The following is a 55,183-nucleotide window of genomic DNA, read 5'->3' on the forward strand; positions in this document are numbered from 1 at the left end:
CTCGACCCGGATGTTTCTGGATCCGTTCGCGATGTAGTACCCGGGCTTTGCGACCCCGTCCACGACACAGTTGCGGATCACACCGGTCGTGCCCTGCGAAGTTGCGATGCCGTTGGTGAAGCGTCCCCGCGCCGTGAGTTTCTCCGGGTCCCCGATGACCGTGACGTTGTCCAGCAAGAGATCGATCGAGTTGTTGAAGATGATGATGCCGCCGTTGACCGGGCCGTAGCCCTTCATCGCACGGAAGGTGAGGTCTCTGACGTGGACGTTGTAGACGGGGTCGACACCCCGCTGCCCATTGGCCTTCGGGCGATTGACCATGAGGCCGAAGTAGTCCATCTCGATGGAAATGGACGCGGCACCCATGCCGCGCAGGTAGAGCCCATCAACTTCGGCACGGATAGCCTGGTTGATTACGTAGTCGCCCTGCGGGATCCGAACGGCCTTGGTGGTCGCTGACGCCGCCTTGACGGTGTTGATCGCGGCTTGGATGGCGCACCAGTCGATCTCGTCGGTGAGTGCTGTGGCGTGGGGGTAGATGGCCCGGGCCTCGGTCAGCGTGGTGAACCGCTGCGAGAGTGGGTGGTTTGCGCCGTCGCCGATGGTTCCGAACCAGCCGGTGTCGATCTCGTTGTCGAGCAGGATCCGGTGGTAGCGGGCGGCGTTGGCGCCGACGATCACGGTTCCGTAGTTCTCGGCCGAGGACGTGTCCTGGGCGAGGTAGCGGAACGGTCCCTCGAGTCCTGGATCGGTGAGGAAGTAGACGGTGTCGGCGCTCGGCGTGCTCAGGGCACGCAGGTCGGCCATCGTGAGAGCCGTGGCACCCGCAGCACCTGTGACACTGGTGGCACTCGTGGGGCTGGCCCACGCCGGCTCGGCGCCCGCGAGAGTTACGGCCGGCACGGCCCCCAGGCCGATTGCCGCTAATATCCGACGTCGATCGACTGAACTCATGGCGTCATCCCTCCGCGTTGCTGATAATCGGTTGCTGATCTCGGCGATGCACTCAGGTGATGCACTCAGGCGCTCCCCTTGGCTATTGCCGCAAAGCACCGGGTGGCTTGTGCTTGGTGCCCGGGGACTCGATTGGCACGCGACGCATGCAGCGGCTTTCCCTCGGAACCCTTTGAACCACTTGGATTGCGAGGAGTTTGGCTCGGCCGTGTTTGCCTGGTCAAGACCACCCGAGAGCGACAAAACCCCCTCATATCGAGCCCCTGTGCAGGAAGTAACTTCCCAGTCCCGCGCGGATCTCACGGGCGGCTCCACTCGACTCCAGCGCCGTCAACCACATCCGCCACGATCCGCCACCGTGTAGAAAAGGACTTAGCGCACACGGCGCTCCAACAGCTCGCATATCACGTTTCCGTAACACCTTGGCGACCCGCCCCGGCGGTACACGAACACCCAGACGAAAGGTCCGAGTGCAGCCGCAGCCCAACCGAGGCCAGTCGTTGGGCGAGCGCGTCCCAGACCTGTTGGGCCTGGCGCTCGGTCACGCAATGCACCACCGCATCATCGGCATACCGCTCGAGCTGCACTCCCGGGAACTCCCGCGCGAGGAACAGGTCAAACGCGTAGTGCATGACCAGGTTCGCCAGCACGGCGAGACCGCTGACCCGGAAGCGGGGCGACGCTCGGTGTACTTCAAGGAGGCGGCGCCGTTCGGCGATGGTGGGTACGGCGTTCGGGTCGGGTGGGCGCCGGTTCACGGTGCATCCGCCGAAGCCAAGTGAGAGGTCACGGCATCGACGGTCACCTCAGCGGACGGCAGTCAGAACCCCGTTAGGGAGATCCAGGAGTGTGCAGCGCGCTCAGCCTCCTGCCTTCGGCCCGAACCTGAGCAGCGGAACGTCATACAGATCGGGCTGGCGTGGGCGGGAGAAGGTGGGTGCGGCTACCTCGACCAGGTACATCTCGGTGAGGAATTGGACAGTAGCCCCGAGGAGGTGACTTGTGTAGCCCGTGGCGGAACGGGACTTGAGGCCGACCGAGGTGTGGATGTGCGGCAGGATCTCGTTGGTTGCATCGTCATACGCGAGGGTCCCGCCGCCTAGGGCCTCAACGTACTCGAGGTTGACGGAGCGCCAAACGGGGGCTTCAGGGTCCTCGAGGCGTTCGCAGGTGCCGACGAGTTCGACGTCACGGAAGCCGGCAATGAACATCGGGATGAAGCCCTGGCGGATGTCGTGGCTGCGGCAGAAGTCGGTGAGGGAGGTGTAGAAGTCCTCGCCGTGGTCGAAGCGGACGGCGAAGGTTCGGCCGGGGGTGACCTCGGCTGCTTGCACTGGCTGCTCCTTCAGGGATTCTGAGGTTGGTTGACGTTGGCAACGTAGCGGAGGGCCGCCATGAGGCCGTCGGTGGACACCAGACGGCTCCGTGGATGAGCGAGTCCGTCGACGCCCGCCGATGCGAGTTCGCGGCAACGGGCGGCGAACCAGGTCCACGGGACCTCGAGGTAGGTGGCCATCGCCTGAAGCCGGCCCGCAGGAGACGGGTGAGCGATGATCGACTTCGTGGCGGCATGGCCCGCGATCTCACGGTAGGCGGACCATCGCGACGACGGCGCGTCAGTGTCGACGTACCAGAGCCCAGTGCCACGCAGCCAGTTGGCAACGATGAGATCGTCCGCGACGACGAATCCCTCGATCTCGCCGAGCTCGGGCTCCGAGCTGATCTGGACTTCTACACCATGCGCCTCCATCAATGCCACCGCAAGCAGTGCAAGAACACGCTCGTACCTGGGCGACGCGCGGACCTCATGCTCGGGGATGCAGAACCCGCGGCGCATGTTCGCGTATCTCGCGGCCGTGTGCCGAAGATAGGTGAGTTTGTGTGTCCACAGGAGCCACGCGGCAGCCTCCTCGCCGCGTTGCTCCCGGCTCCAGAAGAACGGATCGGTGGTCAGCCTCGGCAAGTGTCTGATGATGTGTCGAGCGCAGAAGTCCGAACCGAGCCACTTGCTCGACACATCGTTCAGCTTTGGAACCTCGCTCAGCGTTGCCGAGGACGCCGAGCGTTCCTCATAGTGCGCAAGCAACTGCTGATACGAGTCCAAACGACTGTCGTCGGCCAGGATCGCGGAGTCGGTGTTGCTGACGGCCCACACGACCCCGATGGTCATGTCATCCAGGCGGTAGGCATTCGGCACGCGATGTGACACAGAGCGCCGTACGGCGCCAGCTGCGAACTCGCGGCCATCCGCAACATGAACGACAGGCCCGTCCTCGGCGACCGTGTGCGTGACGAGCAACGTGCGCCGATGCGGCCGCGCAAGGCTCGCAAGCAGCTCGGACGAACGCTCGAGCACGAGTCCACCGTCGACGAGCACCGAAGGCGCCGTGACCGCGGCTAGCTCTGCCCCTTGGAAGAAGCGACCACCAGGCACGTCGACGAAGCTCACATCGGGCGCATCATGGCCGGCCAGCTCAGCTAACGCGATGCTCCGCCTGGTGGCATCCCTCTCGTCCACAGCACGTGCCCGCCGATTCTCGAAGCCCAGCTCAGCGTCGCCGGCAACACCCAGTACCTCACGCAGCGCGGCTCGCACACTGACGATCGGCCACGAATACCAACCACGCTCCCAGTCCGAAACCGACTTCGAGGTGACCGCTCCCGGCCGACCGGTGGACCGCAGGAGCGCTGCGTTCACCTTCTCGGCCAGCTGCGCCTGCGACATCTCGCCGCGCGCACGCCTCAGCTTCCGATTGGGCTCCCGCTCAGAATCAGTCACTGCCCCTCTCGCTTCCTCTTCGTTCGATACGCTGAGGATGCTATGAAGGAAAAGGACGGCGCGCGGGCGCGACAGGACGTGTCCGAGACGTCCCGCCTACGCTCAAGACGTCCCAAGATGTCATAAGTTAGGTCTATGGCCAACGAGCGACTACGAGCCGCGATTCTCGAGAACGGCTTGACCACACCCGCGCTCGCAACGGACCTCGGCGTCGACGTCAAGACGGTTGAGCGCTGGGTCAATGGTCGCACACCCTACCGGCGCTACCGCTACGCCGTGTCCAGCCGACTCGGCGTCGACGAGGGCTACCTCTGGCCGGACGCACTCACCAAGGACCAGGTCACTTCTGCCTCGGCGAGCGAGATCGTGGCCGTGTATCCGCACCGCTCTGAGGTGCCGCGGGACACCTGGAGACGACTGTTCGAGTCGGCTGACGAAGAGATCGGCGTCCTGGTCTACGCCGGCCTGTTCCTCGCTGAGGACGCGGGGCTGCACCGGATCATCCGCAAGAAAGCGAAAGCCGGCGCTCGGGTCCGATTCCTCGTAGGCGACCAGCACGATCCGCACGTCGCCGATCGAGGCGAGCAAGAACGCGTCGGCGATGCGATGGCTGCCAAGATTCGCAACGCACTTGTCCTCTACCAGCCGCTTCGCGAGATCGAGGGGGTCGAGTTCCGCAGTCATCGGACCGTCCTCTACAACTCGATCTTCAGGGCCGATGACCAAGTCCTCGTCAACACCCACGTCTACGGGGCCGGCGCGTCTCATGCGCCGGTCTGGCATCTGCGCAAGGTGGCCGGCGGCGAGTTCGTCAGCGTCTACCTCGAAAGCTTCGAGCGAGTCTGGGACACCGCCGTACCGCTAACGGAGGACTGATGCCACGACGTGTCGACTACTACGACGACCCGGCAGCGCCCGCCGCGAACAGCATGGTTCCGTCGGTGAACGTCGTAGTCGAGGACGACGCCGGGCGGATTCTCATGATCCGTCGCTCCGACAACGACAACTGGGCGGTGCCTGGCGGCGCGATCGACCTCGGTGAGTCGATGGCGCAGGCCGGCGTACGCGAGACGGTCGAGGAGACGGGCATCGAGTGCGAGATCACCGGCGTCGTCGGCATCTACACCGATCCGAAGCACATCATCCTCTACACCAGCAACGGTGAGGCCCGGCAAGAGTTTTCCATACTCCTCACCGGGCGCTTCCTCGCCGGCGAGCCGACGCCGAGCAGCGAGAGCACCGAGGTGCATTGGATCGAGCCAGCTCGCCTCACCGAACTCAACATGCACCGCTCGATGCGCCGACGCATCAACCATTACCTCGAACGGCCGTCAACGCCCTACTTCGACTGAACGTCCCCGCGCCACCCGGACTTGCATGCTGCGAGTCGAATGCCGGAGCTGCGGCGCTGACCGTCGAACCGATCGATGTACCACATGATCGGCCGGGTACCGAGCAAGAATCTCCGCGATCCGCTCGTCGACCGTCGTCGGTACGCCGTCAACCGCCGTACGCAAGTCGCAGTACGTGAGCGCGTCCAGCAGTCCGGCGGGCGGCGCCTCGAATTCGTCGCAAACCGCCGGCATCCCGCGCTCCTCAGCCTCGATCGCAGCGCCGGTGTGATGCGCTACGAGCTGGCAGACGGCCTCCGGCACGTCCGGCAGGCAGCGCAGGTACCTCGCACCGTCAAGCGAGTGGAACCCACTCAGCGACAGAGACTGCGCATATCCGATGTCGTGCAGCCACGCAGCTGTCTCGATCAGGTCAGAGTCCTCGCCAAGGACATCCGCGAGCGACCTGGCCCGCTCCGCCACGCCTTGTGTGTGCGCCCAGCGCCGTGGGAACTCATGCTCGAGAAGTCTTCTCGCAATCTCCCGAGCGTCGTTAGGTTTGATCACGTCCTCGACGCTACGTCAGATTCCGAAGGACATGACAGGACGTCTGCCGGAAATCTCGGGACGTCTTGTTCCACTGACCAGTTCACCGGATCACCGCGGATGCCTCGTTCCAGACCCTATCGAAGCTGGACATGTAGAAGTCGAACATCTCCCCCTGGTCCGCCTTGAGCAGGTGGTAGACCGGCGTGCGGGCCGACGCGATGCCGTGCAGGTGCTGATTCACGAGGACCTGGTTGTCGACGCGATAGATCGAGTTGTACAAGAGCACATTGTGCAGACGCAGTTCCACTGAGCCCGTTGCCACGAGAGGTCGAACGCGCAGAATTGAGTCGCTCATGCTGTCGGAGAGCGCCTCCTCGTCATCCTCCTCAGCTCCCGCTCGCGTGAGGTCCAGACGACCTGGATCTCCGAGCGCGAGCGCCACCTTCAGCCCCTGGGCGCCTTTGTCTGCGAAGATTCCAAGAATCCGCGAGTCCTCCATCAGGAACCTCGCACTGTAGGCGAGCACGTTGATCTCTCGCCGCGCATTGGCGAACATCGAGAGCCAGGCATTCTGCGAGATGAGTTCACGCCGCGGATAGGCACCCGCCAGCTCGGTCGGCGCAGACAGCCCTGGCGCGCGGAGCTCCGGCCAGATGGCGCCTTCATCGACCTGGAGCAGCCATGCGAGCTGGTCTCGATGCCTGGCGTACGGCAGCCTGCCGTCAAGCCAGCGCTGAACCGTTTTCGGGTCGACGCCGAGGCGTGACGCCACGTCTGCGTCCGACAGTTGGGCCTCGAACAGCGCTCGCCGAAGCGTGTCGTTCACCGAATCTCCCGCCTTGATGCGACTCGAAAGGTCCCTAGTCGTCCCAGCGAGGCTAACACAAGAAGTCCCAAGACGTCCCGGAATTGGGGTGCCGCCGTCCCTTATGTCCAGACCACTCTTTGAGTACCCGATCGACGCCATGCAGGGCCTAGGGAGTGAAAAGGGTGAACGAGGCAACAACGGCGGATGCGACAGATGTCCCGATGCAAGTCCGCGTATGGTTCGGCCGGTTCGCGATCGTGGACTCCACGACCAGCCATCGCGCAGCACCTGCCCAGGCGCGTGCGCTCGGCCGACGGTTCTCCGGCCTGCGAGTCACGATCGAGCCGGACGAGTCCGCGACCGTCGGCAGCGCTGGATCGATCCGATGAACGTACGACGTGGAACCGCAGATTCAGGCGCTACGAAGCGCGCTCGACCTACCACTGCGCCAGTGGCCAGGCTGGCGACCTTCGCAAGCCGACCGCACTCGCTGGTGGCTGTTGCATACGTACGCCGGTATCCGTGGATGCATGATCACGAATACGGCCTTCTCCATCGACGACTAACGACAGCCGCCGAGCAAGCCGGCTACGCACTCGGCGCGATTCACGTCGAGGAGCTCCCGACGGATCCGCGGGCGTTCGAAGCACTCCTGAAGTCGGTGGCGGCGCCCGACATAGGCGCAGTGATCATCCCATCGAAGGCACATCTGGGCCGCTGGGAGCAGATGGGTTCCAAGTACGAGCAACTCCGTCGATCGACGACGGCCGAGATCATCGTCCTCGATCCCACCTGAGCGAAACGAGCCCGGATCCTCTCCCCCGGCGGGTCAAGTTCCTCAATGCCCGCCTGGCCGTGCTCGTTCCACCGAGTCCTCGTCCGTGAGACCCCCGATGATCCCCTGCGCGTCTCGCGGACGAGGACTCTCACCCCCCAGCAGGCGGGCGAGCGTGCGGACCACCTGACCGCGCTCGCCCGCCGTTCCAGCGGCCAGGGCAACCTTGTCGTTGCATCGCTAAGGCAACTGGCGGCACGTCCGGTCTGCTATTCGTCGACGCGCTCCATCAGCTCGACCCACTCGAGCACGGCGCTCCTTCGGTACCGCACGTAACGCCCGGCGCGAATTCCGCGTGGGCCGTAGTTGTGAGTTCGCCAGGCGTAGAGACTGGCCTTCGGCACCTTGAGGTATGCCGCGAGCTCATCCATGTCCCACAGTGGATCAGTGGTGTCCGGAGACTGCATCGTCACCTCCACCGTTTGTGCCCCGAACCGCTGGCCCCGGCGATTTGTTCGCGAGCCTCGTCGCAACTCCTGCTACTTGCTCGTTCTCGGCCTTGATGACCCTGCGAACATGACGCACCGTCCATCCGAGGATCTCGGCAGCAGCGTCGGCGCTTCCGCAGACTCTCGCTAGTTCCGCTGCCTCTGCAGCCGACGCTTCCTCGGCTGCCTGAACTCGTTCGTTGTGGCGCTGGGCTGCGAGCGATCTCGCCTTGACCGCTCGGTCGAGCTCAGCCTGTGCCTTGGTCGCACGCGCAGTCGCCGCCTCGATGCGTGCTTGTCGTTGCCGCGCACGGCGGAGTGCCGCAACTCTTGAACTGGTCATGTCGACTCACCATCACCAGGCGGGTCCATCAAATGGTCGCTCCGTCGCGTCGCGGCGGAGGGCCAGTTGATCGAGAGCCGACGCATGTCGCTGGCTCGGCCCAGCGCGGCGAACGTGGCGATCAACCGATTCGATCAGCCGGCGTGAGACCGACACCACGCGCGTGCCCGTCCGCTCGATGACCTTCTCAGGCTCACGGCGGTTAACAGCGGCCGCCCAGCTCGCGATGTACTGGAAGGACGATCCGCCGGCCGACCACCCGTGGTGCGCCATCAGGAGGTACGCGACAGACTCGGCCTCGACCTCGCGAACTCCCCGGCACATCACGTCTTCTGGCGAGGCCATGGCCCGCGGATTGTGCATGCGCAGGCGCGCGACCTCGTGCGCCAGCCGGGCAACTGCCGTGATGTCCTCCAAGCCGTTCCTGATGGTGACGGTTCGCGCCTGGTGGTCGGTGATCCCATCGAGGTTCCTGTACCCGGGATCGCCCTCGACGAGCATGAGCCCGGCGGAGTGGATCTCGTGCGCCAACGCTCGCCAGAGATCGCTCAGGGATGCCCCACCGGCCGGCGCGCTCGCAGGCAGTAGGGCCGGACCATCGGTCTGTGAAATGTCCCAGACCGACGCGACCTTGAAGCCAACCAGTCGACCGCCACCGCGCGCAGATCGGCCTCGTTCGAGTTCCAACTCGGCATCGCTCGCCGCGTAGACCGTTCTCCTGCTGCCTTGCTGGATCACGGGTGCCAGGATCCGGATCTCCCGGTTCTGCTCGTCGGCCGAAACTGTCCGCCCGAGCTTCCGCCAGACTTCCGACCTGGCCACCTGACTCGCATACGGCATCTGGAGTGTGATCAGCACGACGTTCCGGAAGCTGTAGTTGCACAGCGCAACGGAGGCATCCAGCCATCGGACCCATTCGACGCCCGAGCTGTGCTCACGGATCGCCGTATGCAGCGCATCGCGCAGCTCCTCGGCGGTAACTCTTGTGTGTTCCATCGATCCTCCAAGTTGAGTCGGAGATAGCTCAACGTTCGGGACCCGATGGATCTGTGCTCGCGAGCATCAGCTCGATTGATCCAGGCGGCTCAGTCCAGCGCCATTGCGACCTGTCGACACTCGGTGGGTCGCTGAAATGCTCAGGGCCATACGCCCGCCACAGGTCGGAGGTTCCAGCGATGGTCCGCGCAGCTTCTGCAGCGGCTGACAGTTGCCCCGTGAGGTCTGCCAGGTCCGCACTCAACTGATCGAAGCAGGACGCCCGATTCGTCCGCACCCACCATGGCTGCGGGTACTTCAACCGCCAGTGTGTGGGCCGTTGGTCGAACCAGGGGTCGCGCTTGGCGAGTTCGACCTTGGGGACGTACAGCCGCCCACCTTGAACGAGCCAGGCCACGGTCTCTTGATGAACCGTCGCCACTCGAAAGGCCGAGTTCATCAGTTCATCGATGACGTCTTGAACGACCGCCAGCGATCGGCTGTCGACGAAGAGGGCCCGAGGCCCCTTCAATCGCTCGCCGTCTGCCATCCACGCTCTCAGCGCGTGAAGCAGCTCGACAAACGACGCTTCGGCAGCTCCGTCACTGCGACCGCCCGTGTCCGAGACACGAGTACGCCAGGACGACGTGACACGCTGCGTCGCCGCGCCCGCCGTATGTAGGGCTTGCAGCAGGTCGCGAGGCGCCCTGGCGGTGGGATCGCGCTTTCTAAGGAGATCAGCCAGATGCAGGCAATAGCCAATGACCGTGCGCAGCTGCGCGGTGGTCGATCGGAGATCGCGGCTCAAGACGCTGGCAGGAGTCGTCGCGTCATGCGTGGACTGCCAGCGCGCTGCCAGCAATATCACCCGAGACGGCTGGTCGACTGCCGCCGGCGGCAGCCTCGTCGCAACCTTGCCCAAGGCGCCGATGTCCGGCGAACCTAGCTGGCGGTGAAACTCGAGTTCTTCGAGTACGTCGACCAGGTGTCGGAGGAGCCTCACGCTCCTATCGCGATTCCGCATCTGATTGCTGGCCAATCTCAACATCACCGCTTGAGCTGCTAGGCCGGTGATCGATGAGATCTCAGCGCGGGCCGCGGCTAGGGCCCCCTTACCCTCGAACGCACTGCGCGTGCTCCGATTCTGCGTGGCGAGAAGGTCACCTCCAGCGCCAATCGACCGGGCGAGCGCAGCGAAGGGTCCCTTCGCTGTGAAGGCGCACGAGTCCGTGAAGTCCTTTGAGATCAGTTCCAGCCGCAGCCAGCGGAAGTGATGGCGTGCTGCAGTCAGCGTCGCCTGCCAGCCGGCGATCAGGTGTGTGGGGTCGGCCGCGGCGAGGTTGTACGCGACCACCGCGTCCCTCCGCGCGACTCGGAGGAGGTCCTCATACGTCGCGCGCATCCCGGACCATCCGGATGTCGGCGGCCGCCGCCCTCAACGCATCGGCCAGAGCGAGACGCCAGCTCAGTGCGTCGATCGGTACCTCGAGCCGATCGACCTCGCTCGCCGCGTCATCGAGCAGCTCAGCCGGGGCCCCTTCCAGCTCTCCGTCACACGGCTCGTACGGCACGCCCAGCAACTGAAAGACCCGAAACCTACTGAAGGCCGTCATCGCCCACCGACCATCAGGCTCCTTCACCTCCAGCACCTGGACGCTTGTCTCAGCCTGATTCACCGAATCTGCAACCCGTGCCGGTACTTCGAACTTGTTCATGTGTTTCCTCTCGTCACAGGAAAGATGGCCCGGAACACACTCGGATCGACCCGGCGCGAACGAATCTGTGGATAACCGCCGGACACGTCCGAGAGTTCAACGTTTCGGGGCCTGTCGGCGGCGCTCGAAAACTGAACACTTTCGGCGGTGAAAAGTGAGCACTCGACGATTGGAGAGTGATCACTTTGGAGGACTGGGCGCTGATCAGGAGGTTGGCGGCTGAGGGGGTGCCGAAGGCGCGGATCGCGGAGCGTTTGGGGATCTCGCGGACGACGGTGATCAAGGCGGTGAACTCGGACGCGCCGCCGCGGTATGTGCGCAGGCCTGGGCCGACGTCGTTCACGGTGTTCGAGCCGGCGGTGCGGGCGTTGCTGGCCGAGGTTCCGGACATGCCGGCGACGGTGCTGGCCGAGCGGGTGGGGTGGACGGGGTCGATCCGGTGGTTCCGTGAGAACGTGGCACGGTTGCGGCCTGAGCATCGGCCGGTCGACCCGTCGGACCGGTTGGTCTGGTTGCCGGGTGATGCCGCGCAGTGTGATCTGTGGTTCCCGCCGCGCAAGATCCCGCTCGAGGACGGGACCGCGAAGCTGTTGCCGGTGCTGGTGATCACCGCCGCGTACTCGCGGTTCAGTACCGGCCGGATGATCCCGACCCGCAAGACCGAGGACCTGCTGCTGGGCACGTGGGAGCTGATCCAGCAGCTCGGCCGGGTCCCACGTCGGCTGATCTGGGACAACGAACCGGGCATCGGCCGCGGCCAGCGCAGAGCCGAGGGCGTCGCGTCGTTCATGGGCACCCTGGCCACCAAGCTGGTGCTGCTGCCACCGAAGGACCCGGAGTCCAAGGGCCTGGTCGAGCGCCGCAACGGCTGGTTCGAGACCTCGTTCATGCCCGGCCGGAGGTTCACCTCACCGGGCGACTTCAACGACCAGTTCACCGACTGGCTGACCAAAGCGAACGCGCGGGTGGTGCGCACCATCAAGGCAGCACCGGCCGACCTGGTCGACGCCGATCGGGCGGCGATGCTGGCGTTGCCGCCGATCCCGCTGCACCTGGGCTGGCGCAACAAGATCCGGCTGGGCCGTGACTACTACGTCCGGCTCGACACCAACGACTACTCCGTCGACCCGGCCGTGATCGGCCGGATGGTCGACGTCGCCGCAGACCTCGACCGCGTCCGGGTCCGCTGCGAGGGCCGCGTCGTGGCCGAACACCCCCGCGTCTGGGCCAGAGGAACCACCATCACCGACCCGGTCCATGTCCAGACAGCCGCCTGGTTGCGCAAGCAGTTCCAGCAACCCCGCGCCGACGCCAGCGCAGACGACCTGGCCCGGGATCTGGCCCGGGATCTGGCCCGGGATCTCAGCGACTACGACCGCGCATTCGGGCTCACCGCCGAGGAAGGAATCAGCTGATGGCCGCCACCAAGCCGACCGTGAAGGCCGCTGCGAGCACTGAGGCGGTCAAGCAGATCACCTACCTCGCCGCCGCACTGAAAGCACCCCGGATCACCGAGGCCGCCACCCGGCTGGCCGACCAAGCCCGAGACGCCGGCTGGACACATGAGGACTACCTCGCCGCGGTCCTCGAACGCGAAGTCAGCGCCCGCAACTCATCCGGCGCCCGACTACGAATCCGTGCCGCTGGCTTCGATGCGGTCAAGACGCTGGAGGACTTCGACTTCGATGCCCAGCCCACGATCCGCCAGCAAGTCGCCGCGCTCGCATCCGGTGGATTCTTGACCGAGGCCCGCAACGTCGTGCTCCTCGGGCCGCCCGGCACCGGCAAGACCCACCTGGCCACCGCTTTGGGTGTCGCGGCCGCCCGGCACGGACACCGGGTGCTGTTCGCGACCGCCACCGACTGGGTCACCCGCCTCACCGACGCCCACCGCGCCGGCAAACTCCCCCAAGAACTCGCCCGGCTGCGGCGTTACGGGCTGATCATCGTCGACGAGGTCGGCTACCTGCCCTTCGAACAAGACGCCGCGAACCTGTTCTTCCAGCTCGTCTCGTCCCGCTACGAACACGCCTCATTGATCCTGACCTCGAACCTGCCGTTCTCCAGCTGGGGAGCCGTCTTCGGAGACCAAGCCGTCGCCGCCGCGATGATCGACCGGATCGTCCACCACGCCGACGTCCTCACGTTGAAGGGGGCCAGCTACCGACTCCGCGGACGCGGCATCGACAGCCTCCCCAGCATCCGCACCACCACAGACCAAACCGAGTCCTAGACTGCCCACAACCGCTCACTTTTCAACCGCCGGAACCGACCAGCAATGGAGCGCCGCCGACAGGGCCGCTCCCTGCAGTACGCACGCTGCTGCAGTCGAGGCTCAGGCGACCGGTGCGTCGGCCATAACTGGCCGCAGAGACGCCCGAATCATCTGCTGGAGCGCACGTGCATCAGGGCGTCGGACTTTGCCCTGCGCGTTTAGTGCAACTGGCCGCCAGACAGCGCAACCAGTCGGACGAGTGTCCGAGCCGCCCACTGCACTCGACAGGTGTCGTCGGTCGTCATCGCGGCGAGCGAGCCGGCCCGCGCCGAAATCGCAGCGGGCTCACCGCGCCGAGCATGTGGAACGCGACGACAACAACGGAGTCCGCGGCAACGAACCAGGCCTGCCAACAGCCATCGCAGCGGCAGGGCTTGACTACTGAACCCCTGGCAGAGTTTGCCCCCGCGGCTCACCGAGCACTCGGTCCGGCAGCGTCTTCGAAGATGGTGTAGATTTCGGTGGTGCTGAACCGCGCAGGCGGCCAGAATGCGTCGAAATGCACTCTGACCTGGGGATTTGCTGCTCATCGTCCCTCATCAGTGATCGACACTTCTCAGCGTCCGACGGAGCAGTGACGGAGCAGGCCGGCCCTGGCGACCGCAGAACATCTCGACCTGTGAACCCTCACAAAGGGTACGCAGTGAGTGGGGCTGAACCTCGAGCCACAGCAGCTCCGGGGGATGGCGACGGGCCGGATCGCAAGCATCCTTTCTACAGGTCCGCGGCGGAACCTGGCCGGAGCGACCAGGTTCGCGGCCGTAGACATCGCCCGAGTCAGGCCCGACAGCGCCGCGGCCGGCGCGCGGCGTCGACCGAGTACGCCGTTCCCCCAACCGCGGTGAGCGCCCTACGCACTCGACTGCGTCCTCGTCGTTCTCGCGGCGTTGGTCGGCCTCGCCGCGCTCGTACACTGATCTCCTTGGACACGGCCATGGATTCGACGTCTCATGTCTCCCATTGGGTTGTACCACCGCCCGTGGCCGTGCACAGAAGGAAAGACGTCGAAGCGGCGAGAGCTCAGGTCACGGTCAGGACGGCCGAGGCGTAGTTGTTGCCTCCTTCACAGGTGCCGAGAATCTCGTACCGTCCGGGTATGGCGGATGCCGGCACAGGCATGTCGATGGTCCATGAACCGTCGGGACCTGTCTCCGCGCCGATCCCCTCGCTGCCCTCGCCCAAGAGCCATGGCGCGAAGAGCCTGACTGTCTGGCCGGCAGCACACGGGTCAACACTCGACACATGCGCTGTGCTCCCGGGCGCGACGCCCCCAGGCGCAATGCTCATCCGCAGCGACGGTCCCGTGACCTCGAACTTCCCGGGTTTGTAGGTGAGGACAGTCTGAGGTGTCTCCGGCTCCGACAACGAGTAGACCTGGCACTCCACGACGACGTCGTAAACGCCGGGCGCGGCGTCGTTGTACAACCAGCCGTCCCCGGCCAACTGTCGCTGATACGGAACGATCTCACCTAGGAACCACCGGCCGTGGACATCCGGAATTCCGTAACCGGTGAAATTCAGGACGGCTCCGTTCTCGGCTTTGAGCCAGGCATCGACCTGCTGCGCGTAGCCCGCCGGCGGAGTCGGGCATGGTGTCGACGATCCGACGTAGTAGGTCGATCCGGCCCGGCCGGACGACGGCGTGATGTCGAGCTCCGGCCCGGTCGGTGGCGGTGGAGGGGGCGGTGGAGGGGGCGGTGGCGGCGCCGGGCACAGGTTCGACCGATAGTAGGGATCGAAGTTCGGCCGGAAGAAGCCCTTCCATTCAGCGCCCAGGATGGTGAACGCCGTCTTGAGACCCACTTCGACGTCCGGACCGACGGTGACCGCGCACGATCGTCGGCCGGCCGTGTCGATCGACGCCGCGATACTGCCTTTGACGCCGCCCTTGAAGTACGGGCCGACAGCCCCGTACAGGAAGGCAGCCACGTCGATACCTACGAAGGCGTTGACCGATCCCTCGAGACCAAGGCTGACCGCGTTGTCCGAAGAGGGAACGGTGACGACCGGATACACCAATGCCATGTTCGGCGCTGTCGCACGAACACCACCCGTCAGTGTGCCTGCCGTCGTCGACCGCCACTCGACAGTGACCTTCCCGGTGACGTCAAGCTCGGCGACCAATGCGAAGTCGAGACGTACGGCGACCGGAACGGGCCCGGCAGTGCCCCAGTAGTACCACTGCCCCTTCACGAGATCCCAGGAGATCTTGCCGTGGTCACCCAGTTCGAGAAGTCCGCCGGTGGATGCACTGACGGTCGTCTTCAGCGAGCTGTCGATCACGGCGCCGGCGCGGATCTCGGCCCGGGTCACCTGACCCCAGTTCATGTCGAACTGCAGCGTGGCCGTCGGCGTCACATCCATAGTCCCGCTCAGCGCAACCTCGGCCTTGCGGTTCGTGTTGGGGATCTTGATCTCGCCACGGAGGTCCACTCCGCTGACTCGCAGCGCCTGGGTAGTTGCCCTCAGCCCCTCTGCCGTACGCTCACCCGGAAACGGCAACCTCGACGACACGGCGTTCTGAACCGTCACGCCAGGATCGACGTACGTGATGTTCTCCGAGAGGACACTCAGCGGAATCGTCGACAACCCGTCCGGGACGTTTGTGATGGCATCCGGCATCGTCGCCGCAGAGGTCTGGTACGTCGACGTACCGCCGGTTGTGGTGACCGACTTCACCTTGCGGAGCAACCCATCCGGCGCGACCGTTGACGGGCCGGCGACCAGTACGTCCCCGGCAGCAACCCCGGCAAGCGGCGTGCCGCTGAACACAACTGCCCCGGTCGTGGAATCGAACGTCAGCAGGCGTGCCTGCTCTGCGGCGGTGAGCGGCTCGGCGGCAGGCGACACGGTGACCGCAGCGGGAGTGACACGAAGGACTCGAGGCGGGCTGACAACGGCCGCGGCGCCGTTGAAGGCAGGAGCGTAGGCCCGGTAGAGGTAGTTGCCAGAGTTGCCCGCACTCAGCTCGAACGTGACCACTCCCGCGGCACTCTGCTTGCCGTTGGCAACGTTCCGCCATGCCCCGGCGCGCAGCACCTGGAGGAAGCCGGAACGGCCGGGTCTCACAGGACTGAACTGGAGCCGGGCAGTGACCGATTCACCAGCGATGACGGACCGAGGAAGTTCGAGAACCGCGCGCTGCTGAACGACGTCCAACGGCCGCGCGGCAGACACGACGACCGGAAGAGTCCGAGTTGCCGACGCCACGACACGCACCAGGTAGCGCCCTTCGGCCGGCGCCCGGAGTTGTGTCTTGTAGGTACCGGACGATGAGCTCGACAGCGACGCGACGACAAGCCATCGCGAGCTCTTGGTGGATCGAAGCTGCAGCGAGATGCGCCGCGACTTGCCAGGAACCATGCCGGACCACTTGACGTACTCGCCGGATGCGACAGTCGACGGCGCCAGAACAACAGGCGCCGCGACACTCCCTTGCGACGCGGCGGTCGCAGGTGCAATGCCGAACAGGGTTGTGACAACGACAAGTACGGCGCCCCAGCGGCGCCGTCGAACGTGCGTATTCAATGCTCCCCCCATCCGTGACGCCACCGGAGCTCTCTGGCGTCACGTCCCCCATGCCCAGCCACCCCTGCCGGACAGATCCTTTCAACAGGCTCCCCCGCAGCGTGCCAGCATCGCTGTCAGTAGTCAACGCTCCGCACGACGGCACCGTGCAACACCGCCTTCCCGGTGCGATCTCGCGCTCGGATCCGGTGCTAGCGGCGACTGCCCTGTATTCCCTCTGCTGCCGCGCCCGGGCGGAGCCATGGTCAGGTGGATCCGACCCGCTCGAGACTCCGAAGCGACCGGCCTTGGATGGTGCCCTAGGGCACCACGCGAAATCTCAGGTCCACTGGACAGGTTGGTGTTGCGCGACATCGAGACGAGCGGATCCCTGGATCACGATCTCGTTACCAGCGTAACGTCCGGCCGCCAAGACCGACGTGACCATTACGTGCGAGCCCGAAGGTCCCCCGTGCCATCGGGCTCGCACAGGCCTCGTCGCCGAGCCTCGGCAGGCGTAGACGACCAATGATGTCGTGCGTTTCCACATATAACTGCCCATGTCGGACATACTGCCTCTACAGAACCCCTGCCTGCCATTCGTGAACAGGTTGTAATGCTCGTGCTCGTACAGCCCGACCACGTCACGGTTCCCGTAAACCTGGAACGATGCGAGCTGATCGTTGGCCGACCCACCGAACTTGTCGCCGATGTTCCGGATCCCGCAGCCGGCCGCGTCACACATGCCCTCGTTGCCGACGAAGTGGTTGTATCCGGGCGGTTCTCGACAGCTCAGGCGCTTGTGGCTGCAGCGCCTCGGAACGTCGAACCCCAAGCAGCTTTCAGATCGCCTTCACTCCCGCTGCACCCGCACGTGGAGTCCGCGCGATTCGGAAGCTTCAGAACGAGTGGCCGCCGGACACTTCGTAACGACAGATTAACGAGATTTGCATGGCGCGGCACACACCGTCGCACGCAATCTCATTCATCTTGTCCAATTATCTGCTCCACCTTGATGCAGAGTCACCAGCGATTCGGAATATGCCGCTAGGAAACGATGTCGGTCACGGCATGACAGAACCTCAGTGGACCGCGGCCGTTGACGAGACACACCGTAAAGATCACGCCAATATTCTCCGGAATCTTCGCGTCGAAACCTCGAATGCTGCAGAAACCCGCCCCCTGCGAGTTGCGCAGGTAGGCGAGCTGTTTACCCGTGTACGAGTTCGTGATCGTTCCAACCACACCATAACCGTCGGCCTGCTCGTCACAGACGTTCATGTAGTCTCTTCTCGAGTCGAACACCCCCTTCCCACCCGGATTTCCGTCGCTGGTATAAACCCAGCCGGTGTTTTCGGCGAATGCCGTCTGGGGTGTCAGCAGCATAGCCCCCACGACGACCGCTGCGAGCATCATCTGTGCGGCTCTCTTCGGCCTCAATGTAATTCTCCCATTCTGACGCGCGCCCCGCGAAGCATGCGAGACTCATCACCTCAAGACGTAATGAGAGTAGTTCGAGGATCGCTCCGGTACATCAGTCACTTGACCAGTCCCGTATGTGATATCTGACGTGCGTCTGTTTCACGACGCGGGCGCGCGCTCCGCGATACTCCGGCGGGCGCCAGATCTGCGGACCCCGCATTTGGGTCCACGTGTCGCTCTAGCCGTAGTGAATAACTGTCGAAAGACGGCCTGTCTGGCGTGCACCAGCTGTTGACGGTGTGGTTGGGGATTTGTATCGGCGGGTCGGCCCGGCGGGCGGGTCTTCTCACGAGTAGCTCGCGGTTCGTCGCCAGCGCCAGCGGTCGGACAACACGCCGACGGCCCGCTGGCGCATCGCCCCACGTGTCGGACGTGCACCCTTCAGATTCCCGGTTCGCGCCTGGGACGATATCCGGTCGAACGCCAGATGCCGCTGCTGCCGGATCGGGCCTACTGTCCGATCATGGCAGAGAGAATCCAAGTTATTCCTGAGGCGCCTGAGGCGTACGAGCTGTTGCTGGCTCTCAACCGTTCCGCCGACAGGGCCGCGACCGACGCCGGCGTGGAGAAACAATTGGTCGAGCTGGTCAAGATCAGGACATCGATGCTGAACGGCTGCGTGTTCTGCGTCGATATGCACACGCACGCAGCACGTCATCTCGGCGAGACCGACCGGCGGATCGATCTGCTCGCGGTCTGGCGAGAGGCGGATCTCTACACCGGCAGGGAACGCGCCGCTCTCGCGTTGGCGGAGGCACTGACGAGACTCTGCAGGACACAAGAGGTTCCGGACGACGTCTACGACCAGGCGCTGGCCGTGTTGACTCCCGAGCAGTACGGCGCCATCGTCTGGATCGTCACGGTCTACAACGCCTTCAACCGGTTGAGTGTGTGCAGCCGAACTCCGCTGCCGCCGACGCCGACGGAGGTTTGAGGAATGGCGACACCCGAGTCTGCCTCACCGAAAAGAGGGCACGGGATCCGCGCGGTCGTGACCTGGACCACTTTGTTCGGAGCGGTCTTCTTCATCGTGTTCGGGATCTGGGCCCTGCTGTGGCCGCACAACTTCTACGACACTGTCGCCGAGTTTCCGCCATTCAACCTGCATCTGTTCCATGATGCCGGCGCATTCCAGCTCGGCATCGGCGCTTCGCTGCTGGGCGCGGTTCTCTGGTCCGACGCCGTCTTCGTCGCCCTGCTCGGCGGATCCGTGGCCGCGGTCGTCCATGCGATCTCGCATGTCGTCGATCGAGAGCTCGGCGGCGCTGCGAGTGGGCCTTGGTCGCTCAGCGCGCTGGCCCTCCTGCTCGTGACCGCGACGGCCCTGCGGGTTGCCTCTCGCCGCTGATCCTCAAGAATGGTCCGCATCGAAGACGTTCAGTTGTGCGAGTTCGACCCGGGAACGGATGCCGAGCTTTCGGAAGATATTCTGCAGGTGGTACCCGACCGTGCGGGGACTCAGGAACAGTTGTGCACCGATCTCCCGATTGCTCCCTCCTTCGCTGGCCAGTCGTGCCACCTGCAGTTCCTGCGGGGTCAACTCCGCCTTCGACGCCTCTCCGCCGGTCCGCCGGACGCTCCCGGCCGCTCTGAGTTCGCTCTCGGCCCGACGCATCCACGGTTCGGCCCGCAGTTGTTCGAACGTGTTCAGCGCGGCGCGCAGTGGTCGCCGTGCCTCGACGCGTCGACGTTGTCTCCGCAGCCATTCGCCGTACAGCAACTGAGTACGCGCACGATCGAACGGCCGGGACTGGCCGGTGTCGTCCGCTTCGTCGTGCAAGGCGAGCGCTGCAACGTAGAGCCGGTCGGCATCGTCCGGATCCTCGGCCACCAGCGCACGGCACCGGGCATCGAGCGCGCGTGCGCGGACTGGACCGCTCGATGCCGCCCACGCACTCAGCTGATCCAGATTCTCCTTCACCTCGTCGGCGCGACCGAGCCTGACTGCGGCCTCGACCAGGTCAGGGGTGCGCATCACCGTCACCAACGGATGCTCGATGGAACCGCGGACCAAGGGCCGCGCCTGATCCAAGATCTCTGCAGGCCGTCCGAGACCCAGCTCCAGCAGACTCAATGCCCACCGGCCGAACGCGATGGTCGGAGCGATCCCCCGGGCCTCGGCGTGTCCCAGCGCCAGTGCAGCGAGCTCACGACAGGACTCGACCCGACCGGCAACCGCATCGAGCCATGCGAGCAAGGCTTGGAAATGACAGCTGCGGTTGGTCAGGCCGAGAGCATTCGCCAACTCCAATCCTTCGGTCGCATTCGCCCTTCCGAATTGGTGTCGCCCGACCAGTACGTCAAGCGTTGCAAGCACCTGCAGCGCCAGCACCAGGAGATCCAGGCGTCCCGTGGCACGGCACCTTTGAACAGCGCCCTCGACCGCCTCGATCGCGGCCGCGTCATCGGCGCTCGCCATCGACACCACGGCACGAAGTACGAGCTCCAGGGGCTCCTCCTGCTTACCGGGCAGGTACCCGGCGGGCTCACCCATCGGCCGGTGGCACGAGTCCGCCCCGGAGAGTGTCTCCAGTTGATCGGTCAGTCTCAGAACTGTGCGAACCAACGGGAGACACGGGCTCTGCGGCCGAAGTACGACGGCAGACAGGGCGTGTGAAGCTTGCGAAGCCCGCTCCGGGTCGTTGCTGAACCAGGCGTTCTTCGCGGCATCGACCAGCATGACCGCGGCCAGCTCCGGATCCTCGGCCCCGACTTGCTCCCAATCCGTCATGAGCAAGCGGTGCACCGTCCCCTGTTCGCCGCTGTCGAAGGCTATCTGCGCCCGCAGGCGCCGAATCCGCGCCCGGGTCACCACGAGCTCAGCCAACTGCTCGGCCTCGTCGGCCATCGCCTCGGCCCGCACCGGATATCCAGCCCGGTTGGCCGCATCGGCGGCCCCGACCAAGCGACGCGCCCTACTCTCGGCCAGGGAGGTCAACCGCGCAGACTTCTCCATCGCCACAGCCGCGGACGAAGGGGCGCCCCGCTGCAGGGCCCGGAGGCCGCTGAGTTCCAGCTCCTCAGCAGCAACATCGTCGGGACCTATAGCAGAAGCGGCCAGCTGCCACGCTCTCCTGTCCGGCTCGAGGTCTGGGTCGAGAGCCTCGGCGAGGGCCCGGTGAGCCGAGAGCCGCTCCCCCAGCGGCGCTGACCTGTACACCGCCGCCCGGAGCAGAGGATGCCGGAAGATCACTGTTTGCCCGGCAATCGTGTCGTGCGTCCGTACCAGGCCTGCGTCCACCGCGCTGTCGAGCGCCTCGATGCCCACCCCGAACGTCCGCGCGGCGCGCAATGCCGTGGCGAGGTCGCCGGCGTCGTCGGCCGCGAGCGTCAGGAGAAGCCGATGGGTTGGTTCCTCGATCCTTGCCAGTTGCTTCGCATAATGCCGCAGGATGCACTCGGGCAGCGGCAGTGGACCGACCATCGGATCGATCCCCGCCTGCTGTCCCTCTGACATCGCTCCAGGTAGCTCGGTCAGCGCGAGGGGGTTGCCCGCCGTCTCCCGGATGATCCTCTCGGCGACCTGAGGCGACAGCGCCGGATGACATTGTGCCAGCAGTTCACAAGCAGACTCCGAGTCCAGGCCTTCCACGCGCCTCTCTGTCGTCCCCGGCAGCGGCACAGCGTTGGAAGGACGTGTTGCCACGAGCAACATAACGGGCTCGTCCTGAACGCGATTGGCGACGAACGACAACACATCGACAGTCGGCCGATCCAGCCATTGAACGTCATCAACGAGGCACACCACCGGTTGCTCGCTCGCTGACTCGGACAGCAACGTCAGAGTACCGAGGGTCACTTGCACGGGGTCGGTCGGCCGCAACGGCATCAGTCCGAAGGCGCCGCGAATGGCTGTGGCTTGCGCAAGAGGCAGGACACCGATGCGAGCCAGCAACGGACGGAGCAACTGGTGAAGCGCACCGAACGGCAACTCCGCCTCACTCTGCAGACCGGTGGTGCGGAGCACTGTCGCGCCAACCGCGCGCTCAGCCGCGAAGTCCAGCAGCGCTGACTTTCCCACTCCCGCTACCCCGGAGAGCGTCAACGATCCGCCCTGCCCGGCTCGCGTCCCGTCGATCAGGCGCTCGATCGCCGCCTTCTCCACTCGTCTGCCATACAGCATAGGTGAACGCTACGCTCGACCGACGGTGGCTGATGCGCTCCTCATCAACGTATGAGCCACCTCGCAGCCTGACACCGGACTCCCTTCACCGACACGGGAGCTTCCGAGCTTAGCCCCACGGATTGATCGCGGTATCTGTCATCCGACCAGGCTGCCCCTGCTGCCCGGCCGCGCCATGGGCCCGGTCATCTGACGGATCCGGCTCAGCATCTGGCCGCCTAGGCTGCAAATCGCCCGAGCGTGGGCGTGCTCACACCGCCGTCGGGGTGTCCGTCACAGCCGCATCCCGACAAGGACCACATCGAACGGAGAGAGCTGTAGATCATGAAGATGCGAGCATTCCAGCAAGGCGTGTGGGGCGATGACCCGGACAGTTGCGGTTTGATCGAGGTCGATCGGCCGGTGCCGGCCCCGACCGAGATCTTGGTGAAGGTAGCGGCCGCCGGGGTGAACCCGGTCGACCATTACACCAGGCTGGGTGTCGCCTACAACCGAGTCCTGTCGCTCCCGTTCGTCAACGGCTGGGATGTGGCAGGCGTGGTCGAGGAGATCGGGTACGGCGTCACGCTGTTCCGGCCCGGCGACCGGGTCTTCGGTATGCCCTGGTTCCCTCGGCAGGCCGGCGCATATGCCGAATACGTCACGGCACCCTCGCGCCATTTCGCGCTGATGCCGGCAGGCCTCAGCTTCGTGGAGGCGGCCGCATTACCGCTGGCTGGGCTCACGGCCTGGCAGATGCTGGTGGATGTCGGCCAGGTCCAGGCTGGTCAGCGAGTCCTCGTCACGGCGGCAGCAGGCGGCGTTGGTCACCTGGCGGTGCAGGTCGCCAAAGCCCATGGTGCCCACGTCATCGGCACAGCACGTGCAGCCAAACACCGCTTCCTCGAGAGCCTGGGAGTCGACGAGGCGATCGACTACACGACGAGCGATATCCCGGAAGTGATCCGCGACGTCGATCTCGTGGTTCAGATGTTCGGCGGTGAGCAGGCGTTGCAGACGATGACGTGCCTTCGCCCGGGTGGACTCATGGTCAACAGCCAGGGCGCCTGGACGCCCGGGATGGGCCTGCGGGCCGCAGAGCTCGGTGTCCGCGCCGCTGCCTTTCTGGTCGAGCCCGACGCGGCCGGACTCGAGAATCTGGGCGAGCTGATCGAGGCCGGTGACCTACGTGTCCATGTCGACCGCGAACTCCCGCTGACCGCTGCGCTGGAGGCGCACGAACTGATGGCCTCAGCGAGAACCACCGGGAAGGTCGTACTCACCATCGACCATGAGGAGGGACAGTGAGCACTTTCGTACTGGTACACGGTGCCTGGTACGGCGGCTGGTGCTGGAGCCGCGTTGCGCAGCGCCTGCGCGACGCGGGACATGACGTCTTCACCCCGACGCTGAGTGGTCTCGGCGAACAGGCCGAACCTGGCGCCGGGATGATCGATCTGCGGACCCATGCTGTGGACGTGATGAACGTCCTGCTGGAGCACGACCTCGAAGACGTCGTACTCGTCGGTCACAGCTATGGAGGTCTGGTGGTCCGAGAAGCCGCCGACCGCCTCTCCAGCCGAATCAAGGAGCTCATCTTGATCGACGCGTGGGCAGGCGGTGACGGCGAGTCGCTGGACTCGCTCGCACCCGCCTTCTTCACGGCGTGGGTCAACTCGGCAACGTCCGGAGGACTGATCGCCGTCCCGCCGGCGAGCTCGGTCGGCGTCGTCGAGCCACAGCAGACCGCCTGGCTCGAGGAACGGCTCAGGCCCCAGCCACGGCTGACGTTCTCGCAGCCCACCCGCCTGAGCGGAGCCGTCGACGGCATTCCCTGCCGTGCGATCGTCTGCACGCCCAGCGGACCCATGCCGTTCGCCGGACTGGCCAAGGCGTTCGGCTGGCGAACGGCGGAGATCGCGTCGGGCCACGACGTCATGACTCTCGCCCCGGACGAACTCGCCGAGCTGCTGCTGAAGCCGTGAGCTGACCCCGCTCAGTGGTCGAGCCCCATCGCCCGAACCGCAGCCCGGGCGAGGGCTTCTGCCCGGGCACGTGTGGGCGCCGGCTCCAGCCCTAGCAACCGGCGTCGGTGCGGTTCGCCGAGCAGGAGCGCGAACAGCTGCTCGGCCGTCGCCTCCGAGTCCGGCACGTTCTCGGCGATCAGTTCCGACAGCCTGGCCATGTACCGCTCCGGTCCGCTGGCGTAGAACCCGGCTGCGAGCTCCGGAAACTGCGCGGACTCGGCGATCACCATCCTGTGCAGGCTGATCGCGGTGTCTGAATGCAGCGTCATCACCAACCGGACAGCCAGCGCCTCGAGACCGTCGGATCGACGGTCAGGCAGGACCTGCTGACTCAGTCGGCTCACGACCGCCTCGAACACGGCTGCCTTGTCGCCGACATACGCGTAGATCGTCCTCTTAGTCACTCTGGCCTTCGCCGCAAGGCCGTCGAGCGTCACTCCGCCATAGCCGGACTCAAGGAACAAGTCGATCGCCGCATCGAGAATCTGCTCCCTGCGCGCCGCCCGCTCGTCCCCCGTCGGCCGCCCGCGTTTGCGCATGTCCTCAGCCGCTGCCTTCTTCATCCATTACCTCTCGATCTGTTCCAGCCATCATAATGATACGCTTCAGTGTCATTGTTGTCCGGGCAGCGACGCCGACCGGCGTATGACCCACCTCTCCGGGAAGGACCGAACATGTCCCCTGCCGCGAACCGCACATCCGCGCGGAGCCGGCGAAAGCCACGATCCGAATCGGCCAACGACCACTCCGAGCTCGTCGCGCACTACCGAGAGATGCTCCTGATCCGGCGGTTCGAGGAACGGTCCGCGCGCTCCTACACCGAGGCCGCGATCGGCGGCTACTGTCACCTCAACCTGGGCGAAGAGGCCACCGTCGTCGGGCTGATGAGTGCGCTGGCACCGGACGACTATCTGTTCACCAACTATCGTGAACACGGCTACGCACTTGCGCGCGGCATCGACGCCGGCCGGGTGATGGCCGAGCTGTACGGCCGCCGCGACGGAGTGTCCAAGGGCTGGGGTGGCTCGATGCACCTCTTCGATGTCCAGTCCCGGCTCCTCGGAGGCTATGGGATCGTAGGCGGCCAACTCCCGCTCGCAACCGGCGCTGCCCTGGCGATCGCCTACCGCGGCAGCCACGAAGTGGTCATGTGCCACATGGGCGACGGCACGACAAATACCGGCGCCTTTCACGAGTCACTGAACCTCGCCGCGCTCTGGTGCCTGCCGATCGTATACGTCGTGGTCAACAACCAATTGGGCATGGGCACGACCGTGGCGAAGTCATCCGCCGAACCGGAGCTGTACAAGCGGGCGGCGGCGTACCGGCTGCAGAGCGCGCGGGTCGACGGGAACGACGTGCTCGCGGTCCGGGAAGCCGCGACCCGCGCGATCACAGCGGCCCGCGAAGGCCGCCCGTTCTTGTTGGAGACAATGAGCTCGCGCCTCCGCGGACACTCGGTCGTCGACCCCGCCGCATACCGGACCAAGGACGAGATCGCGGCCTTGCGCGCATCGGACCCGGTGCTCGCACTCGGTGACAAGTTGCTCCAGATCGGCGCCCTCACGGATGCGGGTCGGCAGGAGCTGGACGAGTCGGTCCTGGCGCAGGTGCAGGCAGCAGTGGACTTCGCCGAGGCGAGCCCTGCGCCGGATGTCGGCACACTCTTCAACTACAACTACGCGACACCGGTCCCCAACGACCTCGAGCGCCTTCCTGCGCAACCGCTGTTCACGGCGGCCGGCGCATGACCGTGCTCTCTTACCGCCAGGCCATCCGCGACACTCTCCGCTCCGAGATGCTTCGCGACGAGCGAGTGCTGCTGATCGGCGAGGAGATCGGCGTCTTCGAAGGCTCGTACAAGATCACGGCCGGATTGCTTGCCGAGTTCGGCGAGCAGCGCGTCCGGGACACCCCGATCTCCGAGGAGGGATTCACCGGTGCGGCGGTCGGCGCCGCAATGCTCGGCCTCCGGCCGGTGGTCGAGCTCATGACGATCAACTTCTCTCTGCTCGCGCTGGACCAGATCGTCAACCACGCGGCCAAGATTCACGGGATGTTCGGCGGCCAGTGCCGTGTCCCGATGGTGATCCGTACGCCGGGAGGCGGTGGCCAGCAACTCGGCGCCACGCACTCGCAGAACGTCGAGCTGTACTACGCGTTCGTTCCCGGCCTGAAGGTCGTTGCCCCCAGCAACCCCGCGGACGCGAAGGCGCTGCTGCTGGCCGCGATCCGAGACGACGACCCGGTGCTGTTTCTCGAGAACCTCTCCCTCTACAACACCAAGGGCGAGGTGCCCGAGGACGACGAACCCGCCGAGATCGGCCGCGCGGCAGTGACCAGGAGCGGTAGCAGTATCACCGTGATCGGCTACTCGCGGATGGCCGCGGTTGGCCTCGAAGTCGCCGAGAAGCTGGCGCAAACGGAGGGCATCGATGCCGAAGTCATCGATCTGCGCAGTCTGCGGCCACTCGATCGTGACACCATCGTTCAGTCGGTACGCAAGACGCACGCGGCGGTCGTCCTCGAGGACGACTGGCTGACCTACGGTATCGGCGCCGAGATCGCCGCAACCATTTCGGACGGCGCCTTCGACCAGCTCGACGCACCGGTCCGTCGGGTGGCGATGGCCGAAGTACCGCTCCCCTATGCGAAGAACCTTGAACGCGCGGCGCTGCCATCCGCAGAGGACGCCGCGACCGCGATCCGCCAGACCCTCGCCGCGGTCGCCCGCATGCCCTGAGCCGGATGCTCTGAGAGGACAGATACGAATGCCCGAGATCCTGATGCCACGTCTGTCGGACACGATGGAGTCCGGCATGATCGTTCGCTGGCACAAGCAGGCCGGCGACCAGGTGACGCCCGGCGAGACGTTGGCCGAGATCGAGACGGACAAAGCCGTCATGGAGTACGAGGCCTACGAGGGCGGTGTACTGGGACGCATTCTGGTGCCCGAGGGCGAGGAGGCCGCGATCGGCGACCCGATCGCGATCCTCGGCGACGAGCAGCCGGTCAAGCCACAGGAAGCCCCGCCGACACTAACGCCGCCGCAGGCACAGGCCTCTTCATCCACCCGATCACCTGTCTCGGCGCCGGCTGAACCGCCAGCTCCGGCAGCGACGGATCGGCCGGCGGCCTCGCCGCTGGCCCGGCGGGACGCTCGACAGTCCGGCGTCGACCTGAGCGAACTGATCGGAAGTGGACCCGGTGGAAGGATCATCCGCGCGGACGTACGCGCAGCTGCCGAAACTGCCGCAGCGCCCGAACTCCCGGTCCCGGCCGACCATTCTGCGGCTGTCGCGGTTCCGCTCGGAATGCTGCGCAGAACAAGCGCTCGCCGACTGGCCGACAGCGCCCGGACCGCACCGCACATCTACCTCACCGCGGTCGCGGACGTGGAAGAACTCGTCAAGTGCCGCCAGGACCTCAACGAGCGGCTGCGGGCAGCCGATCGTCAGCCGATCAGCCTGAACGACCTGATCGTCCGCGCCTGCGGGCTCGCCCTGCGAAAGCATCCGGAGGTGAACGCCTCAGTCGCCGACGAGGTTGTGCGTCTGCATTCGCACATCAACATCGGCATCGCAGTGGCTGCCGACGACGGCCTCCTCGTCCCGGTAGTGCGTGATGTCGATCGCAAGTCGATCACCACGACCGCCCAAGAGTCACAGGATCTGGCCGGCCGGGCCAGGCAGCGCCGGTTGCGAGCCGACGAGATGACCGGAGGAACCTTCACGGTCAGCAATCTAGGGATGTACGGCGTGGAGCACTTCACCGCGATCATCAATCCGCCCGAGGCCGCGATCCTCGCCGTCGGCGCGGCGCGCCGCGAGGCCGTCGTTCTCGACGACGGGTCCATCGCCGCCCGGACCCGGATGCGGTACACCCTCTCGGCCGACCATCGAATTCTGGACGGTGCCGTCGGCGCCCGATTTCTCGCCGAACTCACCAGTCTGCTGCAGGATCCATGGCTCATCGTCGCCTGACCTTCCGGTCGAATGACAGATTCGTCGCGCCGTGGTCGCCGATAGTGTCGATCACAGACCGCGGAGAGTTGGAGAGGATGCGTTGTGATGCGAATTCTGGTGACGGGTGCGACTGGGATGCTCGGCCGGGCTGTCGTATCTGACCTGTTGGCCAACGGGCATACCGTCGCGGCGATGAGTCGGCGGGTCCGACGATGGCCGGGGGTCGAACCGGTACTCGCGGATCTCACCGAGGGAACCGGCTTGGAGGCCGCCGTCGAAGGCGCGCAGGCGATCGTGCATCTGGCGTCGGCTCCCTACCAGCGCGGCTACACCGACGAGGTCGAGGTCCTCGGCACTCAGAAACTCCTGACCGCCGCGGAAGCCGCCGGTGTGAAGCATGTCGTGTACACCTCGATCGTCGGCGCTGATCTCGTCCCGTGGGGATACTTCGGTACAAAGGTGCGGGCCGAGACCATCGTCCGGGCCTCACCCGTTCCGTGGTCGATCCTCCGCTCGACGCAGTTCCACGACTTCGTCGACCAAGCCGTCACCAAGATGTCGCGGATGCCGTTGATGGTCAGTGACCGCGGAGTCGTCGGCCAGCCGATCGACGTCCGCGATGTAGCCGAGCGCGTCACGCATCGTCTGGTCGAAGGCCCCAGCACCGAGATCGAGGAGTGCGGCGGACCCGAGATTCTGGGATTCGACCAGGTGCTCCGGCAGTGGCAGGAAGTCCGCGGCGTACACAAGCCGATCCTGCACCTCAGGATCCCGGGCAAGCTGGGCAAGGGGTTCCGCAACGGCGGTGCCACGACCAACGAGCGAACCGGCGGGATCACCTGGAAGCAATACCTCAGGGAGAAGTACCGGCACGCGACCGGCAGGACAACGGACGAGTCATGACCGGAGACGGCGGACCGCTGGACAGCATCGCCCTACGGCCCATCGCCTCCCACGCGCGGCGGGTTGCCCGGACAGTGGCCGCGCCCAGGCCGGACGGGCCGCCCGATCCGGCAAACCGTTGCCGGCGCACCGTGGTTAGCCTGCTCGCAACGACCTGAGTAGTTCGATCATGAAATCGACGGACGTTCTCGTGGTCGGCGCCGGGTCGGTCGGGATGATCCGACCCGGCTGACCCTGGCATTGTCTGGCTGCTGCGCTCCTCGGCCACACCCGCCGATGCTGCCGCGCGACTCCGCGAGATCTTGTCCCGGCAGGTGGCTCCCTTACTGTCCACGCTCGTGTCCGACCAGGAGATCGCCGAGCTCGACCGACCATCCTTACCTGGTTGAGAACACCGTCATGGGTCGATGTGATCGGTGACCTCGTCGGTTGCCCTGCTCACCAGGACCTCGCCCTCGATCCGTTCCTTCTCAGTGACGCCGTACGCTGCGTTCAGGGCGTCCCGCACCTCGGCGCTGACCTTCATTCCGCGTTCAGCGGCCTCCTTGTCGGGGTACAGCACGATGGTCGTCGCAGTACCGTCACCGGTGTCGATGGCGGTGTAGAGCAGGCTTCCGATCTGTGCAGGAATGCGGTCGGCGAAGTCCGAGCTCACCGATTGCATGATCGACGCGACAGACTTCTCGTTGGTCTCGTAGCGGTAGATGACGGCGTACATTCGTGCCTCCTTCAGAGGATCTTTTCGAGTTCGTCCAGCGCGTTGACGGTCCTGACGATGCCAAGCTCGGCGGTGAACCGGATCGCGTCCCGGATGTCGTCGTCCGGCACGCCCTCGTTCTGGGCGATCCGCACATGCCGCTGGAACGTGCTTCCCAGTGTCTGGAAACACACGTCAGTGGTCATCGCGACCAAGGCACGTTCGCGGACCGACAGTCGCTCCTCCGACCAGGATCTGCCGACGCGGGAGAGGAGGAACTCGTTCATCCACGGATCGGCGCAGGCCGGCGCCGGGTCAGGTTGTCCCGGCCTGCCGGCATCGACGGAGTCGAGGGCCGCGTCCAGTGGGACTGCGGTGTCCAGCCCCAGACTCCTGGCGATCTCGGGCAGCAGGCCGAGTGCATCGGCAGCAGCCGGATAGCCCGAGTACGGGGCGACGAAGCGGATCACCGCCAGGACATCGGCGTACGGCACTCCGTGCATCTTCGTCGCCGCCATCAGGTGCATGCGGAACGCCATCCCCAGGTTGAGACGGCAGACGTCGTGGGCGAACAGTTGCAGGAACTTCTCGCGGACGGTTGTGCCGCTCAGGCCGAAGGTCCGGGATCCGGTCTCCAAGGCCATCTGCTCGAAGACCGGATCCACGTCGGCGAGTGGACTGCTCGGGAGGTCGACCATAGTGATCCTCTTCGTGGGACTGATGCGCGGAACAAGCCGATTCGCTCGGTTCTGCGTCCTGACGAGAACGACGCTAGATCGGGGCCTACGGCAAGGGGATCTGCCATCTGACCAGTCCTGCTGGACGGAGAACGAAAGACGGAGCTACGGTGAGTCGTGCCCAAAGTGAGTGCCTGTTACAAAGCCGAGCAGCGGCACAATCTGGTCCGGGCCGCCGGACGCCGTATCACCGACGTCGGCTTCCGGAAGCTGGTCATGCTGGACGTCGTCGAGGAGTCCGGGATGTCTTCCGGCGGTATTTACGGCTACTTCGCGAGTAAGGAAGAACTCGTCGCCGCGGTCATCGAGGACGTCATGGGGCAACTCGAGGTCCTACTTCGGCGGGCTCTCATGAGTTCACCGAGACCGACAGTGCACGGCCTGTTCGGCGCGTTGCTGCGTGAGGTGGAGGTTCACGAACAAAGCGGTATACGCGTGTCCCAGTTGGCCATACACATCTGGGCCGAGGCCACACAAGACGAGCAACTCCGCACGCTGGTCAAGGACAGCCTCGACACCGCCCGGACGCTCGTGGGAGATGTGGTTCGCCGGGCGCAAGAGGATGGAATCGTGGACCGCACGGCCGCACCCGATGCCGTCGCCGACACGCTCCTCGGATTCTTCATGGGGCACGTGGTGCAGCGGTGCGTGCTGGACGTTGGTCGCCCGGCGGCCATCTCGCCGGCGTGCGCGCTTGACCGGCAGGACGACGGAGTGAGTCGCGCGCGAGACTAGAGACTGACGATCGCGTCGAGTACGCGGCGCCGGACGACCGCCGGCGGGAGCATCTCGAGAAGCCCGGCGAGCAACTCTCCGCGCAGGGCGAAGGGAGAGACCGCGCGACCGAGGTCAGCCAGGACCAGGGCCAGCTGATCACGCGTCAGGACTTCGCCCAAAGCCCTGACGTTCCAGACCGGAAGCGCGGCAGGCTCACGAATCCCCAGCAGCACTCTCTCGCCGGCGATCAGGCCGACTGTGGAGACCCCAAACGAGGCCGGCAGGGCACCGAGTGCTCCCCCGACCTCACGCTCCGGTATGACGACCGTCGCCTGATCCACGATCCCATCGACGTTGTAGCCCAACGGGACATCGATCCTCCGCGGAAACAGCCAAGTCCGGACGCCTTCCTGGCCGACGACCACCACGTCCATCGGCAGCCCCGTCCGCTGTGGCATCCAACCATCGAGACGGCGTGTCGAGCCCGGCCCCGGCAGTTCGCGGTCCACTGCTGCCCGCGCCGCCCGTCGCCATCGCCATCCCTCGAGTCCAGTTGATTGAATCCTCCTGTGCATATGTATCACCATACTGATCTATAGACATAGATCGCTACTGAGGTCGTCCGTTGCCCGGCCTGCCGGCCGTCGGCGTGACGTCCGGTCATTTGACGGATGATGCACGGCCGACGGGCGACGTACTTTCCTCAGTGACCGACGACCTTCGGAGGGCCTGATGACCGTCAAACGAACGTCCTGCAACCTCTGCGAAGCGATCTGCGGTCTGCTCGTGACTGTCAAGGACGGCCGTGTGAGCGATATCCGCGGAGACGAGTCCGACCCGCTGTCCAAGGGACACATCTGCCCCAAGGCCGTTGCTCTTCGCGACCTGCAGGAGGATCCGGATCGCCTGCGGCACCCGGTGCGCCGGACCGCCGACGGCTGGATGGAGATGAACTGGCCGGACGCGATCGAGTTGGTCGCGACGACGCTCGCCGACGTTCAGCGCGAGCACGGGAAAGATGCCATCGGCATCTACCAGGGCAATCCCAACGTGCACAGCCTCGGTGCTTTGACACACATGCCGACGTTCGTCGGCCTGCTGTCGACGCGCAACAAGTTCAGCGCCACCTCACTCGACCAGTTGCCTCATATGCTGGCAGCACGCCTGTTGTACGGACACCAATACATGATCCCGGTCCCGGACATCGATCGGACGTCCTACCTGCTGATACTCGGCGCGAACCCACTCGCATCCAACGGCAGCATCATGACGGCGCCCGGCTTCGGCCGTCGGCTGCGCGCGGTCCAGGCCGCGGGTGGTCGTGTGATCGTGGTCGACCCGCGCCGGACCGAGACAGCAACTGCCGCTGACGAGCATCACTTCATCCGCCCTGGGACGGACGCCGCTCTCCTCCTCGCCCTGATTCACCAAGTGCTTGCTGACGGCAACATCAGACCGGCCGAGTACATCGATGGAGTGGATGCAGTCCGCAACGCCGTTGCGGACTGGCGCCCGGAGCGAGCCGCATCCGTGACCGGGATCGAAGCCGACGTCATCCGTCGGTTGGCGAGAGACTTCGCTACCGCCGAGCGCGCCGCATGCTACGGGCGGATCGGCGTCTCGACACAGCGTTTCGGAGCGGTGTGCCAGTGGGCCATCCAGGTCCTCAACGCCCTGACCGGGAATCTGGACCGGCCGGGTGGGACCATGGTTCCCAAGCCCGCCGTCGACACGCTGCGCGGTGTCGGGCCGGGTCACCTCGGCACCTACCGCAGCCGGGTGCGAGGCCTGCCCGAGTTCGGCGGTGAGTTGCCCTCGGCGACGATCGCCGACGAGATCCTGACCCCGGGGCGCGGTCAGATCCGTGCGATGGTGACGATCGCCGGGAACCCGGTCCTGTCCACACCTCAAGGGAATCGTCTCGACGATGCCCTCCGTACGCTCGACTTCATGGTCGCGATCGACCCGTACATCAACGAGACGACTCGCCACGCCGATGCCATCCTGCCCCCGACCCCGCTGTTCGAACGCGAGCATTACGACCTTCTGTTCCACCAGCTCGCAGTACGGAACACGGCCAGATGGAATGAGCCAGTGCTGCCGAAGCCCAGCGGCGCGCGCCACGACTGGGAGATCTTCCGCGACCTCGGTCGCGGCTACGCCCGCAAGGCGAAGCTGCGCAAGTCCCCGCGGATCATGATGGTTCTCGCTATGTTGCGGATGACACCTCGGCGGATCGTCGACCTCGGCCTGCGGATCGGTCCCTACCGCCTGAGTCTGCGCCGGCTGGGCCATCATCCAGGCGGTGTCGATCTCGGCGCCCTCGAACCGTCGCTGCCTGCACGTCTGCGTACCCGCCGCAAGCGGATCGATCTGGCGCCCAGACTGTTCCTTGAGGAACTCCCGCGAGTGCGCGATCACCTCGTCGAGCATCATCGCGATCAAGGTCTGTTGCTGGTCGGCCGGCGCCATCTCCGCAACAACAACTCCTGGATGCACAACTCCGCTCGCCTGGTGAAGGGCCGGGCACGGCATCAGCTGCTCATGAACCCCGGTGACCTCGAGGATCGCGGCCTCCGCAATGGCCAGCGCGTCCGGGTCTCCTCGGCCGTCGGCGCTGTCGACGTCGACGTGGTCGCCACGGATGACATCATGCCAGGCGTTGTCAGCCTTCCTCACGGCTTCGGGCACGGCCGCCCGGGGGTTCGCCTCGCGGTAGCGACGAAGGTCCCCGGCAAGAGTGTCAACGACCTTACCGATCCGGGCCTCTTCGACCGACTGGCCGGCACTGCTGCCCTCAACGGGGTTCCTGTCACTGTGACGGCGGCAGCTCAGGTGGAAGGCGGCGCACTGTGAGGCGCGGACAAAATCCGCAGGCCGTGGCTCCACACAACAGTTCGGCTCTCGGGTGCGGCCTGCAGCACGCACTCGTGACCGGCGCATCGTCCGGCATCGGACGCGCCACCGCAATCCGTCTGGCCGCGCGCGGTTACCACGTTTATGGCACGGTTCGGAAGGACCGGGACGCCGAGAGTCTCAGGGCGGAGGGGCTTCATCACCTCACTCCTATCCTGCTCGACGTCACCGATGCGGAGCAGGTCCGATCCCTGGCGGCGCAGCTGGCGAAGCACACCGCGAGTCTCGATGTCCTGGTGAACAATGCCGGCACAGGGCGTGCGACGCCGTTGGAAACCGTTGAGATGGACACCCTGAGGCAACACTTCGCGGTGAACGTGGACGCGCAGGTCGCAGTGACCCAGGCGATGTTGCCGCTGATCCGCGCCGCCGCGGGCACGATCGTCATGATCGGGTCGATCGCCGACCGGATCACGCTGCCGTTCGCCGGCCTGCAAGCGTCCGCCAAGCACGCCGTTCGATCGATTTCCGACGCGCTGCGGCGCGAGCTCTCGCCCTGGGATATCCGGGTGATCCTGATCGAACCTGCCACGATCCACACCTCGGCCGTCGACAAGTTGCATCAGCAGGTCGCCGCAACACTGGCGACGTACACAGCCGAGCAGGTCGATCTCTACGGTGGGCGATTCAGAACGATGGCGGCGAACGCGGTGCGACTCGCCCACACCGGAAGCCCGCCGCAGGTCGTCGCATCGACCATCACGAAAGCGCTGAGTGCCAAGCGTCCACGGGCTCGTTACCTCACAGGTCGGCACCGGCGGGTGCTCGCTTCGATCGCGTTGCTGCCGGCCCCGATACAGGACCGCCTCCTCGCCAAGATCCTCGGTCTCACGAAGCTGACTGATGGCTGAGGCCATGGCAGAGCGAGATCTGATGGGTCTTGTCCGGATTCGAGCGTTTCAGATCACGGGCTGCTTGACCTGCGTCGACGCCCAAACCCGAGTCTCGCCCGAGCTCGATGAGACTCAGCCGCGCCGCTATCTGCTCGCGGCGTGGCGGGGTGTCGATCTGTTCAACCGACGCGAGCGTGCCGCCCTGGCGCTCACCGAGGCAATCATGGGTTCGCCAGACGCCCGTGATCTGACGATTGCGACCTACCGCGCGCTCGAGGTACTCGGAGCAGAACCACAAGCCGTGATCGTCCACACCATCAGCAGGATCAAGCTTCTACCGCCACCGCGATGCCATGAGCGGCCAATCAGCACCAGCCACTTCCGGCGATGAACTCGCCGGAGCGGCCGTCGACCGAGACACCGTCGCTACTGATGAGCTCACCGCGGAGCAGTGTGCGCACGACTCGCCCGTGGATCTTCCTCCCGTCGAACGGCGTCCAGCCCGCCTTCGACAGCACATCCTCGTTGCGAACCGTGCGAGTCGGCGACGGGTCGAAGAAGACGATGTCTGCGTCGAATCCGGAGGCTATGCTGCCTTTCCTCGGCCAGAGGCCGTAGAGCCTCGCCGGCACCTCGGCGTACAACCTGGCGACGTCCTCGTAGGCGAGCTGACCCCTCACTGCGGCATCGAGCAGCAGAGGCATCGTCGTGTCCAGCCCTGGCAGACCGAAGTGCACATCCCAGATGTCGCCGCTCGTCTTCTGCTGTGCCGTCGAAGGAGCGTGGTCGGAGGACACGTGGGTGATCCGCCCGTCGCGCAATTGCTGCCACTGCTCCGCTTCGTCCGCGGCGGTCCGGTTGCGCGCCGGTGGCGTGAACTTGCGGAACGGGCCGTGGTCGTGGATGTCGTTCTCGCGAAGCAACAGGTACTGCGGGCAAGTCTCTGCGAACAGGCCGGCGCCACGTGCCCGCTCAGTGCTGAGGTACTCCGCCACCTCGGCGTGACTGACATGAGCGATGCAGGCCCTGGCTCCAGTACGGCGTACAAGAAGAGCAGTCACCGCCGCCGCCACGACCTCGGCGTCGCGATCGCGCCACTCCAGAACCAGACCCGCGTCGTGGCGGCCCGCCGCACGCAACAGCGATTCGGCCGAGGCGGTCAGCGACTCGTCCTCGCAGTGAACCAGGCTCACGGCTCCGATGTCCGCTGTCGTACGCAGGTGGCGTCGCAGCGACGCCACGTCGTGCCCCGGGACTCCGTGGGTGGTACAGGTGAAGACCTTGAAGAAGGCGATTCCCGCCTGCCACAGCCGGATCTTCGCGGACTCGTCTCCCGGCCAGGCGTGCGCAGCGAGCGCGAAATCGACGTTGGATCTTCCGTCCAGGTGGTCGAGCTTCGCTGCCAGATCATCGACGGTCCGGACCGGATTGCCGTGTGAATGCTCGATGACCGTCGTGGTGCCCGCGCACGCGGCGGCCCTGGTCCCGCTCGGAAAGTCCTCCCGATCGGTGCTGCCAGGATCCATCAGGTGCACGTGGCTGTCGACGCCTCCAGGCAGGAGCAGCAAGCCGCCGGCGTCGACGAACCGGCGGGCCTCGAGCACACCCGGCGGTCCGAGCCGATCGACCCGCCCGCCCGAGATGGCGACGTCGAGGCGGTGCTGTCCGCGTGAGGTGACGACGGTGCCGCCGGTGATGACAAGATCTGCTGACATCGCGCCTCAGATCCTGAAGCTGTCGATTGCGGACTGGGACAGGCTGATCCCGAAACCCGGTCGGTCCGGGAGCGCGATGCAGCCGTCCACAAGTTCCACCGGCTTCTCCATGATCGGCTGCCACCACGGCTGATACTCCTGCCACACGACGTTCGGACAGGCCGCGGCCAGCGATGCCGAGTGCTCCATGAACAGGTGCGGAGTGACCGGCAGCCCGTATGCCTCGGCGACATGGGCGACCTTTAGCCACTCGGTGACACCGCCCATTCGCATGAGATCGGGCATCAGATAGTCGGTCGACCGGCGCTGCACCAGGGTCAGTAGCTCGTCCTTGAAGTACTGCGATTCGCCTGTGCACAAAGGCATCGGGATCCTGGCCGTCGCGGCGGTGTAGTCGTCGAGCAGACCGTGAGGCATCGGCTCCTCCAGCCACAGCAGATCGGACGATGCGAGCCGGTCCGCCATCCGGATCGTCTGTTTGAGCGTCCACGCCTGATTGGCGTCGACCATGAGCTTGATGTCCGGACCGATGGCTGCACGCACCGCGGCGACGCGAGCCACGTCCTCGTCCTCGTCGGGTAGGCCGGCGCGCATCTTCACAGCTTTGAAGCCGGCCGCGACGAGCGCGGCCGCTTCGGTTGCCAACTCGTCACGAGACCGATCCAGCCACAGCCCTTGACTTGCATACGCTTCGACTCGGTCCCGGTGTGCGCCGAGCAGTCGATGGATCGGCCGGCCGGCGGCCTGTCCGACGATGTCCCAGCACGCGGTGTCGATGGCAGACATCGCCAGTGCGGCGACACCACGGCGACCGACGAATCCGACCGCACTACTCATGCGCTGCCAGTTTCGGCCGGTCAGTTCGGCGTCCTCTCCCACGATCAGTTCAGCCAGGTCCTCGACCATGCGGATGACGGATGCGACCCTGCCGCGGCCGAAGGCGAAGCTCCATCCAACTCCCTCGTGCCCCCCGTCCGTTCGAACCCGAACCAGCGCTGTGTCGATCGCGGGGATCGGGAAGGCAGCCGTCACCAGGGGGCGCTCCAGCGGGATGGACAGGAAATCCGTGGCGACCTCAGCGATCCGGGTAGCGGCGACCATGCGGCAGCACCTCTCGAGAGTAGTAACATGAATAGGTATCGCGATACCTAAATATCGCACAATCTGCCGAGCCCTGTCACCTGCGGCAACCAAAGCGCGCAGATAGGCTGACCGAAACGTATGCATGTACTGAAAGGAACGTACGATGTCGCTGCGGCACGCACTGCTGGCGCTTCTGACCGCGGAGCCGATGACCGGCTACGAGCTGGTCAAGTACTTCGACGGCAGCGTCGCGTACGTCTGGAACGCACCGCACAGCCAGATCTACCCCGAGCTGCGCCGGATGGAGAGCGAGGGCTTGCTCGAGGTGGCAGAGGTCCCGCGCGGCCAGCGCGCGACAAAGCGGGTCTACGCGGTGAAAGAGGAAGGACTCGAGGAGCTACGCCGCTGGTCCAACGAACTGGCGGTGCATCCACCGGAACGTGACCAGTATCGGCTCCGCGCTGCCCACTTCGAGTTCGCCACGTACGAGGCGGCGCGGCGACAACTCCAGGAGCATCTCAACTTCTACACCAGGGCATTGCACGACTGGGAGCAGATGGTCAGCGATGTCGAGACGCGCCAGGTGCCGCTACTGATCAAGCGGCTGGCCGATCGTCCGAGCAGCGAGCACGAGGCGATCGTGGCCTTCCGGAGATTCGCGTTCCGGGGCGAGGTCGCCAAGGCGAAGTGCGAGATCGCCTGGGCGGAAGAAGGCTTGGCGCTGCTCGATGACATGGAGCGTCGTGGAGTTGCGCTCTGGGGCACGGCAGCACCGGCGCTCACCGGTAAGAGCCGTCGCAGGAAGCCGGCGCCGAGCTGATCTCAGCCGCCGGCCTTGGGGCGGGGTCATCGCGCTGCATCCCTGCCCCGACCTCGGAGGAAGGCGCGGATGCGGTCGGGCGTGAGCGGTGTCGCCGGCAGCTCGGCCGTTCCGATGCCGAGGGCATCGGCTACCGCGTTCGCCACGGCGGCGGGCGTTCCGACCATCCCGGACTCACCACCGCCCTTGATGCCGAGCGGGTTGGCCGACGTCGGCTTCTCCATCACCACTGTTTCGATCCGGGGCAGCTCTCCCGATGTCGGCAACAGGTAGTCCGCAAAGCTCGTTGACAGCGGCTGACCTTGCTCGTCGTACATCAGCTCCTCCAGCAACACGCTCCCGATGCCCTGAGCGGCGGCACCGGCGAGCTGGCCGTGGAGAAGGGCGGGATTGATCACCCGGCCGACATCGTGGAGGACCACATGGCGCAGAACCCTGACCCGGCCGGTGCCGATCTCGACGGACACCAGGCAGAGCGCTCCCCCGAACGAGAAGGTCGGGAGCGGCTTGTCGAATCGGCCTCGCGCCGGTCCGAGGCTGTGCAGGGCAAGCGTCCTGCCGTCCGGGCCGGAGACCGAACCGTCGATGATCCGCAGGTCGTCGATCGACGCGTTCAGCTTCGCACTCGCCTGGCTGAGCAGATCCTCGGCCGCCAGGACGATGGCGTTGCCGGCCAGCACGGTCGAACGACTCGCGAACGCGCCGAAACCCTGCGGCACACCGTCGGTGTCCCTCAGGTCGATCGTGATCGCTTCGATCGGGATCCCGAGCGCGTCCGCCGCGATCTGGGACAGTGCCGTCTCGACGCCCTGCCCGAGCGACCCGACACCGACATGGACGACAACCCCGTCGGAGGTGGTCGTGATCACGGCCTCCTCGAACGGCCCGATACCGCCGACTTCCACAAAGACCGCCAGTCCGATCCCGACGGCCTGGCCCCGTGCTCTGCGTGCAGCCCGCTCAGCCTTGAGCTCCCCGTAGCCGGCCCGCTCCAGGAGCATTTCCAGGCCCGCGGGGAAGTCCCCGCTCTCGTACCTGATCGGGGCCACCGGCGTCGACTCCGGCGTCAGCGGGAACTCGAACGGCATCGCTGCGGCGGGGATGAGGTTCCTTCGCCGCAGTTCCGCCGGGTCGAGATCCAGCTGTGCGGCAAGACGATCGAGGAGACGTTCGCGGACGTAGGTCGCCTCCGTCATTCCCGGACCGCGGAAGGTCCCGACCGGCGTCTTGTTGGTGAGAACGCCCGTTGATGTCACCGCGAAGGCGCCCCAGCGGTACGGCCCAGCGATGTGCAGCGCCGGCAGGAGCTCGGGCAGGATGCCTTGGGACCGGACGTAGCCCCCGTGGTCACACCACGCCCGGTCCCGGAACGCGAGCAGCCGTCCGTCCCTGGTCGCCGCGATTTCGAGCTCGTGGACCTGCTCCCTGGCGTGATTCGTGGCGACGAAATGCTCGGATCGATCCTCGATCCACTTCACCGGACGCCCGAGCCGAAGCGCAAGGAAGGCCACCAGGAAGTCCTCGGGGTACGGCTCACCCCGAACCCCGAACCCACCGCCGACCGCGACCTCGACCATGCGCAGCCGCCCCGCATCGATGCCCAGCATGCCGGCCAATGCCTGGCGGGTGAAGTGCTTCACCTTGGCCGCGCCCCACATGGTCAGAACGCCGGTGTCGGGGTCGGGCTCGCCGATCAGTCCGCGCGTCTCCAATGGCACCGCGGTCGACCGGTGAACCGCGATTGTCTCGCGCACCACGACATCGGCCTGAGCGAACAAGGCGTCGGCGTCGCCATGCCCGAGCTCGATCGTGCTGACGGTGTTTCGGCCGTACGCAGCGTCGATGATCGGTGCGTCGGCGGCCAGCGCGCTCTGGATCGTGACGACAGGACCCAGATCCTCGATATCGACTTCTACCAGCTCCGCGGCGTCCTCAGCCAGGTACGCGTCCTCGGCCACCACCACCGCCACCGGCTCCCCGACATAGCGCACCACTCCGCGGGCCAACGGCGGCTGCAGCAACTGGTTCGCCTCCGGCGACTCGAACAGCGGAAGCCGGATCGGGATCCGCACGTCGGGAAGGTCCTCGGCGGTGATCACCGCGAGTACACCAGGGCTGGCCAGCGCCGCGGCGGCGTCGATGCTGATGATCGTGCCGTGAGCGACATTGCTCCGGATGACTCGGGCCGACACCTCGTTCTCGAAGGTGAGGTCAGCCACGTACTGCGCCGATCCGGTCAGCAGAAGATCGTTGCCCCGCCGCCCGATCGAACGACCGATCAGTCGTTCGCCTCCCGTGTCCCTCATGGCATCTCCCTCAACCGACGAAGTGTGCGACCGACGAGCACCTCGACCAGTTCACGACGAAACTCACCACTTGCGCGCGCATCCCCGGCGGGGTTGCACCCTTCCATCGCCAGCCGCGCCGCGGCGGCGATGTCCGCCGACGACAGATCCGACCCCTCGAGTGCCGACTCCGCCGCGTGGACGCGAACCGGAACCGGACCCACGGCGCCGAGCGCGATCCGCACGTCGCGGACGACGCCGTCCTCGAACGTCGCCGCCACGGCGGTCGCAGCGAAGGCGAAGTCGCCATGCCGAGTGCTGAACTCATCGAAGGCCGAACGGCGCGCGGCGTCCGCCGGACGGAACCTGACGCTGACAACCATCTCGTTGGGCTCGAGCACCGTCATGAACGGTCCGTACAAGAAATCCTCGACAGCGATCTCTCGACAGCCGCCGATCGATCGGACCAGCAGGTCGGCACCCAGAGCCATGGCCACGACCGGCAACTCCGCTGCAGGATCGGCATGCGCGAGACTTCCTCCGATGGTCCCTCGGACCCGGATCGGATAGTGCCCGATCAGCGCGGCTGCCTCGGTCAGCGCCTGCCATTGCGGCGGCAAGCCGACCTGGCTCTCGAGATTCGCATGGGTGACCAACGCGTCAACTGTCAACCCGTCGTCACTCTCCCGCAGTCCGTCGAGGCCCTCGATGCGGCCGATGTCGACGAGGTGGGTAGGACGAGCCAAGCGGTAAGCCAGCAGCGGGATCAGACTCTGGCCCCCGGCGAGTAGCTTCGCATCCTCTCCGGCGTCGTCGAGCATCTCGAGCGCCTCACCGAGTTCCGTCGCACGGGCATAGGCGAACGGCGGCGTCTTCATCTCGCCGCCGATCCGTCGGGTTCGACTCGTTCCACGCCGACCCGTTGCGCTGGTTCCGGCGTATCCGCGGGTCGCGTGTTGCCGAGCAGTTCTTGCTGAGCCGCCAACACCGCGCGCAGGACAGGTTCTCCGCCGGTGCATCTGCAGACGTTTGCGGTGAGCCGTTCGGCGATCTTCTCCCGGTCGGCAGCGGGGTCCTGGCGCAGGATTCCGGTGGCAAGCATCAGGAAACCCGGGGTGCAGAAGCCGCATTGCAGCGCGCCGCCGGCATCGAACATCCGTTGCAGTGGACTGAGGTCATGATCGGTGACAAGACCCTCGACCGTCTCGACGGACCGACCGTCCGCCTGGACGGCGAGCATGAGGCAGGATCGGACCGGCGAGCCGTCCAGCAGCACGGTGCAGGAGCCGCAGACGCCGTGCTCGCAACCGAGATGCGTGCCGGTCAGGCCTTCGCCGCGGAGCGAGTCCGCGAGCGTCCGGCGTCCCGAGGTCTCCAAGGAAACCGTCGTTCCGTTCAGTTCGACCGAGACCACGACCGATTCATCCGGCTCGAGCCAGCGGCCGGGCATGGTCCGCGATTCACTTCCCATGGTGCATCCTTCTCTCCTTCGTCAGACCTGCAGTCGTCGCTGTGGCGATGCAGTCGCGTCACCCTGAGAGCTGTTCGAACGCGTCCTCGATCGCGTCCCGCGACAGGCCGGCTCCGAGCGCGACAGCGAGCAGCACCCGTGCCTTCAGCGGATCCAGCGCACCGGCCGTGATCAACCCCCGATGCAGGAGATCGCGCTCTGACCCCGCGAACCCATACGTGCATCGACCGCCTTCGCCGGCGCCAGTTCGTGACGCCAGTACGACAGGCATTCGCTCCGCGAGCCACGTCAACGCGTCCAGCATCGTCACCGGGACATGCCCGACCCCGAAACCGCCGATGATCGCACCGGCATAACCCAGATCCGGCAGCGCGCGGACTGTCCGCCCGTCGTCGCCCATCAGAGCCGTCACCAGCGCGACAGGTGGTACCTCGGCATCGCGCGTCGAGTCGACGCTCCAGCGCCGGGAGACCCTCACCGGCAGCCGGACTCTGCCCTCGATCACCCACCCGACAGGGCCGCAGGTCGGCGATTCGAAGGCCGACGGACGCGCCGTATGACGCTTGCTGACGAAACGCGCGGCGTGCACCTCCCCGTTCATGACCACGAGGACCCCCGCGCCCCTCGCGTGCTTCGAGCTGGCCACAGCGATCGCGTCCATCAGATTCGCTGGACCGTCTGCACCCAGCAGTCCCGCATGCCGCATCGCGCCGGTGACGACAATCGGCTGCTCCGCCGCTCCCAGTAGGTCGAGCGCGAAAGCCGTCTCCTCGATCGTGTCCGTACCTTGAGTGACAACGACCCCGTCGACACCGGAGGCGAACAGTTCGTCGATCCGCCCGCGCAGCTCCCGCAGGTCCTCCCACACCAACTGTGCGCCCGGAATCTTGCGGAACGTGCTGGCCCGAACCTGTAGCCGATCACTGAGATCAGGCAGCATCGCGGTCAACTGGGCGGCGTCCAGCACCGGCTGAGCGCCGGCATCCCCTGATGCTGTCATCGCGATCGTGCCCCCGAGTGCGATGACCTCGAGGCTCGACGAACGCCCAGCTTCCCTGCCCATACCCACCTCCGTGATCGCCCGGCGGTTGCCGGTCCGTCAAACGCGACGCCTGCCTTGACGGCGCCTTCGATATTAGAGTATTCAGATAGGTATCGCCATACCTAAATTGCTACGGCGCAGCCACTTCGCTCTCGATGGACGCGCCGAGAGGAGTTGCCATGATCTGTTGGCCCGTTCCCGCGATTCCGGAGATGGGTGAGCGCCAGCCCGGCTTCCTCGCCCCCAACCTGAGCCCTGTCGGCCTGCGCCTCGTCCCACAGGAACTGGCCAAGGGCGTCTATGCACTGATGGCCAATCAGCTCCCCAAGGACAACAACGGACTGATCGTCGGCGAGAAGGCCGCGCTCGTGGTGGATGCCGGGATCACCCCGGGTGTCGGCCGGCACCTACAGGACGTCGTCCGTCAGATCACCGATGTACCGGTCCGCTATCTCGCCAACACCACATTTCACGGCGACCACACATTCGGAAACATCGCCTTTCCCGACGACGTCGCGATCATCTCTTCACGACTCAACAAAGCATCGATGACGGACCTGGAGACGGAGAAGGAGTACCGCGGCGAGAGCATGTACGGCGATCCGGGCATGGAGGAGGTCACGCACTGGCGCGAACCGGACATCGTCTTCGACCGGTTCTGCGAGCTCGATCTCGGCGGGCGCGTCGTTCATCTGTGGCACTTCGGCACCGGCAACGGATCCGGTGACACGATCGTGCACGTGCCGGACGCAAAGGTCGCCTGGGCCGGCAACTTCCTCCGGCACGCCGGTATGCCGCCGATGCTGCTGGTCGGTGATCCGGTCGGCTACACCCGATCGCTACGGGCGATGAAGGCGACCATCGAGCTCGATCGGTTCGTCCCCGGGCACGGTCCCCTGAGCGAGGCCGAACCATCGGTGAGCTGGATGCTCGCCTATCTCGAGGAGATGGTCGCGACCGTCGACCGGCGACGGCGGCAAGGCGTCGGTCTCGACGAGATGCTGAGGGAGCACCACCCGCTTCGCAACCCGCTGACCCTGCCCCCGGAGGTCGCCGGCGCGGAGCGCTTCCCGGCTCTGATGCAGTCGCTGCATCAGCTGAACGTGTTGCTGACCTACCGGTACCTGGACACGACGGCGCCGTGAGTTGTCGCCGTCGTCGACGTCTGCGGTTGCAACCAACCAACCTCGAGAAGGAGCCCCTGTGCAGATCGAGAACAGCTTCAAAGTGCCCGTGCCCGTTGACCAAGCATGGGGTGTGCTGCTGGACGTCGAGCGAGTCGCGCCCTGTATGCCAGGTGCCAGCCTTGACTCGGTGGACGGTGCCGAGTTCACCGGGCGGGTCAAGGTCAAGGTCGGGCCGGTCAACCTGACGTACAAAGGTCGTGCAGAGATCCGGTCGAAGGACGAAGAGGCCCGTACCGCGGTCATCGCCGGCAAGGGACGCGATGCCCGAGGCAACGGTACGGCGGAGGCAACCGTCACCATGCATCTCGAACCGGACGGCGACGAAACCCGGGTCGAACTCCTGACCGATCTGGACATCACGGGCCGCCCCGCGCAGCTCGGCCGCAGCGTGATGACGGACGTCGGCGATCGAATCATTGCCCAGTTCGCCTCTGCGTTGGCAGCCGAGCTGGCCGGCTCCTGCACGACGGCGGACGCCGTGCAGGCTGCACCATCGACCCAGCCGACTGACAAGCAGCCTGCGCCGCGTCCGGAGGTCGCACCGAGCCGGCGTGAACCCGAAGCAATCGATCTCCTCCAACTGACCGGGAAGTCGGCCTTGCGCCACGCCGCGGCTCTGCTGCGGAGGGCCATCGCCAAATTGCTCCGGCGACCTGCTCGTCACCACTGATGGCGCCGATCTACAGGAGGCGCCGGCCGCGAGGAAGCCTCCTCGGGCCGGCGCCGACCCGAGCTGGGAGGACCGAGAATGCGTGACGTACTTCGGGAAGCGTTGGCCAGCTGGCTCGACGGCGAACGCAGCGCGATGGCGACGGTGGTGTCAAACCACAACTCCGCTCCGCGCCCGCCAGGTGCAACGATGCTGGTTGGCTCCGACGGTCGTGCCTTCGGGAGCGTCTCAGGAGGTTGTGTCGAGGGCGCCGTCTACGACCTCGCGGGCGAGGTCCTGCGGTCACGAACGCCTCGCCTGGAACGATACGGCGTCAGCGATGAGTCCGCGTTCGCTGTCGGACTCAGCTGCGGAGGCACGCTGGAGGTCTTCGTCGAGCTGGTCGACGACACGTCGTTCCCGGAGTTCGAAGGAGTGGCTCAGGACATCATCGATGGGCGACCGGTCGCCGTGGCCACAGTGATAGGCCATCGCGACACTTCGATGCTCGGTCGTCATCTCGTCGTCCGCCCCACCGACTCCGCACGACCGATCGAAGGCAGTCTCGGCTCACCTCAGCTCGACGGTACGACCGTCGAGGCCACCCGGGACGCTCTCGCGGTCGGGCACACAGGCATCCTCGACCACCGCAGCGATGCAGAGGCAGCAACCGATCTGCGGATCTTCGTTGCGACGTACCGCAGTGCACCGCGGATGCTGGTCTTCGGCGCGATCGACTTCGCCGCAGCGGTGAGTCGCGCGGCAGCGATCCTTGGGTACCGGGTGACGGTGTGCGACGCTCGAGCTACCTTCGCCACCACGGAACGATTCCCGGCCGCCGACGAGGTAGTCGTCGACTGGCCGCACCGTTACCTCGCAGCAGAGCTGAAGGCCGGCGCCCTCGACTCTCGCACGGTCGTCTGCGTGCTCACCCACGACCACAAGTTCGACCAACCGCTGCTGACGGCTGCGCTTCAGGTCCCCTCTCTCGCCTACATCGGGGCCATCGGGTCTCGGCGTACTCATGCCGAAAGACTTGCTGGTCTCCGCTCGGCCGGTCTCGACGAGGAGCAACTCGAGCGGCTCCACAGCCCGATCGGACTCGATCTCGGAGCGCGCACACCGGAGGAAACAGCGATCAGCATCATGGCCGAGATCATCGCCGCACGAACCGGAGCATCCGGCAGAAGGCTCCGTGACCTGACCGGGCCGCTACACGCATGCAGTCGAACGACATCAGACAGCCCCAGCAGCGGGTCCGAGTGCAGTGCACTGGTCAGCTGACGGATTCTGGTCGCGATGCTCGTACTTATGCTGCGATGGTGTCCTGCTGGGAGGTACGCTCGTCCGTCCGCGCAACACGTTCAACAGCCTCTGGAGACGTTCCCGCGCGGAAAGGATTCGGACATGGCGTACATTCCGCCTGGAGCGGCCAGATCGCTGCCCGCCTGGGCAGTCAGGCTGACAATGCTCTTCATCGCCGCGGTTCTCGCGCTAGGCGCTCTCGCGATGCTGTCCAATGGAGTCTGGGTCGGGGGCGTTGTGTTCGGACTGTGCGCCGTACTCACGATTTCGCTTACTCTCGCCATCCGCACGCGCCACCGCCCATAACAGGAACGGTCGCAGTGAGCGCTAGGGGTGCCGGCCAACGCCTCTGCCCACTCGATCGGATGCAGCCTCAACGCCCGCAGGAGTGTGAAGACCCAGGATTTGGCGCTCTTGTTACGTCCGAGAACCACGACGGCAGTACGTCTGCTACCGAACCGGCCCGGCTCGACTGTTACGCTCTCGCCCGGGCGGTTGTCAGTGCACCACCGGTACCCACTCCATCTCAACGCAGTCGAGCCAGCGGCGCCGACCAGATGCGTCAGGAGACGCAGCGCGTTCGCACCAATCGCCGGCGCGATGCGCAACGCGACAGCAGTGCGCGGAGATGCGTTTGTCACCTGACGATCGACCATCGCCGCGGGAAGGCCTGAACCGCGCCACCGTCGAGACTTCCTTCGCTATCATCGTCGCCTCGAACATGTCGTCGCCGTACGCCGGAAAGGGCTTGAAATGGACGCTGAGATTCGTGTCGCAGGCGGACGTGACGATGATTTGGTCGCGTTGCAGGATTGGTTGAACAACGAGGACGAGTTGCGAGGACGAGTTGGAATCGCCTCAGGAACGATCGGCGAGACCGAACTTGGGTCGCTGCCGGATCTGCTCACAGTGGCATTCAGTGCCGGTGGTGCCGGCACAGTGCTCGCCTCCTCACTGATCGCGTGGCTGAAGACGCGACAGACAAGCGCAAAGATTACGGTTGAGGCGGGCGGCCGGTCGGTCACGTTGGACATCAAGACAGCTCACGACGTACGGCCGCTTCTGGAAGAGGTTCTGAGATCCGGCCATGACAACTGATCAGTCGGAGTACGGCACGTCGCGCGCGATGCTGATCGGTGTTTCGGACTACGAGCACAGCGGATTCAGTCCGTTGCCGGCAGCCCGCAACAGCGTGACTGCCATGCAAATGCTGCTCGCCGATCCCGCCTTGTGCGGTTGGTCGCAGGACCAGATCACCGTCATCTCCAACCCAAGGTCGGTTTCCGAGCTCGGCATTCGGCTGACCGAGTTGGCTAGGGAAACCACAGGCGTCATGCTGCTCTATTACGTCGGCCATGGCGTCGTAACCGAGCGTGCGGAGCTCTGTCTAACCGTGAGCTCGACACACCCTGGACACCCGGGCATCAGCGGTCTGCGGTGGGAGACCGTCCGGCACGCGTTCCTCAGCTCGCCTGCGAAGGTACGCGTCGGAATCCTGGACTGTTGCTTCTCCGGCCGAGCAATCGAGGCCCTTTCCGGGTCTGACGAACAGGGGTTAGCCGATCTTGCGGACATCCGTGGCTCCTACGTCCTCACCGCCTCGAGGAGCAACCGCCCAGCCCACGTGCCGCCGCCGCACGAGCAGCAGAACGCCTGCACATCCTTCACCGCAGAGCTGAGCGACCTCGTGCGTGCCGGCATCCCAGGCAAGTCTGATTGGCTCAGCCTCTCCGACATCTACCCAGAATTGCGACAACGACTAACAGCCAAGGGCTTGCCGGCACCCGACCGCCGAGGCACCGACACCGCCGACCAGTTCGCATTCACCGCGAACGCCGCGACTCGAGGCTCGCGACGATCAGAAGCCCCGGCGGTTGCGCCGCCCTCTCGAGCGTCACACCAGAGCCGAACGACAAGCGTCGCCGACCACATGCGCCCGTCTCAGGCGGTCATACGCGCCAACGAGGACCTCGTTCGAAATCTTGAGGACCGTGTCTTCAAGCTCATGCGCGACCGCGAGGAGGCCCGAGCCATCGGCGACGCGGACAAGGCGGCGACCGCGGAGGAGACACTTAGAAACGTTCGAGCGCTGCTGGCTCAGGCGATAAAGACCTATCGGGAAGACCGGCGCTAGCCGCACGCCGTTCGAAGTCAACGCTCAGGTGATTCGTCCCGGGCCGTGTGCCTGCCTCGCAACCCACCGGTCATCGGCCCTTGAACCTGTAGCTGCTGCGCCGCTGGTCCGCGACCGGCCTGGCCGGCGTCATCCACGCCCGACGACCCGCCCGTCGGTCCTCTATTTCGACGGGCGGCAGAGGTTGGCGATCTCGTCGAAGATGAGGCCGAGGGGTGGTTCGAGCCGGCCACCGGGGTTGTGAGCGGCCATTTGGCGTGCTGTCTCGGTGATGTCTCGAGCACGGCCGCGATAAGGGACAAGGTGGCACTGGCGCCGGCTCCTGTGCCGAGAAGCTAGATCGTTCCGCGCTCGCGGATCAACGAGGCGGGTTCGAGCCCTTGGCCTGGTGGTGGGTCGAAAAGACCGTCGAACGGCGGGCTCGGCCAGCGCCAATCGGACGCCGGCCCAGCTGGCCGCCGCGCGTGCGTCCGTACATGCACAACTATCGCACCTTGACACGGTTTGGTCTTGGGGCAACGCTGGAACGAGATCGACGTTGCCGGAGGGGGAAATGGGGCGGGCGACATGATCAAGGTGATAAGCAAGTCCGACGACGAACCGCCGATCTTCGCGCTGCGGATCGCAAGTGACGAGCCGTACCGGGAACTCGGCGCCTGGCTTCAGGAGCAGAAGGACGTCGAGCGCGTGGTGCTCCATCTCGCGGGCGGTGCCGATCTGCTCTCGGATGAGCTTGACGAGCTGTCGAAGGTGCACGGCGTTCGCATTCGTGTCATTGCCAAGGGCATGGACGAGCCTGTGCTCGCATGAAACTCTCCGGTTGGAGACGGTGGCTTAAGCAGGCTTCTGCCGGCGGAGAGGCCGAAGCGGCCACCGGTGAGAATCCTGCACCGGCCGGCCAGCCCGGGCCGCCGACGGCTGTGCAGGCTGAGGCTCTGAAGCAGATGTCGACTGCCGTCACTTGGCTCATCGGTGCCTTGGCGGCAGTCGCGGCAGCGATGATTGCTGGCAGCCAGCTGTCCAGCATCGGGAGGCTGTCATGGAGCGAGGATCGCGATCGCCTCGTGATCGCGGTTCTCAGCATCTCAGTGGCTATCGGGCTCATCCTTCTGGCCATCGGACTGCTTTATCGCGCCCAGGCACCGACCAACACTGACTTCACAAGGCTTCGCAAACTCGCCGAATCGTCGAAGCTAAACCGGCTGGAGACCGAGCTCCGTCGTCAGGTGGCCGATGACAGTACGCTTCATCGCGGCCGCGGTGATCTCGCAAGTCTGATGCAGTCTTTCGACGAGGTCCGTAAGCAGTTTCACGGGTTGAAAGACACGTGCTACGAGACCCAGCTGGAGATCGTTCGGGCAACTGATGCCGAGACACGCGCGGCCAAGCAGACGCAGCTGACTCGGCTCGAGCAGGAGCGCGAGGTCATCGGGGGCAGGATGACGGATTATCGGACTGCCCTCGTACGTGTGGCTCAGCTCGACAAGTATCTCCGGACCAGAGCGCGAACCCGGCGTACGGCGTGGGCCGTCATGGGGCTGTCCGTTCTGGCGGCGTTTGCGTTCGTCAGCTTCGCGTGGGCGGCCAATCCGCCGGACGAGCCAAAGGACGCCGTGGCCCAGCGGATAGTTGCGGCCCACCTGGTCGTCAGTACAAAGGGCAAGGACGAGCTCGAACCGCAGCTGGGCTCCGCCTGCGCTTCGGCAGCGGCTGGCGCCGGCGGCATCCCGGTGCTGGCCGTCAGCTCCACCGATTCAGGCATCGAGGTCATCTTGATTCCGACCAGCGCATGCAGCTACCCACATCGTGTGGTCGTCAGTCGCGGCGATGGTGAGGTGACAGCCGACAATGCCGTTCTTGCCACGAGCCCCACACCAAGCACCAGCCGCTAAGGACGCCCGGCGGCTGCCCGCATCGCTGCCTGATCACCAACTACCTCATTCGCATGCTCGACAAGGCTCACCCATTACCAGCCGCAGGAACTCCGAGGCCCCGACGACGGTGTAGATATCGGTGGTGCTCAGCGCCACGTGCAGCCCAAATACGCAAATGTGCCCTCTGATGCGATGAAGGAGCGGGGCCTCCGCTCCTCGTGGGTTCCCCAGCGGATGCTGGGGTTGCTCGCGTTTCACGACGAAGGAGGCCCCTGATGGAAGCGTACGCGGGACAGCGGTTTGTGGGGATGGATCTGCATCGGCGCCGGTCGGTGCTGGTGCGGACGACGGCCGCGGGTGAGGTGCTGGAGCGGGTGCGGATCGTCAACGACGTGGATCGTTTGGCGGCGGTGATCGTCCGGGCCGGGGACAGCCCGGAGGTGGTGCTGGAGGCCACCTACGGCTGGTATTGGGCGGTGGACGCGTTGCGGGCCCAGGGCGCGAGGGTGCATCTGGCGCATCCGTTTGGGGGTGAAGGCGTTTGAATACCGGCGGGTGAAGAACGACGAGCGTGATGCCGCCGATCTGGCGGACCTGCTGCGGATGGGGCGGCTGCCCGAGGCGTGGATCGCGCCGCCGGCCACGCGGGAGTTGCGGGAGTTGGTCCGGCACCGCGCGAAGCTGGTCGGGCTGCGCAGCCATTGCAAGGCCGAGGTGCATGCGGTGCTGGCCAAGTGCGGGGTGACGGTGTCGATGAGCGACCTGTTCGGTGTCGACGGCACCGCGCTGCTGGACCGGCTGCGGGACTCCGCGCAGCTGCCGGCACCGTATGCGGCCAGGATCGGGTCGCTGCGCCGGGTCATGGACGGGCTCGAGTTCGAGATCGAGCACGCCGCCGGGATGGTGCGGGGCCGGCTGGCGCTGCACCCCGGCTATGCCGCGGTTCAGCGCATTCCCGGGATCGGTCCGACCCTGGCCGCGGTGCTGGTCGCCGAGATCGGCGACATCGACCGCTTCGACCGGCCCGAGCAGCTGACCTGCTGGGCCGGGCTGACGCCAACCCACCGTGAGTCCGATGCGCACGTGCACCGCGGCCGGATCACCAAGCAAGGCTCCCGGCTGGCCCGCTGGGCCGTGGTCGAGTCAGTGCAGATCCTGCCCGCCACCACCGTGGTCGGGCAGTTCCGCGACCGGGTCGCCGCCCGCCGCCGCCACAACATCGCCGTTGTCGCGGCCGCCCGCCGCCAACTCGAGTACGTCTTCTACGCCCTGCGCGACCACCACGTCCGTGCCCTGGACGCGCAGCCGCACCAGCACACCCAACGACACCATCAACACACGGACGCCGCGTGAGCTGCGGCCGCCTCGAACCGGTCGGCGCGGGCCGTGCAGGTCAAGACCCCCAGCTCCTTCACAGCACATGGCGTGGTCGCGCCTCTGATTGACCCCACCGACCAGCAACTGCGAACCCCATCATGCCGCCACCGCCCCCTGAGTCGGCGCGGCGAAGGGATGACAGCAGCCCCCAGGGCCTGCCACCACCGGGGACACCCGGCCATGACGAGCGTGACACCCCAGACCTCGACCCGACATACAGGAGCCGCACCACAGCTTCTTCTCCGCCAACCCACAGCATGCGCCGACCGGCGCCGCCGTCAAGGCCCTACGGCCGCTACGCGGTCGGGCTTCCGCCCGAGCCTTGACCACGACGCCTTACCTCGGCGCGACGCGGTGAGCGTCGTCCGGTCGGCCGACAGCGCACTCTTCACCGGTACGACGGGCACCCGCGCCGGATCGCCGCGCACGATCGTCGCGATCGACCCAGCAGGCAGGGGAACTGCGAACGTGTACTTGAGAACCATCGGCTTCACCGGCTGCCCAGTCCCGAGCCGAAGGTCGATACCGTCGTCCAGCGAAACCCCGCGGGCAAGCTCAATCCGTCCGGGGATCGGCGTCCCAGCCAAGGTGGTGTCCGACGTACTGACGCCAGCCGGCGCGGCTACCTCGAACTGCCTTGATTTCAAGGTGTTTCCGCGTGCCGGCCCCACTGGAACAGACACAACGCTCGTCGGTTTCCCTGTCCCCACAGCCGACGGCGTCCCCGACACCGCCGCCGAGCCCGCCGACTCATCCGCCGATCGCGCCGTACACGAAGCAGCCAAGACACAAGTCGCCAACGCACCAGCCAATACCCGCAGCCCCATCCCCGCTCCCCCCATCCCCGCCCCGAGCATGGCACCACCGCGCCAGAACTGTCGAGAGCACACCCCGCTGCGTCAGGGAGGACCGAGCGCCACGGCAGGCAGACACTTAGATACGTTCTCTCGAAACGCTCAAATCTCGGCTGACGCAGCCCGCGACCGGCGGGCGCGGCCAGGACCGGGGGCCGCATGCCAATGCAGGTCAGCGGGTTGTCCGACGGACGCGTCGTCCGAGTACAGAGCTTGCATCCATCGAACTCGAACGGCTCGTGAGCAGGCGCACCGCCCGCTGGTGTCGGCAGCACGGACATGCACGAAGTCGGCGGGATAGCCGTGCAGGTCGACCTCCACCCGCCGCTCCACCGGCGCCAGACCATATGCCAGCTTTGCAACCTCAGCCGCAATCAGCACCCCCGCTGCCCACGAGACAAACGGCGCCGACAGCGGAGCGGGCGGAGCAGTGCCCGCGACCGCGGCAGGGATCGCAGCCTGCGCGTATATTCGGTTACGCAGGTCGGCCAACCGACCGCCGACCAGCCCCTGCGCCGTCCCAATGGTGAGCTTTCCCGCGCTGACCATCAGGTCGACGTCGTGCTGCTCAAGCCCACTGTCTTGATGTAGGAGCTGCACGACTCGCTGCTCACTGAGCCCGGTCAGCTGGGCGTCGGCCGCGGCTTGTGCGAGCGGTGAGGCCGTGGTGACGAAGTCGCAGAAAGGGCAACGCATTCCGTCGCCGAGGTGCTCACGCTGCAGGTGAAAGCTGAGCGCACGGACGGCGACAGACATCGTGGCGCGGGCGAGCATATCGGCGACCTCGTAGCGTCCGTCGATATCATCGAGAGAAGAGACGACGACACCGTCGAACCCCGGCTCGGCCTGACTCGTCGTCCAACTCCGAACAGGACCTACCAGGTGATCCGCCGCAGCTCCGGCGCGCCCCAGCATCGATCCAATCCATGCCGCCTTGGCTACGACTCCGCCGAGGCTGACGCCGTCCCCGACCGCTCCGGCGCCCCTGCCTCTCCCAGTGGCACCGACCCCGGACACTTCGATGACCTCAGTCGCCTCGGTGATACCGGGGATGCCGGTGGCAGCAGGGTAGCGGAACATATTTCGGGCTGGATCGAAGCTGTCTGCGTCGACTGCGATCGCAGTCAGGCCGGAGAGGTTGTCACAGGCAAGGGCCGCTGCAGCGCTGGAACCCACCGATCCGCACCCGGCGAACAGCAGTCGCGGCCAGAGCGGATTCGTCGGATCGTTTGGTTGGGCGGTCGTGTAGGTGTAGTCGAGCAGGTTCCACAGGAAGGTGGACCGACGAGGTGCGGTGGGCAGCCCGAGTGGCGCCAGTGCTGCGCAGAAAAGGTCGGCGACGACGATGGCAGCGGCAAACATCCCGCCGTATGGTGCAACCTTCATCTGCAATCCCTCTGCGGGATCACCCCAGACCGGCACCGTGCCGTCGACGCTGCCCCCCGCTGCGCGGTCGACGCCGACGGCCAACGGTTTGTCGGTGACCGCGACGGTCCACGCAGAGGGTGTGATGTAGCGGTCCGCGTCGGGATGGCGGCCGGTGCTGATCCTGATGGTCCGCTCCGGTGTTGCCTGTGCGGTGGGGCGGAGCGGGCCGAGGCTCGTGAGCAACTCGGTCAGGGTGCCGGCGTCCCACGGGTTGCGCGGCAGACTGATGTCGTCGAGGACCTCGACGTGGGCGTGCGTGCGAGCCACGAGCACGAGCAGGGCGGCGGCAGTTAACGCGGCCGCAGGGGAATCCCCGGACATGACCACGACCCGGACATGGTCGAGGGCTTGTACGGCGGAGAGCGCGTGCTCGGGCAATAATTCGCCGCTGAGCCCGACCCGCGGATCACGCCCGCTCATCGACCACCACCCACCTGTCCCGCTCGGAGCCGTGCCCGACCTTGACACCAGACTTGGCACGCCAACGCGCCTCGACTTCGTCGTCGGGGAGGTTCTGTCCGCGTCGGCCGGTCTGGTCGACCAGGAAGTCGGGTTGGTGTCGCTCGGGGTCACCTGGCGGAAGGGTGCGCCACTGCCGGTTGTCGCGGACGTAGATGGCGCAGGCTGCGAGGCCAACTCGGAGGCCGAGACCGAAGAACGGGACGACGATGGAGATCGCGCCTTGGTGGGTCAGAGCAGGGTTGTTGTCGTCGGTGCGGGAGTGGAAGGCGAGGCCAGGGTGACTGTGGATACGCGCGAAGTAGCGTTGGTCCGGTCGTAGGGCGGTGACCAGTTCGAGGTCGCCAGCCGGGGTAACCGTCACGGATACGTGCGGGGTGGCGGTCGCGACCTGGTCGGGGACGACGAGCGTGTCACCAAGTAGCGCGCCGCTCTCGTCGACGCAACCGGCGACGAAGGCAGTGCCCTCGCATCCGTACGCGCCGCGGGACTCGAAGAAGACCCGGGCTCCGTGCAGCACCGCTGGTGTGATCAGCAGCGGCCTCGTGGGCCGAATGCCAATACTCATGCCGTGCACCTCTCGATGTCGTGTGCGGTGAAGTGGACCTCGACGTGGTCCGCC

At 65.9% G+C, this 55,183-nt stretch carries 56 protein-coding genes (2 of these 56 only partly in view); 29 read left to right on the forward strand and 27 right to left on the reverse strand.

Annotation, left to right across the window (positions count from 1 at the left end; translation table 11 throughout):
- Nucleotides 1–807, reverse strand: partial view of a right-handed parallel beta-helix repeat-containing protein gene (locus AB0I12_RS24915; protein ID WP_359933877.1) — the start only. 879 nt of this gene lie to the left of the window's left edge; only the first 807 of its 1,686 coding nucleotides appear in the window; its start codon is at nt 805–807; its stop codon lies beyond the left edge, outside the window.
- 551 nt (nt 808–1,358) lie between these two features.
- Nucleotides 1,359–1,586 carry a hypothetical protein gene (locus AB0I12_RS24920; RefSeq protein ID WP_359934407.1) on the reverse strand — a complete coding sequence of 76 codons (228 nt, stop codon included), beginning with the start codon at nt 1,584–1,586 and terminating at the stop codon, nt 1,359–1,361.
- On the opposite strand from AB0I12_RS24920, the gene AB0I12_RS24925 reads away from it, so the two are divergent.
- Nucleotides 1,503–1,736, forward strand: a complete 234-nt coding sequence (locus tag AB0I12_RS24925; RefSeq protein WP_359934415.1) for a hypothetical protein — start codon at nt 1,503–1,505, stop codon at nt 1,734–1,736. The genes AB0I12_RS24920 and AB0I12_RS24925 overlap by 84 nt on opposite strands.
- Before the next feature lie 78 nt (nt 1,737–1,814).
- Here AB0I12_RS24925 and AB0I12_RS24930 read toward each other — a convergent pair whose 3' ends face one another.
- Both AB0I12_RS24930 and AB0I12_RS24935 read right to left on the reverse strand, forming a co-directional pair.
- On the reverse strand, nt 1,815–2,288 hold the full coding sequence (locus tag AB0I12_RS24930) for a DUF296 domain-containing protein (RefSeq protein WP_359933879.1): 474 nt from the start codon (nt 2,286–2,288) through the stop codon (nt 1,815–1,817).
- Nucleotides 2,289–2,299: 11 nt separating this feature from the next.
- A complete protein-coding gene (locus AB0I12_RS24935) occupies nt 2,300–3,733 on the reverse strand; it encodes a helix-turn-helix transcriptional regulator (RefSeq protein ID WP_359933881.1) in 1,434 nt (477 codons plus the stop codon).
- 135 nt (nt 3,734–3,868) lie between these two features.
- Between AB0I12_RS24935 and AB0I12_RS24940 the strand changes: the two genes are divergently transcribed.
- Both AB0I12_RS24940 and AB0I12_RS24945 read left to right on the forward strand, forming a co-directional pair.
- Complete coding sequence (locus AB0I12_RS24940; RefSeq protein ID WP_359933883.1) at nt 3,869–4,609, forward strand: helix-turn-helix transcriptional regulator; 741 nt, start codon at nt 3,869–3,871, stop codon at nt 4,607–4,609.
- On the forward strand, nt 4,609–5,085 hold the full coding sequence (locus tag AB0I12_RS24945) for an NUDIX domain-containing protein (RefSeq protein ID WP_359933885.1): 477 nt from the start codon (nt 4,609–4,611) through the stop codon (nt 5,083–5,085). The genes AB0I12_RS24940 and AB0I12_RS24945 overlap by 1 nt, the downstream gene beginning before the upstream one ends.
- Here the strand turns inward: AB0I12_RS24945 and AB0I12_RS24950 are convergent.
- Together AB0I12_RS24950 and AB0I12_RS24955 are read right to left on the reverse strand one after the other, a co-directional pair.
- On the reverse strand, nt 5,065–5,631 hold the full coding sequence (locus tag AB0I12_RS24950) for an HD domain-containing protein (RefSeq protein ID WP_359933887.1): 567 nt from the start codon (nt 5,629–5,631) through the stop codon (nt 5,065–5,067). The genes AB0I12_RS24945 and AB0I12_RS24950 overlap by 21 nt on opposite strands.
- An 82-nt stretch (nt 5,632–5,713) precedes the next feature.
- Complete coding sequence (locus tag AB0I12_RS24955) at nt 5,714–6,439, reverse strand: XRE family transcriptional regulator (protein ID WP_359933889.1); 726 nt, start codon at nt 6,437–6,439, stop codon at nt 5,714–5,716.
- Between the two features lie 203 nt (nt 6,440–6,642).
- Here AB0I12_RS24955 and AB0I12_RS24960 point away from each other — a divergent pair, with 203 nt between their 5' ends.
- Both AB0I12_RS24960 and AB0I12_RS24965 read left to right on the forward strand, forming a co-directional pair.
- A complete protein-coding gene (locus AB0I12_RS24960) occupies nt 6,643–6,810 on the forward strand; it encodes a hypothetical protein (protein WP_359933891.1) in 168 nt (55 codons plus the stop codon).
- A gap of 137 nt (nt 6,811–6,947) precedes the next feature.
- The gene (locus AB0I12_RS24965) at nt 6,948–7,217 is read left to right on the forward strand and encodes a hypothetical protein (RefSeq protein ID WP_359933893.1); all 270 of its coding nucleotides are present in this window, start codon (nt 6,948–6,950) and stop codon (nt 7,215–7,217) included.
- Nucleotides 7,218–7,465: 248 nt separating this feature from the next.
- On the opposite strand, the gene AB0I12_RS24970 is transcribed toward AB0I12_RS24965, so the two are convergent.
- The 4 genes from AB0I12_RS24970 to AB0I12_RS24985 all read right to left on the reverse strand — a co-directional run bounded on the left by AB0I12_RS24970 (nt 7,466) and on the right by AB0I12_RS24985 (nt 10,717).
- Nucleotides 7,466–7,627: a helix-turn-helix domain-containing protein gene (locus tag AB0I12_RS24970; protein ID WP_359933895.1), complete on the reverse strand. Its 162-nt coding sequence runs from the start codon at nt 7,625–7,627 to the stop codon at nt 7,466–7,468.
- A 412-nt stretch (nt 7,628–8,039) separates the two neighbouring features.
- Nucleotides 8,040–9,023 carry a hypothetical protein gene (locus AB0I12_RS24975; protein ID WP_359933897.1) on the reverse strand — a complete coding sequence of 328 codons (984 nt, stop codon included), beginning with the start codon at nt 9,021–9,023 and terminating at the stop codon, nt 8,040–8,042.
- Nucleotides 9,024–9,051: 28 nt separating this feature from the next.
- A complete protein-coding gene (locus tag AB0I12_RS24980) occupies nt 9,052–10,356 on the reverse strand; it encodes a hypothetical protein (protein ID WP_359933899.1) in 1,305 nt (434 codons plus the stop codon).
- A 31-nt stretch (nt 10,357–10,387) separates the two neighbouring features.
- Complete coding sequence (locus AB0I12_RS24985; protein WP_359933901.1) at nt 10,388–10,717, reverse strand: hypothetical protein; 330 nt, start codon at nt 10,715–10,717, stop codon at nt 10,388–10,390.
- 176 nt (nt 10,718–10,893) lie between these two features.
- Between AB0I12_RS24985 and istA the strand changes: the two genes are divergently transcribed.
- Nucleotides 10,894–12,132, forward strand: coding sequence for an IS21 family transposase (gene istA / locus AB0I12_RS24990; RefSeq protein WP_359933903.1), 1,239 nt, complete (start codon nt 10,894–10,896; stop codon nt 12,130–12,132).
- Nucleotides 12,132–12,950 (forward strand): IS21-like element helper ATPase IstB, encoded by an 819-nt coding sequence (gene istB / locus AB0I12_RS24995; RefSeq protein WP_359933905.1) that lies wholly within the window; start codon nt 12,132–12,134, stop codon nt 12,948–12,950. The genes istA and istB overlap by 1 nt, the downstream gene beginning before the upstream one ends.
- A gap of 1,062 nt (nt 12,951–14,012) precedes the next feature.
- On the opposite strand, the gene AB0I12_RS25000 is transcribed toward istB, so the two are convergent.
- Entirely contained in the window at nt 14,013–16,061 is a 2,049-nt protein-coding gene (locus AB0I12_RS25000; RefSeq protein WP_359933907.1) for a hypothetical protein, read from the reverse strand.
- 1,485 nt (nt 16,062–17,546) lie between these two features.
- Nucleotides 17,547–17,915, reverse strand: a complete 369-nt coding sequence (locus AB0I12_RS25005) for a hypothetical protein (protein WP_359933909.1) — start codon at nt 17,913–17,915, stop codon at nt 17,547–17,549.
- 493 nt (nt 17,916–18,408) lie between these two features.
- Here AB0I12_RS25005 and AB0I12_RS25010 point away from each other — a divergent pair, with 493 nt between their 5' ends.
- Both AB0I12_RS25010 and AB0I12_RS25015 read left to right on the forward strand, forming a co-directional pair.
- Nucleotides 18,409–18,915, forward strand: a complete 507-nt coding sequence (locus AB0I12_RS25010) for a carboxymuconolactone decarboxylase family protein (protein ID WP_359933911.1) — start codon at nt 18,409–18,411, stop codon at nt 18,913–18,915.
- Between the two features lie 57 nt (nt 18,916–18,972).
- Nucleotides 18,973–19,329 carry a hypothetical protein gene (locus tag AB0I12_RS25015; RefSeq protein WP_359933913.1) on the forward strand — a complete coding sequence of 119 codons (357 nt, stop codon included), beginning with the start codon at nt 18,973–18,975 and terminating at the stop codon, nt 19,327–19,329.
- Nucleotides 19,330–19,332: 3 nt separating this feature from the next.
- On the opposite strand, the gene AB0I12_RS25020 is transcribed toward AB0I12_RS25015, so the two are convergent.
- Nucleotides 19,333–22,104 carry an AAA family ATPase gene (locus AB0I12_RS25020; protein ID WP_359933915.1) on the reverse strand — a complete coding sequence of 924 codons (2,772 nt, stop codon included), beginning with the start codon at nt 22,102–22,104 and terminating at the stop codon, nt 19,333–19,335.
- A gap of 324 nt (nt 22,105–22,428) precedes the next feature.
- On the opposite strand from AB0I12_RS25020, the gene AB0I12_RS25025 reads away from it, so the two are divergent.
- The gene (locus tag AB0I12_RS25025; protein ID WP_359933917.1) at nt 22,429–23,391 is read left to right on the forward strand and encodes an NADP-dependent oxidoreductase; all 963 of its coding nucleotides are present in this window, start codon (nt 22,429–22,431) and stop codon (nt 23,389–23,391) included.
- Nucleotides 23,388–24,068 (forward strand): alpha/beta hydrolase family protein, encoded by a 681-nt coding sequence (locus AB0I12_RS25030; RefSeq protein ID WP_359933919.1) that lies wholly within the window; start codon nt 23,388–23,390, stop codon nt 24,066–24,068. Before AB0I12_RS25025 ends, AB0I12_RS25030 begins: the two co-directional genes overlap by 4 nt.
- A gap of 11 nt (nt 24,069–24,079) precedes the next feature.
- Here AB0I12_RS25030 and AB0I12_RS25035 read toward each other — a convergent pair whose 3' ends face one another.
- Complete coding sequence (locus AB0I12_RS25035) at nt 24,080–24,673, reverse strand: TetR/AcrR family transcriptional regulator (protein ID WP_359933921.1); 594 nt, start codon at nt 24,671–24,673, stop codon at nt 24,080–24,082.
- Between the two features lie 111 nt (nt 24,674–24,784).
- Between AB0I12_RS25035 and pdhA the strand changes: the two genes are divergently transcribed.
- From pdhA to AB0I12_RS25055, 4 genes are all read left to right on the forward strand, one after another.
- Complete coding sequence (gene pdhA, locus AB0I12_RS25040; protein WP_359933923.1) at nt 24,785–25,861, forward strand: pyruvate dehydrogenase (acetyl-transferring) E1 component subunit alpha; 1,077 nt, start codon at nt 24,785–24,787, stop codon at nt 25,859–25,861.
- Nucleotides 25,858–26,853 carry an alpha-ketoacid dehydrogenase subunit beta gene (locus AB0I12_RS25045; RefSeq protein ID WP_359933925.1) on the forward strand — a complete coding sequence of 332 codons (996 nt, stop codon included), beginning with the start codon at nt 25,858–25,860 and terminating at the stop codon, nt 26,851–26,853. Before pdhA ends, AB0I12_RS25045 begins: the two co-directional genes overlap by 4 nt.
- 28 nt (nt 26,854–26,881) lie before the next feature.
- On the forward strand, nt 26,882–28,093 hold the full coding sequence (locus AB0I12_RS25050; protein WP_359933927.1) for a dihydrolipoamide acetyltransferase family protein: 1,212 nt from the start codon (nt 26,882–26,884) through the stop codon (nt 28,091–28,093).
- Nucleotides 28,094–28,180: 87 nt separating this feature from the next.
- On the forward strand, nt 28,181–28,978 hold the full coding sequence (locus AB0I12_RS25055; protein ID WP_359933929.1) for an NAD(P)H-binding protein: 798 nt from the start codon (nt 28,181–28,183) through the stop codon (nt 28,976–28,978).
- A gap of 397 nt (nt 28,979–29,375) precedes the next feature.
- Here AB0I12_RS25055 and AB0I12_RS25060 read toward each other — a convergent pair whose 3' ends face one another.
- Both AB0I12_RS25060 and AB0I12_RS25065 read right to left on the reverse strand, forming a co-directional pair.
- Entirely contained in the window at nt 29,376–29,696 is a 321-nt protein-coding gene (locus AB0I12_RS25060; protein WP_359933931.1) for a hypothetical protein, read from the reverse strand.
- 11 nt (nt 29,697–29,707) lie between these two features.
- On the reverse strand, nt 29,708–30,373 hold the full coding sequence (locus AB0I12_RS25065) for a carboxymuconolactone decarboxylase family protein (RefSeq protein WP_359933933.1): 666 nt from the start codon (nt 30,371–30,373) through the stop codon (nt 29,708–29,710).
- Between the two features lie 156 nt (nt 30,374–30,529).
- Here AB0I12_RS25065 and AB0I12_RS25070 point away from each other — a divergent pair, with 156 nt between their 5' ends.
- Entirely contained in the window at nt 30,530–31,147 is a 618-nt protein-coding gene (locus AB0I12_RS25070) for a TetR/AcrR family transcriptional regulator (protein WP_359933935.1), read from the forward strand.
- On the opposite strand, the gene AB0I12_RS25075 is transcribed toward AB0I12_RS25070, so the two are convergent.
- Nucleotides 31,144–31,563: a hypothetical protein gene (locus AB0I12_RS25075; RefSeq protein WP_359933936.1), complete on the reverse strand. Its 420-nt coding sequence runs from the start codon at nt 31,561–31,563 to the stop codon at nt 31,144–31,146. The two genes, AB0I12_RS25070 and AB0I12_RS25075, sit on opposite strands and share 4 nt — an antisense overlap.
- Nucleotides 31,564–31,861: 298 nt before the next feature.
- Between AB0I12_RS25075 and AB0I12_RS25080 the strand changes: the two genes are divergently transcribed.
- The 3 genes from AB0I12_RS25080 (at nt 31,862) to AB0I12_RS25090 (ending at nt 35,269) form a co-directional block, all read left to right on the forward strand.
- On the forward strand, nt 31,862–33,985 hold the full coding sequence (locus tag AB0I12_RS25080; protein WP_359933938.1) for a molybdopterin-dependent oxidoreductase: 2,124 nt from the start codon (nt 31,862–31,864) through the stop codon (nt 33,983–33,985).
- A gap of 74 nt (nt 33,986–34,059) precedes the next feature.
- Nucleotides 34,060–34,896 carry an SDR family NAD(P)-dependent oxidoreductase gene (locus AB0I12_RS25085; RefSeq protein WP_359933940.1) on the forward strand — a complete coding sequence of 279 codons (837 nt, stop codon included), beginning with the start codon at nt 34,060–34,062 and terminating at the stop codon, nt 34,894–34,896.
- Nucleotides 34,889–35,269: a carboxymuconolactone decarboxylase family protein gene (locus AB0I12_RS25090; protein WP_359933942.1), complete on the forward strand. Its 381-nt coding sequence runs from the start codon at nt 34,889–34,891 to the stop codon at nt 35,267–35,269. Before AB0I12_RS25085 ends, AB0I12_RS25090 begins: the two co-directional genes overlap by 8 nt.
- Here the strand turns inward: AB0I12_RS25090 and AB0I12_RS25095 are convergent.
- Nucleotides 35,244–36,593, reverse strand: coding sequence for a dihydroorotase family protein (locus AB0I12_RS25095; protein ID WP_359933944.1), 1,350 nt, complete (start codon nt 36,591–36,593; stop codon nt 35,244–35,246). The two genes, AB0I12_RS25090 and AB0I12_RS25095, sit on opposite strands and share 26 nt — an antisense overlap.
- A 6-nt stretch (nt 36,594–36,599) precedes the next feature.
- Nucleotides 36,600–37,694, reverse strand: coding sequence for a mandelate racemase/muconate lactonizing enzyme family protein (locus AB0I12_RS25100; RefSeq protein WP_359933946.1), 1,095 nt, complete (start codon nt 37,692–37,694; stop codon nt 36,600–36,602).
- A 145-nt stretch (nt 37,695–37,839) separates the two neighbouring features.
- Between AB0I12_RS25100 and AB0I12_RS25105 the strand changes: the two genes are divergently transcribed.
- Nucleotides 37,840–38,496, forward strand: coding sequence for a PadR family transcriptional regulator (locus AB0I12_RS25105; protein WP_359933948.1), 657 nt, complete (start codon nt 37,840–37,842; stop codon nt 38,494–38,496).
- A 26-nt stretch (nt 38,497–38,522) separates the two neighbouring features.
- Here the strand turns inward: AB0I12_RS25105 and AB0I12_RS25110 are convergent, their stop codons facing one another.
- The 4 genes from AB0I12_RS25110 to AB0I12_RS25125 all read right to left on the reverse strand — a co-directional run bounded on the left by AB0I12_RS25110 (nt 38,523) and on the right by AB0I12_RS25125 (nt 43,315).
- On the reverse strand, nt 38,523–40,802 hold the full coding sequence (locus AB0I12_RS25110; RefSeq protein ID WP_359933950.1) for a xanthine dehydrogenase family protein molybdopterin-binding subunit: 2,280 nt from the start codon (nt 40,800–40,802) through the stop codon (nt 38,523–38,525).
- Nucleotides 40,799–41,659, reverse strand: a complete 861-nt coding sequence (locus tag AB0I12_RS25115) for a xanthine dehydrogenase family protein subunit M (RefSeq protein WP_359933952.1) — start codon at nt 41,657–41,659, stop codon at nt 40,799–40,801. The genes AB0I12_RS25110 and AB0I12_RS25115 overlap by 4 nt, the downstream gene beginning before the upstream one ends.
- Nucleotides 41,656–42,231: a (2Fe-2S)-binding protein gene (locus AB0I12_RS25120; protein ID WP_359933954.1), complete on the reverse strand. Its 576-nt coding sequence runs from the start codon at nt 42,229–42,231 to the stop codon at nt 41,656–41,658. Before AB0I12_RS25120 ends, AB0I12_RS25115 begins: the two co-directional genes overlap by 4 nt.
- A gap of 79 nt (nt 42,232–42,310) precedes the next feature.
- A complete protein-coding gene (locus tag AB0I12_RS25125) occupies nt 42,311–43,315 on the reverse strand; it encodes an asparaginase (RefSeq protein WP_359933956.1) in 1,005 nt (334 codons plus the stop codon).
- A 158-nt stretch (nt 43,316–43,473) separates the two neighbouring features.
- Here AB0I12_RS25125 and AB0I12_RS25130 point away from each other — a divergent pair, with 158 nt between their 5' ends.
- From AB0I12_RS25130 to AB0I12_RS25170, 9 genes are all read left to right on the forward strand, one after another.
- On the forward strand, nt 43,474–44,439 hold the full coding sequence (locus AB0I12_RS25130) for an MBL fold metallo-hydrolase (RefSeq protein ID WP_359933957.1): 966 nt from the start codon (nt 43,474–43,476) through the stop codon (nt 44,437–44,439).
- 58 nt (nt 44,440–44,497) lie between these two features.
- Complete coding sequence (locus tag AB0I12_RS25135) at nt 44,498–45,151, forward strand: SRPBCC family protein (RefSeq protein ID WP_359933959.1); 654 nt, start codon at nt 44,498–44,500, stop codon at nt 45,149–45,151.
- A 78-nt stretch (nt 45,152–45,229) separates the two neighbouring features.
- Complete coding sequence (locus AB0I12_RS25140) at nt 45,230–46,414, forward strand: XdhC/CoxI family protein (RefSeq protein WP_359933961.1); 1,185 nt, start codon at nt 45,230–45,232, stop codon at nt 46,412–46,414.
- Nucleotides 46,415–47,188: 774 nt separating this feature from the next.
- Nucleotides 47,189–47,533 carry a hypothetical protein gene (locus AB0I12_RS25145; RefSeq protein ID WP_359933963.1) on the forward strand — a complete coding sequence of 115 codons (345 nt, stop codon included), beginning with the start codon at nt 47,189–47,191 and terminating at the stop codon, nt 47,531–47,533.
- Nucleotides 47,523–48,569: a caspase family protein gene (locus AB0I12_RS25150; protein ID WP_359933965.1), complete on the forward strand. Its 1,047-nt coding sequence runs from the start codon at nt 47,523–47,525 to the stop codon at nt 48,567–48,569. Before AB0I12_RS25145 ends, AB0I12_RS25150 begins: the two co-directional genes overlap by 11 nt.
- Before the next feature lie 510 nt (nt 48,570–49,079).
- Nucleotides 49,080–49,379 (forward strand): hypothetical protein, encoded by a 300-nt coding sequence (locus AB0I12_RS25155; RefSeq protein ID WP_359933967.1) that lies wholly within the window; start codon nt 49,080–49,082, stop codon nt 49,377–49,379.
- Nucleotides 49,376–50,461: a hypothetical protein gene (locus AB0I12_RS25160; RefSeq protein ID WP_359933969.1), complete on the forward strand. Its 1,086-nt coding sequence runs from the start codon at nt 49,376–49,378 to the stop codon at nt 50,459–50,461. Before AB0I12_RS25155 ends, AB0I12_RS25160 begins: the two co-directional genes overlap by 4 nt.
- 257 nt (nt 50,462–50,718) lie before the next feature.
- Nucleotides 50,719–50,988 (forward strand): hypothetical protein, encoded by a 270-nt coding sequence (locus AB0I12_RS25165; protein ID WP_359933971.1) that lies wholly within the window; start codon nt 50,719–50,721, stop codon nt 50,986–50,988.
- A complete protein-coding gene (locus AB0I12_RS25170; protein ID WP_359933973.1) occupies nt 50,975–51,796 on the forward strand; it encodes an IS110 family transposase in 822 nt (273 codons plus the stop codon). The genes AB0I12_RS25165 and AB0I12_RS25170 overlap by 14 nt, the downstream gene beginning before the upstream one ends.
- Nucleotides 51,797–52,098: 302 nt before the next feature.
- Here the strand turns inward: AB0I12_RS25170 and AB0I12_RS25175 are convergent, their stop codons facing one another.
- The 4 genes from AB0I12_RS25175 to AB0I12_RS25190 all read right to left on the reverse strand — a co-directional run.
- A complete protein-coding gene (locus AB0I12_RS25175) occupies nt 52,099–52,305 on the reverse strand; it encodes a hypothetical protein (protein WP_359933975.1) in 207 nt (68 codons plus the stop codon).
- Nucleotides 52,306–52,776: 471 nt separating this feature from the next.
- The gene (locus AB0I12_RS25180) at nt 52,777–54,522 is read right to left on the reverse strand and encodes a hypothetical protein (RefSeq protein WP_359933977.1); all 1,746 of its coding nucleotides are present in this window, start codon (nt 54,520–54,522) and stop codon (nt 52,777–52,779) included.
- A complete protein-coding gene (locus tag AB0I12_RS25185; protein ID WP_359933979.1) occupies nt 54,509–55,129 on the reverse strand; it encodes a hypothetical protein in 621 nt (206 codons plus the stop codon). Before AB0I12_RS25185 ends, AB0I12_RS25180 begins: the two co-directional genes overlap by 14 nt.
- On the reverse strand, nt 55,126–55,183 hold the end of the coding sequence (locus AB0I12_RS25190) for a hypothetical protein (RefSeq protein WP_359933981.1). It continues 98 nt past the right edge of the window; the window shows 58 of its 156 coding nt (coding positions 99–156); its start codon lies off the right edge, out of view; the stop codon is at nt 55,126–55,128. Before AB0I12_RS25190 ends, AB0I12_RS25185 begins: the two co-directional genes overlap by 4 nt.

Origin of the sequence: Kribbella sp. NPDC050459 (genome assembly GCF_040655315.1) — a bacterium.
Classification (GTDB): domain Bacteria; phylum Actinomycetota; class Actinomycetes; order Propionibacteriales; family Kribbellaceae; genus Kribbella.

Excerpts from the sequence above, each read along its gene's own strand:
- AB0I12_RS25080 (WP_359933938.1), top strand. The coding sequence starts at position 31,862 with ATGACCGTCAAACGAACGTCCTGCAACCTCTGCGAAGCGATCTGCGGT.
- AB0I12_RS25120 (WP_359933954.1), bottom strand. The coding sequence starts at position 42,231 with ATGCCCGGCCGCTGGCTCGAGCCGGATGAATCGGTCGTGGTCTCGGTC.
- AB0I12_RS24985 (WP_359933901.1), bottom strand. The coding sequence starts at position 10,717 with ATGAACAAGTTCGAAGTACCGGCACGGGTTGCAGATTCGGTGAATCAG.
- AB0I12_RS25150 (WP_359933965.1), top strand. The coding sequence starts at position 47,523 with ATGACAACTGATCAGTCGGAGTACGGCACGTCGCGCGCGATGCTGATC.
- AB0I12_RS25100 (WP_359933946.1), bottom strand. The coding sequence starts at position 37,694 with ATGGTCGCCGCTACCCGGATCGCTGAGGTCGCCACGGATTTCCTGTCC.
- AB0I12_RS24975 (WP_359933897.1), bottom strand. The coding sequence starts at position 9,023 with ATGGAACACACAAGAGTTACCGCCGAGGAGCTGCGCGATGCGCTGCAT.
- AB0I12_RS25050 (WP_359933927.1), top strand. The coding sequence starts at position 26,882 with ATGCCCGAGATCCTGATGCCACGTCTGTCGGACACGATGGAGTCCGGC.
- AB0I12_RS25090 (WP_359933942.1), top strand. The coding sequence starts at position 34,889 with ATGGCTGAGGCCATGGCAGAGCGAGATCTGATGGGTCTTGTCCGGATT.
- AB0I12_RS25055 (WP_359933929.1), top strand. The coding sequence starts at position 28,181 with ATGCGAATTCTGGTGACGGGTGCGACTGGGATGCTCGGCCGGGCTGTC.
- AB0I12_RS25175 (WP_359933975.1), bottom strand. The coding sequence starts at position 52,305 with ATGGTTCTCAAGTACACGTTCGCAGTTCCCCTGCCTGCTGGGTCGATC.
- AB0I12_RS24920 (WP_359934407.1), bottom strand. The coding sequence starts at position 1,586 with ATGCACTACGCGTTTGACCTGTTCCTCGCGCGGGAGTTCCCGGGAGTG.
- AB0I12_RS24925 (WP_359934415.1), top strand. The coding sequence starts at position 1,503 with ATGCACCACCGCATCATCGGCATACCGCTCGAGCTGCACTCCCGGGAA.
- AB0I12_RS25185 (WP_359933979.1), bottom strand. The coding sequence starts at position 55,129 with ATGAGTATTGGCATTCGGCCCACGAGGCCGCTGCTGATCACACCAGCG.
- AB0I12_RS25075 (WP_359933936.1), bottom strand. The coding sequence starts at position 31,563 with ATGGACGTGGTGGTCGTCGGCCAGGAAGGCGTCCGGACTTGGCTGTTT.
- AB0I12_RS25110 (WP_359933950.1), bottom strand. The coding sequence starts at position 40,802 with ATGAGGGACACGGGAGGCGAACGACTGATCGGTCGTTCGATCGGGCGG.
- pdhA (WP_359933923.1), top strand. The coding sequence starts at position 24,785 with ATGTCCCCTGCCGCGAACCGCACATCCGCGCGGAGCCGGCGAAAGCCA.
- istB (WP_359933905.1), top strand. The coding sequence starts at position 12,132 with ATGGCCGCCACCAAGCCGACCGTGAAGGCCGCTGCGAGCACTGAGGCG.
- AB0I12_RS25005 (WP_359933909.1), bottom strand. The coding sequence starts at position 17,915 with ATGATGCTCGCAGCGGTCGTCGTGGGGGCTATGCTGCTGACACCCCAG.
- AB0I12_RS25035 (WP_359933921.1), bottom strand. The coding sequence starts at position 24,673 with ATGAAGAAGGCAGCGGCTGAGGACATGCGCAAACGCGGGCGGCCGACG.
- AB0I12_RS25105 (WP_359933948.1), top strand. The coding sequence starts at position 37,840 with ATGTCGCTGCGGCACGCACTGCTGGCGCTTCTGACCGCGGAGCCGATG.
- AB0I12_RS24940 (WP_359933883.1), top strand. The coding sequence starts at position 3,869 with ATGGCCAACGAGCGACTACGAGCCGCGATTCTCGAGAACGGCTTGACC.
- AB0I12_RS25130 (WP_359933957.1), top strand. The coding sequence starts at position 43,474 with ATGATCTGTTGGCCCGTTCCCGCGATTCCGGAGATGGGTGAGCGCCAG.
- AB0I12_RS24970 (WP_359933895.1), bottom strand. The coding sequence starts at position 7,627 with ATGGATGAGCTCGCGGCATACCTCAAGGTGCCGAAGGCCAGTCTCTAC.
- AB0I12_RS25145 (WP_359933963.1), top strand. The coding sequence starts at position 47,189 with ATGGACGCTGAGATTCGTGTCGCAGGCGGACGTGACGATGATTTGGTC.
- AB0I12_RS25095 (WP_359933944.1), bottom strand. The coding sequence starts at position 36,593 with ATGTCAGCAGATCTTGTCATCACCGGCGGCACCGTCGTCACCTCACGC.
- AB0I12_RS25125 (WP_359933956.1), bottom strand. The coding sequence starts at position 43,315 with ATGGGCAGGGAAGCTGGGCGTTCGTCGAGCCTCGAGGTCATCGCACTC.
- AB0I12_RS24960 (WP_359933891.1), top strand. The coding sequence starts at position 6,643 with ATGCAAGTCCGCGTATGGTTCGGCCGGTTCGCGATCGTGGACTCCACG.
- AB0I12_RS25160 (WP_359933969.1), top strand. The coding sequence starts at position 49,376 with ATGAAACTCTCCGGTTGGAGACGGTGGCTTAAGCAGGCTTCTGCCGGC.
- AB0I12_RS25065 (WP_359933933.1), bottom strand. The coding sequence starts at position 30,373 with ATGGTCGACCTCCCGAGCAGTCCACTCGCCGACGTGGATCCGGTCTTC.
- AB0I12_RS25010 (WP_359933911.1), top strand. The coding sequence starts at position 18,409 with ATGCCGCTGCTGCCGGATCGGGCCTACTGTCCGATCATGGCAGAGAGA.
- AB0I12_RS25180 (WP_359933977.1), bottom strand. The coding sequence starts at position 54,522 with ATGAGCGGGCGTGATCCGCGGGTCGGGCTCAGCGGCGAATTATTGCCC.
- AB0I12_RS25140 (WP_359933961.1), top strand. The coding sequence starts at position 45,230 with ATGCGTGACGTACTTCGGGAAGCGTTGGCCAGCTGGCTCGACGGCGAA.
- AB0I12_RS24965 (WP_359933893.1), top strand. The coding sequence starts at position 6,948 with ATGCATGATCACGAATACGGCCTTCTCCATCGACGACTAACGACAGCC.
- AB0I12_RS25165 (WP_359933971.1), top strand. The coding sequence starts at position 50,719 with ATGGAAGCGTACGCGGGACAGCGGTTTGTGGGGATGGATCTGCATCGG.
- AB0I12_RS25025 (WP_359933917.1), top strand. The coding sequence starts at position 22,429 with ATGAAGATGCGAGCATTCCAGCAAGGCGTGTGGGGCGATGACCCGGAC.
- AB0I12_RS25045 (WP_359933925.1), top strand. The coding sequence starts at position 25,858 with ATGACCGTGCTCTCTTACCGCCAGGCCATCCGCGACACTCTCCGCTCC.
- AB0I12_RS24945 (WP_359933885.1), top strand. The coding sequence starts at position 4,609 with ATGCCACGACGTGTCGACTACTACGACGACCCGGCAGCGCCCGCCGCG.
- AB0I12_RS25060 (WP_359933931.1), bottom strand. The coding sequence starts at position 29,696 with ATGTACGCCGTCATCTACCGCTACGAGACCAACGAGAAGTCTGTCGCG.
- AB0I12_RS25020 (WP_359933915.1), bottom strand. The coding sequence starts at position 22,104 with ATGCTGTATGGCAGACGAGTGGAGAAGGCGGCGATCGAGCGCCTGATC.
- AB0I12_RS25115 (WP_359933952.1), bottom strand. The coding sequence starts at position 41,659 with ATGAAGACGCCGCCGTTCGCCTATGCCCGTGCGACGGAACTCGGTGAG.